At 54.8% G+C, this 41,905-nt stretch carries 42 protein-coding genes and 3 tRNA genes; 25 read left to right on the forward strand and 20 right to left on the reverse strand.

What is annotated here, in order from left to right; genetic code table 11:
• A partial coding sequence (locus IKP20_00780; protein MBR4503513.1) for a leucine-rich repeat protein occupies nucleotides 1-3,804 on the reverse strand: 3,804 nt, incomplete at its 3' end.
• A gap of 296 nt (nucleotides 3,805-4,100) precedes the next feature.
• Here IKP20_00780 and IKP20_00785 point away from each other — a divergent pair.
• Nucleotides 4,101-4,709: a tyrosine-type recombinase/integrase gene (locus IKP20_00785; GenBank protein MBR4503514.1), complete on the forward strand. Its 609-nt coding sequence runs from the start codon at nucleotides 4,101-4,103 to the stop codon at nucleotides 4,707-4,709.
• Nucleotides 4,710-4,726: 17 nt separating this feature from the next.
• Here IKP20_00785 and IKP20_00790 read toward each other — a convergent pair.
• Nucleotides 4,727-4,803: transfer RNA gene (locus tag IKP20_00790), tRNA-Thr, on the reverse strand.
• A 143-nt stretch (nucleotides 4,804-4,946) separates the two neighbouring features.
• Here IKP20_00790 and IKP20_00795 point away from each other — a divergent pair.
• Entirely contained in the window at nucleotides 4,947-5,648 is a 702-nt protein-coding gene (locus IKP20_00795; GenBank protein ID MBR4503515.1) for a peptidylprolyl isomerase, read from the forward strand.
• A 49-nt stretch (nucleotides 5,649-5,697) separates the two neighbouring features.
• Here IKP20_00795 and IKP20_00800 read toward each other — a convergent pair whose 3' ends face one another.
• The 3 genes from IKP20_00800 to IKP20_00810 all read right to left on the reverse strand — a co-directional run bounded on the left by IKP20_00800 (nucleotide 5,698) and on the right by IKP20_00810 (nucleotide 7,229).
• Complete coding sequence (locus IKP20_00800) at nucleotides 5,698-6,147, reverse strand: hypothetical protein (protein ID MBR4503516.1); 450 nt, start codon at nucleotides 6,145-6,147, stop codon at nucleotides 5,698-5,700.
• Nucleotides 6,148-6,165: 18 nt separating this feature from the next.
• Complete coding sequence (locus IKP20_00805) at nucleotides 6,166-6,309, reverse strand: hypothetical protein (GenBank protein ID MBR4503517.1); 144 nt, start codon at nucleotides 6,307-6,309, stop codon at nucleotides 6,166-6,168.
• A 101-nt stretch (nucleotides 6,310-6,410) separates the two neighbouring features.
• Nucleotides 6,411-7,229, reverse strand: coding sequence for a hypothetical protein (locus IKP20_00810; GenBank protein MBR4503518.1), 819 nt, complete (start codon nucleotides 7,227-7,229; stop codon nucleotides 6,411-6,413).
• 180 nt (nucleotides 7,230-7,409) lie between these two features.
• Here IKP20_00810 and IKP20_00815 point away from each other — a divergent pair.
• From IKP20_00815 to IKP20_00825, 3 genes are all read left to right on the forward strand, one after another.
• A tRNA-Arg gene (locus IKP20_00815) sits at nucleotides 7,410-7,487 on the forward strand.
• Nucleotides 7,488-7,520: 33 nt separating this feature from the next.
• Entirely contained in the window at nucleotides 7,521-8,567 is a 1,047-nt protein-coding gene (locus IKP20_00820) for an NAD(P)/FAD-dependent oxidoreductase (GenBank protein MBR4503519.1), read from the forward strand.
• Between the two features lie 559 nt (nucleotides 8,568-9,126).
• Entirely contained in the window at nucleotides 9,127-9,405 is a 279-nt protein-coding gene (locus tag IKP20_00825; protein MBR4503520.1) for a hypothetical protein, read from the forward strand.
• A gap of 84 nt (nucleotides 9,406-9,489) precedes the next feature.
• Here IKP20_00825 and IKP20_00830 read toward each other — a convergent pair whose 3' ends face one another.
• Nucleotides 9,490-10,026 (reverse strand): hypothetical protein, encoded by a 537-nt coding sequence (locus tag IKP20_00830; GenBank protein ID MBR4503521.1) that lies wholly within the window; start codon nucleotides 10,024-10,026, stop codon nucleotides 9,490-9,492.
• A gap of 164 nt (nucleotides 10,027-10,190) precedes the next feature.
• Here IKP20_00830 and IKP20_00835 point away from each other — a divergent pair, with 164 nt between their 5' ends.
• Nucleotides 10,191-10,427 (forward strand): hypothetical protein, encoded by a 237-nt coding sequence (locus IKP20_00835; GenBank protein ID MBR4503522.1) that lies wholly within the window; start codon nucleotides 10,191-10,193, stop codon nucleotides 10,425-10,427.
• Here IKP20_00835 and IKP20_00840 read toward each other — a convergent pair.
• Entirely contained in the window at nucleotides 10,413-11,324 is a 912-nt protein-coding gene (locus tag IKP20_00840; GenBank protein MBR4503523.1) for a hypothetical protein, read from the reverse strand. The two genes, IKP20_00835 and IKP20_00840, sit on opposite strands and share 15 nt — an antisense overlap.
• Nucleotides 11,325-11,518: 194 nt before the next feature.
• Between IKP20_00840 and IKP20_00845 the strand changes: the two genes are divergently transcribed.
• Nucleotides 11,519-11,824 carry a hypothetical protein gene (locus IKP20_00845; protein ID MBR4503524.1) on the forward strand — a complete coding sequence of 102 codons (306 nt, stop codon included), beginning with the start codon at nucleotides 11,519-11,521 and terminating at the stop codon, nucleotides 11,822-11,824.
• Between the two features lie 45 nt (nucleotides 11,825-11,869).
• On the forward strand, nucleotides 11,870-13,003 hold the full coding sequence (locus IKP20_00850) for a radical SAM protein (protein MBR4503525.1): 1,134 nt from the start codon (nucleotides 11,870-11,872) through the stop codon (nucleotides 13,001-13,003).
• Nucleotides 13,004-13,040: 37 nt separating this feature from the next.
• On the opposite strand, the gene IKP20_00855 is transcribed toward IKP20_00850, so the two are convergent.
• Complete coding sequence (locus IKP20_00855) at nucleotides 13,041-13,412, reverse strand: RidA family protein (protein ID MBR4503526.1); 372 nt, start codon at nucleotides 13,410-13,412, stop codon at nucleotides 13,041-13,043.
• Between the two features lie 4 nt (nucleotides 13,413-13,416).
• Complete coding sequence (gene cobO, locus IKP20_00860) at nucleotides 13,417-13,962, reverse strand: cob(I)yrinic acid a,c-diamide adenosyltransferase (GenBank protein MBR4503527.1); 546 nt, start codon at nucleotides 13,960-13,962, stop codon at nucleotides 13,417-13,419.
• Between the two features lie 86 nt (nucleotides 13,963-14,048).
• Here cobO and IKP20_00865 point away from each other — a divergent pair, with 86 nt between their 5' ends.
• The 9 genes from IKP20_00865 to IKP20_00905 all read left to right on the forward strand — a co-directional run bounded on the left by IKP20_00865 (nucleotide 14,049) and on the right by IKP20_00905 (nucleotide 21,801).
• Nucleotides 14,049-15,437: an MFS transporter gene (locus IKP20_00865; protein ID MBR4503528.1), complete on the forward strand. Its 1,389-nt coding sequence runs from the start codon at nucleotides 14,049-14,051 to the stop codon at nucleotides 15,435-15,437.
• A 49-nt stretch (nucleotides 15,438-15,486) separates the two neighbouring features.
• Complete coding sequence (locus tag IKP20_00870) at nucleotides 15,487-16,470, forward strand: lactate dehydrogenase (protein MBR4503529.1); 984 nt, start codon at nucleotides 15,487-15,489, stop codon at nucleotides 16,468-16,470.
• Nucleotides 16,471-16,542: 72 nt separating this feature from the next.
• Nucleotides 16,543-17,283, forward strand: a complete 741-nt coding sequence (gene gpmA / locus IKP20_00875) for a 2,3-diphosphoglycerate-dependent phosphoglycerate mutase (GenBank protein ID MBR4503530.1) — start codon at nucleotides 16,543-16,545, stop codon at nucleotides 17,281-17,283.
• A gap of 140 nt (nucleotides 17,284-17,423) precedes the next feature.
• The gene (gene aspS, locus IKP20_00880; GenBank protein MBR4503531.1) at nucleotides 17,424-18,728 is read left to right on the forward strand and encodes an aspartate--tRNA(Asn) ligase; all 1,305 of its coding nucleotides are present in this window, start codon (nucleotides 17,424-17,426) and stop codon (nucleotides 18,726-18,728) included.
• An 87-nt stretch (nucleotides 18,729-18,815) separates the two neighbouring features.
• Entirely contained in the window at nucleotides 18,816-19,352 is a 537-nt protein-coding gene (locus IKP20_00885) for a Holliday junction resolvase (GenBank protein ID MBR4503532.1), read from the forward strand.
• A 180-nt stretch (nucleotides 19,353-19,532) separates the two neighbouring features.
• The gene (locus IKP20_00890) at nucleotides 19,533-20,681 is read left to right on the forward strand and encodes a homocysteine biosynthesis protein (GenBank protein ID MBR4503533.1); all 1,149 of its coding nucleotides are present in this window, start codon (nucleotides 19,533-19,535) and stop codon (nucleotides 20,679-20,681) included.
• 5 nt (nucleotides 20,682-20,686) lie between these two features.
• Nucleotides 20,687-21,007: a 4Fe-4S binding protein gene (locus IKP20_00895; protein ID MBR4503534.1), complete on the forward strand. Its 321-nt coding sequence runs from the start codon at nucleotides 20,687-20,689 to the stop codon at nucleotides 21,005-21,007.
• A 6-nt stretch (nucleotides 21,008-21,013) separates the two neighbouring features.
• Entirely contained in the window at nucleotides 21,014-21,091 is a 78-nt protein-coding gene (locus IKP20_00900; GenBank protein ID MBR4503535.1) for a 4Fe-4S binding protein, read from the forward strand.
• Nucleotides 21,088-21,801, forward strand: coding sequence for a UPF0280 family protein (locus tag IKP20_00905; protein MBR4503536.1), 714 nt, complete (start codon nucleotides 21,088-21,090; stop codon nucleotides 21,799-21,801). Before IKP20_00900 ends, IKP20_00905 begins: the two co-directional genes overlap by 4 nt.
• 6 nt (nucleotides 21,802-21,807) lie before the next feature.
• On the opposite strand, the gene IKP20_00910 is transcribed toward IKP20_00905, so the two are convergent.
• On the reverse strand, nucleotides 21,808-22,599 hold the full coding sequence (locus IKP20_00910; protein MBR4503537.1) for a 2-amino-3,7-dideoxy-D-threo-hept-6-ulosonate synthase: 792 nt from the start codon (nucleotides 22,597-22,599) through the stop codon (nucleotides 21,808-21,810).
• A gap of 84 nt (nucleotides 22,600-22,683) precedes the next feature.
• Nucleotides 22,684-22,766, reverse strand: a tRNA-Ser gene (locus IKP20_00915).
• Nucleotides 22,767-22,852: 86 nt separating this feature from the next.
• On the opposite strand from IKP20_00915, the gene IKP20_00920 reads away from it, so the two are divergent.
• A complete protein-coding gene (locus IKP20_00920; GenBank protein ID MBR4503538.1) occupies nucleotides 22,853-23,509 on the forward strand; it encodes a hypothetical protein in 657 nt (218 codons plus the stop codon).
• Here IKP20_00920 and IKP20_00925 read toward each other — a convergent pair.
• Nucleotides 23,496-25,568 (reverse strand): ATP-dependent DNA helicase, encoded by a 2,073-nt coding sequence (locus IKP20_00925; protein ID MBR4503539.1) that lies wholly within the window; start codon nucleotides 25,566-25,568, stop codon nucleotides 23,496-23,498. The two genes, IKP20_00920 and IKP20_00925, sit on opposite strands and share 14 nt — an antisense overlap.
• A gap of 333 nt (nucleotides 25,569-25,901) precedes the next feature.
• Nucleotides 25,902-26,819 carry a hypothetical protein gene (locus tag IKP20_00930; GenBank protein MBR4503540.1) on the reverse strand — a complete coding sequence of 306 codons (918 nt, stop codon included), beginning with the start codon at nucleotides 26,817-26,819 and terminating at the stop codon, nucleotides 25,902-25,904.
• A 93-nt stretch (nucleotides 26,820-26,912) separates the two neighbouring features.
• On the opposite strand from IKP20_00930, the gene IKP20_00935 reads away from it, so the two are divergent.
• The 6 genes from IKP20_00935 to IKP20_00960 all read left to right on the forward strand — a co-directional run bounded on the left by IKP20_00935 (nucleotide 26,913) and on the right by IKP20_00960 (nucleotide 34,274).
• On the forward strand, nucleotides 26,913-28,247 hold the full coding sequence (locus IKP20_00935) for a pyridoxamine kinase (protein ID MBR4503541.1): 1,335 nt from the start codon (nucleotides 26,913-26,915) through the stop codon (nucleotides 28,245-28,247).
• A complete protein-coding gene (locus tag IKP20_00940; protein MBR4503542.1) occupies nucleotides 28,244-29,422 on the forward strand; it encodes a sel1 repeat family protein in 1,179 nt (392 codons plus the stop codon). The genes IKP20_00935 and IKP20_00940 overlap by 4 nt, the downstream gene beginning before the upstream one ends.
• Nucleotides 29,423-30,953: 1,531 nt before the next feature.
• Entirely contained in the window at nucleotides 30,954-31,589 is a 636-nt protein-coding gene (locus IKP20_00945) for a M48 family metallopeptidase (protein ID MBR4503543.1), read from the forward strand.
• A 24-nt stretch (nucleotides 31,590-31,613) separates the two neighbouring features.
• Nucleotides 31,614-32,522 carry a sel1 repeat family protein gene (locus IKP20_00950; GenBank protein ID MBR4503544.1) on the forward strand — a complete coding sequence of 303 codons (909 nt, stop codon included), beginning with the start codon at nucleotides 31,614-31,616 and terminating at the stop codon, nucleotides 32,520-32,522.
• A gap of 28 nt (nucleotides 32,523-32,550) precedes the next feature.
• On the forward strand, nucleotides 32,551-33,885 hold the full coding sequence (locus IKP20_00955; GenBank protein MBR4503545.1) for a sel1 repeat family protein: 1,335 nt from the start codon (nucleotides 32,551-32,553) through the stop codon (nucleotides 33,883-33,885).
• The gene (locus IKP20_00960; GenBank protein MBR4503546.1) at nucleotides 33,882-34,274 is read left to right on the forward strand and encodes a hypothetical protein; all 393 of its coding nucleotides are present in this window, start codon (nucleotides 33,882-33,884) and stop codon (nucleotides 34,272-34,274) included. The genes IKP20_00955 and IKP20_00960 overlap by 4 nt, the downstream gene beginning before the upstream one ends.
• Nucleotides 34,275-34,397: 123 nt before the next feature.
• Here the strand turns inward: IKP20_00960 and IKP20_00965 are convergent, their stop codons facing one another.
• The 4 genes from IKP20_00965 to IKP20_00980 all read right to left on the reverse strand — a co-directional run bounded on the left by IKP20_00965 (nucleotide 34,398) and on the right by IKP20_00980 (nucleotide 37,649).
• A complete protein-coding gene (locus tag IKP20_00965; GenBank protein MBR4503547.1) occupies nucleotides 34,398-35,039 on the reverse strand; it encodes a hypothetical protein in 642 nt (213 codons plus the stop codon).
• Nucleotides 35,040-35,069: 30 nt separating this feature from the next.
• Nucleotides 35,070-35,387 (reverse strand): ATP-binding domain-containing protein, encoded by a 318-nt coding sequence (locus IKP20_00970; GenBank protein MBR4503548.1) that lies wholly within the window; start codon nucleotides 35,385-35,387, stop codon nucleotides 35,070-35,072.
• Nucleotides 35,388-37,163: an AAA family ATPase gene (locus tag IKP20_00975; GenBank protein ID MBR4503549.1), complete on the reverse strand. Its 1,776-nt coding sequence runs from the start codon at nucleotides 37,161-37,163 to the stop codon at nucleotides 35,388-35,390.
• 183 nt (nucleotides 37,164-37,346) lie between these two features.
• A complete protein-coding gene (locus IKP20_00980) occupies nucleotides 37,347-37,649 on the reverse strand; it encodes a hypothetical protein (GenBank protein MBR4503550.1) in 303 nt (100 codons plus the stop codon).
• A 93-nt stretch (nucleotides 37,650-37,742) separates the two neighbouring features.
• Between IKP20_00980 and IKP20_00985 the strand changes: the two genes are divergently transcribed.
• Nucleotides 37,743-38,597: a trypsin-like peptidase domain-containing protein gene (locus tag IKP20_00985; protein MBR4503551.1), complete on the forward strand. Its 855-nt coding sequence runs from the start codon at nucleotides 37,743-37,745 to the stop codon at nucleotides 38,595-38,597.
• Between the two features lie 15 nt (nucleotides 38,598-38,612).
• Here the strand turns inward: IKP20_00985 and IKP20_00990 are convergent, their stop codons facing one another.
• The 3 genes from IKP20_00990 to IKP20_01000 all read right to left on the reverse strand — a co-directional run bounded on the left by IKP20_00990 (nucleotide 38,613) and on the right by IKP20_01000 (nucleotide 41,506).
• The gene (locus IKP20_00990; GenBank protein MBR4503552.1) at nucleotides 38,613-39,278 is read right to left on the reverse strand and encodes a trypsin-like peptidase domain-containing protein; all 666 of its coding nucleotides are present in this window, start codon (nucleotides 39,276-39,278) and stop codon (nucleotides 38,613-38,615) included.
• Between the two features lie 456 nt (nucleotides 39,279-39,734).
• Nucleotides 39,735-40,553, reverse strand: coding sequence for a hypothetical protein (locus IKP20_00995; protein MBR4503553.1), 819 nt, complete (start codon nucleotides 40,551-40,553; stop codon nucleotides 39,735-39,737).
• Nucleotides 40,554-40,606: 53 nt separating this feature from the next.
• The gene (locus IKP20_01000; GenBank protein ID MBR4503554.1) at nucleotides 40,607-41,506 is read right to left on the reverse strand and encodes an ROK family protein; all 900 of its coding nucleotides are present in this window, start codon (nucleotides 41,504-41,506) and stop codon (nucleotides 40,607-40,609) included.
• Nucleotides 41,507-41,905 lie beyond the last annotated feature (399 nt).

Genomic DNA, 41,905 nt, shown 5'->3' on the forward strand with positions numbered 1-41,905 from the left:
GGCGAAGTTCGCCGTCACCGTCATGTCGCCGGTCACGGTGCCCGAGGGTATGGTCCAGCCCTTGAAGCTGTAGGTGTACTTGCTGGTCGGTGATTTGGGCGATGCCGCGCACTGGTCCTTTCCGACGTTCAGAACGTTGCCGTCCGCCGATATCTCGGTACCGTAGGGGACGGTGAAGCTGGCCCTGCTTAACGAGCCGTAGTTGGCGTTCTTGGCTACGGTGACGGTGTAGGTGGCAGTCTTCCAATCGGCGTAGAACACCCTGTCGTCGTAGGTCATGGTGGACGGTATGTCTACAAAACGGTTGTTGTAGATCCACCCGTTGAAGACGTGCCCGGGCCACTCAGGGTTGTCCGGCTTCGGGACGGGGGCGCCGTAGTCGAGGACGATGTCCTCTATCTTGGTCGCCCCGGTGTTCTTGAAGCTGAACCTGTGCTGATCCACGCTCCATACCGCATACAGGATGACGATCTCGTTCTGGGCTTCAGCCAGGTCCATGACCGTTTGGCTGTCCTCGTAGACGACGCTGCCGCCCTTCTCGGTGGACCATCCGACGAACGAATAGCCGGTACGGAAATATTCGTGGGTAGCGAGCCCGCATCCCGTGCCGAAGTACGCGACCATGTCGGGCATGCTCCCCCCGACGCCGTCGGCGCCGGGATCGAACCTGATGTAGTACTGCCCCGTGGTCCACTGGGCGGTGAGCGTCACTTCCGCGTTCTGAGCGCAGGCTAGATTCTTCACGAACAGCGTATCCAGTCCGGCGCCGTACTTCTCGCCGGCCTCCATATCGCTGAACGGTCCGTACTCCGAATCGGACTGCTCCGCATACGACGTGATCTCGCCCTGGTCCCCGAGAATCCATCCTTCGAAGAACACGTTCTCTTTTTCCGGCGCGGAGACGGATATGACTGCTCCGTATAGCGCGTTGACGTGGGTGGTTCCGCCCCGGCCTCCGTTGAAATCGAAATGGACCGTGTACGATATGGGGGCCCACATCGACGTCATGGTGACGGTCCCGCCCAAGGCGGAGCAGAGGGACGAGACGAAGGTGTCGTCGCCCCCGGAGAACAGCTGGCCTTCGGATATGAGATTGTCCACCGAGTCGTCGGTGGAGCCGTACACGGCGGCGGAGTAGTCGGCATCGCCGCCGAGAAGCCATCCGCTGAACGTGTAGCCGGCATTTTCCGGTGTGAGGATCTCATAGACCTCCTTTTTGGATAGCTCGATGCTCTGCCCGCCGTCGATGATCAGCGTGTACTTGGGCGTCCAGAGGGCGTAAAGGTCGTAAGTCTCGATATCGCCCTTCCACGTGTATCCGTCAAAATAGGGATTGACCTCTTTGTAGATGTATACCGATTTCCCACCGTTATCGATTATCATGTTCCCGGCGGGCACGCCGTCCTTGCCGGGGGCGTCGTAATACCCGTCGAACCTGTAGTCGTCGCTCCCGATTCCCATCTGTTCCAGGTCGAGATCGGGGAAGAACTGATCGTAGGTGGCGGAAATCAACATATCCCCCACGACCCCCATGTTGTGCAGGGTGACCGTGGTGACGTGCGGATTCCACACGGCCTTGAGGGTGACGGCGGAGTTCTCGTTGATCCAATGTCCGAACTCGTCCGTGAACCCATCGACGGAGGCGACGAAACAAGGGCTGGCGGTAGAGCCGGTCTGGGCGATCAGCAGATCTCCCTGCGGGGTCACGTATCCGACGAAGTAGAATCCCGTCTTGTAGGGCTCGACATAGGACTTGGGAAGTTCCGAGCCTATGTTGACGCTCATGCTCCCGCATTCGCTCTGGCCCCCGTCCAGGTCGAAGGTGACGTTGGTGGAGCCCACCGCCTTGGCGGTCACGGAGTAGGTCTGCATCCCCGCTATGGGGGTGTACACGGATCCGGAGACGTCGAACCCGGCCGCGCAGTACAGGTCTCCGTCGTCGAAGGAGACGGTCATGGAGGAACCGAGGGGTACGGTGGCGTACCTGGTGTATACATTCCTGTCGACCGTGGCGGTGACTCCGGTCCCGAGGACCACGAAGGCGCCGTCCCATCCCGCGTTAAGGATCATGATGAAATTGTCCCCGAATACGTCCTCCACCTTGGCGTCAGGAGAGACGAACCTGCCGTCGTCGAACCATCCGGCGAAATTGCCGAGGGTGCTGCAAACGATGTCGGAGCACCCGATAGTGAAGCCATCGGAGACGACCTTCCTGAGCTGTATGCCGTAGTCCGGCCCGAAGTCGAACACGACGGTGCGGAGACCCGGAACCTGCACCCAGGTGCGCTTGCCGTCCATTGTTGCAGAGTGCCAGACCTTCCCGTCCACATCGGAGAAGAGCTGCCCGTCCGAGACTTCCGAAGCATCCAGGCCGGGAATGAGGGGTTTGTATGGGTCCCCGGCGAGGAATACCACGCCGTCGATGGTATCCCCGTTGAGGAAACAGGACATAGGCCCGTCGTCGGAGACGGACATTTCGACCTCTATCACTAGGGATTTGGCATCGCCGGGGCTGAACGACACCATGTTCTTGTCCGGGACGATCATTATCCCGGCTTCGCCGGTGACGAGGGTATTCGTCCCGGGGGAGGCCTTGACTATGCGGGCGGAGTTGATTCCGTCCCCGTACACGAGCTCGAGGTCGTCGGGGAGGATTATGGTGTCCTGCCAGTTGTGAGAGAACACGTCGTCGCCTATTCCGGCGATGGGATACTTCCCGCTGGGTATGTCGCTGACGAACTCGACGTCCCTGATCAGATCCCTGACGTTGTAATAGTTCTCGGAACCCGGGACTCCCTCGATGACGAAGAAGCAGTCGTCTCCCTCCAACATCATGCCTTCGGAGGTTCCCCATACCTTCAGATGGCCGTCTACCATGATCCATGCATAGCCGTTTCCATCCGAACCTTTATTTCCGCTGAGCACGTACCCGAATTCCAGATCCGGGCCGACCTTCTCTTCTTCGACGATGGCCCCATTGTCAAGCAGCGTGTCCTTGGAAATGGAGGTCTTTATTTTCACGAAGTTGATGGTGTCGTTCCATGGGGCAGGGGCGAGGCACATGTCGCCGAAATCCGTGTTCGAGTCGCAGCGGAGGTCTACGAACGTCAGGCTGTCCATGTCGCTCAGAGCGTAGTCCGCGATCTTCTTGACGTTCTCCGGTATGACGAGCTGGACGATGGCATCGCACCCGGAGAAACAGGAAGACCCGATGGTCGTCACGTTGCTGGGGATGACCACGGACTGGAGCGCAGTGCATTCACTGAACAGCCCTTCCTCCATAGTCATATATCCCGGGTTCTCTGGAAGCCTCACGGAGACCAGCCCCGAGCCGAAGAACGCATTACTGGCAATGCTGGACACGGAGTCCGGGATGTACAATGACTTGAGCGAATGACAGTATTCGAATGCGCCCCCGCTTATCCAACGTACCGATTCAGGGATGACCACGTCAGTCAGACGGCTGCAACTGCAGAAACCGCCCCAGTCATCAGAGGGGCCTATGCCCTCGATTCCCGGCGAGAGAACTACGCTCACGAGATTACTATAATTGTAGAAATTAACGTATTGGATGTCGTATTCATGGCCGTCCGGACTGGTGACACTGGCCGGAACCGTTATACTGAACACTCCCGCCTCTAGGCTGCATGCATATACAGTATCCGAATCGAGGATTCTGTATCCTATGTCGCCGACGGTGAAATCCCCGTCCAGAGCGTTCGATTCCTGGGCATCGACGGTAATAAGGGCCGCTGACGCGACAAGAACCGACAGGACGAGGAGCATGCGGACAAGAAAGCCCAAGTTGGCAAGACCCGCGGCGCACGACTAACCGATCAATTCGCTTTTCATTCGATCACCTATAGTGGCAAATTCCCCATCTCGTCTGATTTTGAAAGGAAAAAATCGCCATCTGAATATCATATGTGTGAGAACGTTTAAAAACGTAGACCAGCTACGAACAGAGTTCTAGCATAGGACTCGACCCATGTAGATGTGGGGCTGACCTCCCTGACCACATAGCCCCAGGCATATAGTCCCCCGGTGCGAAGTTTTCGGAAAGGAACTATGAAGAACACTATTTTGCCAACGGCCGCCGGATTAAGGTCGAGCAGGCCGTCCGGCTCCTGGTCGGGCGAAAGCTGATCATGAAGGAGCCGAAGTCTTTCGGGTCCGGGAGGACCATGGGGAAATCCGAGATGCGGGCCGAGCTGATTGACCAATGGAACGCAGAGTGCGGGCATCCCGAAAGGGGTTTCATCTTCTTTTCCACGACGCGCGCCGGCGCCCCGGTCCATCCGGATTCGATAACGACCCACACCCGCAGGCTGTCCCAGAAGCTGGGGTTCCACTTCTCCCTGCACACCCTGAGGCATACCTTCATATCCAAGGCTCTGACGATAATCAAGGCGGATCCCAAGACCGTGCAGAGCATCGCCGGGCACAGCGACTGCAGGGTAACCATGGACATTTACGCAAGATCTGAGACCGAGGCGAAGGCCGAAGTCCAGAGGTCCTACGAGGAATACTTCATAGGATGCGTCTCCAGACCTGCAACAAATCTCAATGATGCTGACGAGAATTTCAGCCTAGTATCTTACGCCGCATCGATTATTTCGACGCAAAATCAAATATCTTCTAGATCAAAACTAGATCAAAAAATAGCCGCGGTTTCCACTGGAACCGAAAAAACCGACGGTTCTTTATAAGCAACAAGTGGAAAAAATGGAGCCACTTGAGGAATTCGAATCCCCGACCTGCTGATTACAAGTCAGCCGCACTACCGGGCTATGCAAAAGTGGCAACATTTCGCCATATATCGATTCCGCATATATGCTTTTCTTATCGTCTGGATTATATTTTCTTTTAATTCGGGTTCCGATATATTTAAGAAAAGTGATGGCATCGCAGGCTCATCCAGTTCATTAGAATTAAGGTGTATATATATGGCAGACGAAGCAAAGAGGCTTATTCGTTTCAATTTCAGATCGTATATCGCAGATGAGGACAGGCTCTACGACACCAACATCGCCGAGGCCGCCAAAGAAGCGGGAATCTACAACGAGAAGTATCCCTATGAGCCCGTCGCTCATATCACCGGAACTGACAGGCTTTTCAAGGATCTCGAGGACGCTCTCGCCGCGGCCGAAGTCGGCAAAGAATACGAAGTCACCATCCCCTGCGAGAGGGCTGCCGGAGTAAGGAACCCCAAGAACGTGGAGTACTACCCCCTCAAGAACTTCCTCAAAGAGGACCAGTACCCCCAGCCTGGAATGACCGTCAACATCGGCAACAAGAAAGGAACGATCGCCTCCGTCGGAGCCGGCCGCGTCAAGGTCGACTTCAACAACCCGCTTGCCGGCCACGACCTCATGTACAAGTTCACGGTCACAGAGGAGATCACCGATCCCGTCGAGAAAGCGAAGGCAATCGTCGAGGCCGATTTCTCCATGGCCGATGGATTCGAGTTCGAAATCGCCGAAGACAAAGTCGTCGTCAAAGAGCCCGATCTCTGCAAATACGACAACAACTGGGCCATTGCCAAGTACAAAGTCGTCACTGACCTCAGGTCCGTCTTCGGCATCGACAGGATCGAGTTCCTGCAGGTTTGGGACATCCCCAAGAAAGCCGAAGAAAAGAAAGAGTGAGCTTCGAAGCCACGATCCATTGCCGGAGGGAACCTTTCCTCCGGCCTTTTCATCTATACTCGAAATAGACCTCTTCCACCGGGCCTATCCTAAGATTTTTCAGGGTTTCGAGCTCGAATTCCTCTCTGTTTCCGGGTATTCCTCTCATAATGACCCTGATGTTTCTGAGCTTCACGCTGTCTTTGCTGAGAGGTATGGCGCCTCCCATGTCCGTGAACGCCTGGAGCTCATTGCTCAGCCTCTCTATGGCCTTGGTCATCATCGGCGAGAATCCGTTTTCGTATGCCGCCGAATGGATCTCCAGAGTTTCGAATCCCATGATCCTTTCCGAGATCTCGGGGAAACCATCCTTTATGGCGCATTTCCCCGGCGTCTCGGTCAGGCAGCGGACACAGCCGACGCATCTGCGAAGCTTTCTCCCCGACAACGATGCGGCGGCGGGGCTTTCCGGTTCTGAGGCATCATCCGTAAGAACGAATGCATCTGTCTGCTGTCCCATGCTAAGTCAATGTATGCGTCACTTATAAAACACAAGTATCGAATTGATTTCGCTGTTCAGTTTGCTGCTGTTAGCCCTCCTTTTCTGGGATTCTTTGTACCACCCCTTGTCCGACAGGCGCTGCTTCGGCAGAGGCATGAGCACAGTTTGATATTGTACCATTCCAACCATCCTGCTCCTGAGAGCAAGATTACATCCTCTGCTGAATATAATAACTCTATTTTGTTATTATTGTTATTGATGTTATTATAGTTATTCTAGCATCAAACCGTGTAGAACGTGTCGATGACGGTCTTCCCGCGTTCGGTCAGAGAGTATTTTCCGTTCAGCGGATTCTTTTCTATCCACCCATATCTCAGCCATTTCGACACGAAATCCCTTTGGTAATAGACCGCCTCGGTCTGACGCTTGGTCGTTTTCATGTTCGCCGACTGTTTGACGTCCCTGTACCAGATCTTCTCATCCTTGAGGGCTTCAATCATGACGGGCGCGGAAACGGTTTTCTTCTCGCTTATGAGTCTGTCCATCGTGCGAAGCCCGCGGACAAGATGCTCCTCAGGCATGTCTATGCTGTAATTGGGCAGCGTCCTGGGTTCCCCGGCTTTCTTGGTCATACCTACAGGTTTCCCATCGGAGAAATACACCTCTTTCATCATCTCTCTGCTGACCGTGAATTCCTGGCTGTTCACGGTGAAAGGGACGGTGCCTTTGACCATCATCGATGCGATTGTCGATGCCGCAGTGTATTCAGAGGTTCCGGCCGAGACGTTGACGTAGATTTCGCATCCTTCTTCGTCGCGATTCTCCGTCTGAAGAATGTTCAGAACGGTCTTGAGCATCTCGCCGAAATTGTATACGGTTGCGTTGTGCTCTACGATTTCCACCTTGCGGGGGAGGTCTTCGATCAGCTCTACGACGCGGTTGTAGAACAGATTGTAAATGTTGTCCGAATCCAGCGGATCCTTCGAGAAATGTATGAGGTGGATCCTATTGGTTTCGTAGAATTCCAGGGGCGAGACGATTTTGTCGGTTTCGAAAGTCACGCACGCGACCATTATTCTTTTTCTGCGGCCGGTTCTCATGATAAAATGAGAGCATGCGATGACTTAATTCTATCTGTTAATAATGAAATTATTGTAATTATTATAATCGTGCCGGTAAACGCTCTTGTCCCAGATTCCAGATTTTGTAGCCAGAATGGGCGGCCATTTTTGTTCTTCAGAGAAAAATTTATTAATAGCGGCAACTTCACGTGATTCAGTGGACAGGTGGCCTAGTCTGGATATGGCAGCAGCCTCCTAAGCTGCAGGCCGGGGGTTCGAATCCCCTCCTGTTCGCCATTTTTTCGATAGATGACAAAGAGGAGCCTGGGCATGGATAAGATCGGTTGCAGGGTTCTTATCATAGGCTCGGGTCCAGCGGGAGCTTCTGCGGCATACCATCTTTCTCGGCTCGGTGAGAAAAACGTCCTGATGATCGAAAAATTCTCGGAGAAAGCCTATCGCAGATACCAATCGATATGCGGGGAGGCCGTCAGCGATAGGATGATGAAACGCGCAGGAATAGAGACGTCCCACATAATCCGCCGGGTGGAGGCCATAGAGATCGTCTCCAAGAACGCCAGTTCGACGCGCATCAAAGTCAGCGGGGCCATCGTAGATCGCGCAGGGATGTTGGAGGAGCTTATTTCCAGATCCGGCGTGAAACGCATCAGAGCTTCGCTGAGAACCGTATCCAGGCGTCCCGAAGGCGGTTTCGTGGCGCATACCAGCGAGGGGGACATCGAATGCGATGTTATCATAGGGGCGGACGGGGCGCATTCCACGGTGAGAAAATGCATATTCGGCACCCGCCCAGAGCAATTGGTGCCGGTGATAAATGCCGTAGTGCCCGGAAATTCCGACGGAACGCTGAGATTCCGCATGGAAGCCGGGGATGACGGGTTCTACAGCTGGGATTTCCCATCGGCAGAAGGGAAGAAATCGATCGGATTCAAGAAGGGCTTCGGCACGATCCCTATTGATTCAGAGCACGGCGCCCGCTGCATACCGATCGGCCGTCTGCCGCACGCAGCGCAGGATGGGTGCTTCTTGGCGGGAGACGCCGCCGGGCTCCCGAATCCTCTGAGTTATGGCGGAATAGGCGCCGCTTTGGTATCCGGGAGAAAGGCAGCAGAGGCGGCGGCCTCAGGCGATTGGCGCAGGTACGATTCATGGGTCGATCATGACAGGGCGTTCGACAGGCGCTTCATGGATGCCCATAGAAAAGTAAAATTATGGACCGAAGAAGATATAGAAGTAGCGATGCGTCCGCTGTCCGGAAACGCAACTATTCTTAAAGGTTTCTTTGCGATGCTTCGTCATCCGCGTTTTGCGCGCGTATATATGGCTTGTTGGCTGGGATTCCGCATTGGATGGTAAGAGTACTTTGCCGGAAACATGCGCATTTAATTTATTCTGCCTAAACGTAATACATTTGTGCGTAACTTAAAATAAAGGATTTGCGGGCGAGAGGCGCCGCGGATTCCGAGGTCAGACGCATCCGCTGGAAGCAAGGGCAGATCCGAAAAGAGATCGGAGATGCTCCCATCGCATCCCTTCGCGATGGCGCCGCCAGCCTGTCGGCGCTGCTTCCTGTGGGTAACGGGCTGCCAGCAACAAGAAGAAACGAACGCAGTTCCTTCGAAGGAGAACCGATTTAATGTGAAGAGAGGAAGAGAGATAGGATGTGGTATGGATGGCTGGACGCGCACATGGAACCCCCATGCATTGTTGCAGATGCAATTACGATTGGTTTCCCCGCGGGGACGAACTTCCGAAACGCTGCCCGGAATGTCGTTCGGTCAAATGGAACAGCCCAAGCTTGCCGATAGAGTGCCTTCGGTGCGGGCACAAATGGAATTCCCAGAGGGGAAATCCTTTGCGCTGCCCTTTTTGCGGTTCAAAATGCTGGAATGTGCCGCCGAAGAGGAATGTTTGCATGCAATGCGGTTATGAATGGACGTCATTCAATTCTAACCGCCCGGGGAAGTGTCCCGAATGCGGCAGCAAGAATTGGGATTCGGAGAGGCAGGAAATCGGGCATCAGATTTCCAAGCAGACTCCGAAGATCGATGGAAGCATAAGAAAAAGGATATACGAGCTGGATCGCGGAGGCGCTTCCTGCGTTCAGATAGCCATTGAGACAGGCGTTTCCTGCAGCGCCATAATGAGCATGCTGAAAAACCGGGATTCGATGGACCCGATCCAAAACAGATGATTTCGCCGCCCTAAATGATAAGATGTGCGGGCCCGTGCAAGGGTGCCTGCTTATGCGGAGCCCGCCCGAAACTTTGCCGATCGCTTACTCCGGGAGATTGTTTTTGAGTTCGTCTATCTTCTTCAGAACCTCGACGAATTTCTGGTGCTCCGAGTCGGCGGCCGCTTTGCAGTCCAAGAATTGCTCGTGGCACACCTGGGCCTGCTCGCGAAGCTTAGAGGCCTCGTCCATGAGCTGGCACATTTTCTCGTGGTTGGCCTGACCTTCCGCGGACATCTTGACCACGATCTGGTGGTTCTCCTGCGCTTTGGCCCTCGCATCTCCGGCATCGCCCAATCCTCCGCGGGCCTTGATCTCAGCAGCCATGTCATTGAATTCCTGGCGCTTCTGTTTGGCCTCTTTGGCCGCAAGATTGCATTCGTCCCTTTTCGAGCGGTAGACTGTGGCTTCGGAAGACAATTCTCTGGCTCTCTGCTGGAGCTTATTGCGTTTCTCGGCGAGCACGGAAGCCTGCTGGTGGTATCTGTCGCGGGATTCGCGGTATCTGTTCGCCTGCTTGCTGAGCTCAGCGGTCATCTCTTCCAGGCTGCGGAGGTCTTCCTCGATTATGTCCGATATCAACCGATCACTGCCGGATGCATGGCCAACTAAGAGATAAAGCGTGCGCCCCGGAAACCGTATGGCATCCATATGGAAGCGGAGGTTCCGGAACGGATCGAACCGCCGTCTTTCTATGAGCTTTGGATACCTCAAACGTAAATATGGAGCGGATATAACCGAGTCCGATGAGCGATGAGAGCTATCGCAAATGCATGACATGCAGGCTCTGCAGGCACCTGGGGGAAAAATGGGAATGCATCCCGGAAGGCAGAGCCACTGAGCCGACCTCGTCCTGCGGAAGATACCGTCCCGGATGCTGCGAAGCTTGCGCCTCATTCGTCGAGGGAAAATGCATGCTGACCGGAAGGGAGACATACGATCTGGACGTGTGCCAGTTCTACGACCCGTCAGGCCTTGTCTGACGTGCGATCCTTCCTGTTGGCCAGAACGTTCTTGATGCTGGCTTTAGCTTTGGCCTCGCCAGTTATGACTTTCTTGGCGGACTCGGGTATGCCATAATAGACGATATTGTCGCACAGCGATTGGTTGCCCTGAAGCGAAGGCCTGATCTTGGAATAATGCTGCTGAAGACTTCCCACGGTCTCGCTTACGACGGAGGTCAATTGGTAAAGGTTGGAATCTATGAACGATCTGGCGTTGATGAATCCGGTTTCAGGGAGGAATGGGCTGTATGTCCCGTCCATGAAATCGTCATTAAGATCGTCTATGGCATCCATGATGTAGACCGAGGCCGTGAGCTCCTCGAAAATCCTGTCCAGATCATCGCTGGAGAAGTCGCCGGCTATGTCTTTGAGCGCACCGGTCAGCCCTCTGCCGAAGGTGAGGCCCATCTTTCTGGCATCTTTGCAGCCGGCCAGCTCGAGGTCGCGGAGGGCGGAGAAACCTTCGCCTACCATCCTGTCGTATTCGGGGTATTGCTTTGTGGCTTTTTCTATCGCTCTCCCGAGCGCGACGGAAATCGTCTTGGTCTTGATGGACGGTTTATCGGTCTCGTCGTCGAAGAGCTCCCATTTGGTCAGTATGACGGTGTAAGCCGCCATCTTCCTCATGAGATCCGAATCCGCTTTGGGGGAGTCCAGGACGCATATGGTCTTGGTGGTGGGTCCGAAATCCAGGGAATCGCCCATCAGTCCGGAGAGAAGGATTGTGTTGAATGTCATGTCGAAATTCACGGTCGCGGTGCTTGTCAGCCCGAAGCCCGCTCTGAGTTGGTGGCACCCTTCGCAGTAGTATTTGCGGTATCTCTTAAGGTCAAACGGCTGGAGCCTTTGGTAAGAGGGGACCGTGTATCCGAACATCGGCTGACCATCGCGGGCAACGATATAATGGTTGCCGGTTGCGCACGGTTATAGGTGGCAATCTTCGGCGCCCGCATCCTTCCAGAACAGTCTGGCCAGAGGCAAATAGGACCTGAAAATGGCTTCAAATTCGCTAATACTTAAATATCGGAAAACAGTACAGCGTTCATTAACCGAATATAAGATTCGGACTGGTGAATGAAATGTCTAGCGATGCCGCTTCCGTAGACAAACTTGCAGCACTTTATGAGAGCCAATCCCCCTTGGCGTTCACTGCGCTCGCTTTGGAGGGCCTTCCTGAAAGCGATCACGCTGAGCGCTTCGACAAAGGGGAGCACGAGGGACTTTCCAAATGCGATTACAGCTGCTGCAACGACAAAGGTTGCTGCAATTCTGCCGGATGGTATGCCTGTCTCGCTGGCGGCATCATTTGCTGCTGCGCCTGCTGCTGCTACATAACGCACGGGTTCAACGGCGTCTGGACTTATTGGCCCTTCTGATCGGGGAAGCTCGCCCGCGGTATCGCAAGCGGCAGGGGCTTCAGCATGAAAGATTATCTTTCTGTGGTGATCAAGCCAACCCTTTTTTGCGATACCAGCTGCAGACACTGCTACCACACGCCCGAAGAGCGGGTAAAAGGCAGCATGTCCTTGGCAACCGTAGAGAGCATAATGAAGCGCGTCTCCGAGGAGTACGAGGCCGCGTGGTTCATATGGCATGGGGGAGAACCCCTGACATTGCCATTGTCCTTCTACAAGGAAGCAATAGCAATCGAGGAGAAGTGCTTCGGCAAAGGCTCCTTCCGCTGCGGGAATACGATACAGACCAACGGCCTGAATCTCAACAGGAGGCTGATGGCATACTGCAGGCAGAAGCAGATCAACATCGGCGTCTCGTATGAAGGCCCATACAACAGCGTCCTGAGAGAGGGCGACGTCTCCAAAGCCATCGCATCCCTTTCGGACAAGGACAACAAATATTCGGCCAGCGCGACCATCTCGGCGGAGACGGCATCCCATCAGAAAGACATCTACCGCTATTTCCGCGACAGGAAAACCGACGTGTCCCTTTCCCCAGTCATCCCGGCCGGGTGCGCCAAATGCGGCGGTCTGGTGCCGGACCCGGACGAATTCATAAAGGGAAGCATAGAGGCCTTCGACGACTGGCTGTTCGATGCCGGCTCTGAGATACCTCTGATCCCGCATTATCTGTATGTCCTGAATTATCTCGGCGAGCCGGTCGCCTCGGATTGCGCGCATACGTCCTGCCTTACGAAATGGATCTGCGTCAATCCGGATGGGTCCGTCTACCCCTGCGCCAAAGCCTGCCCTCCGGAATTCAGGATGGGGAACATCAACGAAGTCGCTTCCATCTCCGAGCTGTTCAGATCCGAGGGTTTCGTCAACATCCTCCGCGGTTCCATAGAGAGGCGCGAGAAATGCAGAGACTGCGAGATCTACCGCTATTGCGGCGGCGGATGCAGCATGGATTTCTATCACGAATGCGGGATCGAGAACAATACCGGAGACTCATGCAGGATTTACAAGGAAATCTTCTCGCATGTGGCTTCTGAAATCCAGAAGATACTGGACGAGAAGCCGGATATGTCCGGATACAACCGTTTCGTCCGGGATGCCATCATAGGCAAGCTGGTCAATCCCAAATCAGTAATACAATGAGAGCCGCCCGTCCGGACGGAATCGAGCGGCAAATAAATCAGCGGGCGGCGATCGCATCCACTTCAATTTTAGCGCCCTTAGGCAGCGAGGCGCATCCGACGCAGCTTCTGGCCGGATACGGTTCGGAAAAGAATCCGGCATAGATCCCGTTGACTTCGGGGAAAGCGGACATGTCCGTCAGATAAATGGTGACCTTCAGGACCTTGCCCATAGACGACCCGGAAGCTTCTATGACGTTCCTCAGATTCTCCAGAGCCTGTCTGGCTTGGTCGGCGATAGATTCCGGCATCTTCCCGGTGGCCGGGTGGACAGGTATCTGCCCCGACGCGTATACTATCCCATCGCTTTCTACGGCCTGCGAGTAGGGCCCCGCCGCCGCTGGCGCTTTGTCTGTGCTGATTTTTTCCATGGTATCAATACTCTATGCCTTTTCTGGCGCCTATGCCTTTGTCGAACGGATGCTTCACCAGCCTCATCTCGGTCACGAGATCGGCATAATCCACGATCTCCTGGGGGACGCCCCTTCCGCTGAGGACCACTTCTGTGTTCGGAGCGCGTCTTTCGAGCATGGCTATGACTTCCTGGGGGCCGATCAGACCGAATTTCATCGAATTGTTGATCTCATCCAGTATGACAAGGTCGTATCTGCCTGAGGTAAGGACTTCCTCGGCCTTCAAGATGCCTCTTTTGGTGAGCTCTATGTCCTCATCGCGGGTGATCTCCCTCCCAGCCATGTGGTCGGCTCCCATGGGGACGATCTCGAAATTCGGGATCAGCTCCGCAGCCATATGCTCCCCGTATCCTTTGGCGGGCTTGAGGAATTGGAGCATGATGACGTTCAGCCCTCTTCCGGCGGCCCGGAAGGCGAGCCCGAGGCAGGCGGTAGTTTTGCCTTTGCCGTTTCCGGTGTAAACCTGGACCAATCCCAGCTTCTTTTTGACTTCAGCTTCTGCTGCCATGGTACTGGATGATGGATGCACTTGCACGGTTTTAATGGTGGCGCAGACTGCGTAAGCGGTAAATATATCGGCATTATCATCGCACAGTGGACGGTTACACAAGCTCGGAGAGCAAACGCCTCATGATCGCATGCTGCGCGGCCGCATTCATCACGCCGCTGCTGAGCACCATGATGAACCTTTCCCTGGATGCCCTCGGTAAAGAGTTCGAAGTCGGGTCTCATGCGCTGGGTTATGTCAACACCGCATTCCTTCTTTCTTCCGTCATATTCCTGATACCGCTGGCCAAATTGGGGGACATAGTCGGGAAGCGCAAGATGTTCATCTTCGGGGTGCTTACAGTGGCTCTGGCTTGCATCGCCGCGCCGTTCAGCCCGAATTTTTGGATGGTCATCGTTTGCAGAGCTGTAATAGGCGTCGGAGCGGCCGCGCTGGCCTGCACCAGCGTATCGATGATAGCCGACGTGTTCGACAGCGGAAGGAGAGGATGGGCGCTGGGCATCAACACCACCTGCGTCTATCTGGGATTGGCTCTGGGCCCATTCATAGGCGGGATGCTAAACGACGCCCTCGGATGGCGCGCCTTATTCTATGTGATTCTGCCGTTCGCGGCGATAGCCATCGCGTTTGTGCTGTCGTTCAGGCATGAGATCGCGCCGGACAGAGGGGAGAAGCTCAGCGTCTCGGGCTCCGTCCTTTATGGCGTCTCGATACTGCTGGCCATGGGAGGCGTGATCAATCTTCCGGAGCTTTGGGCAGTCATTCTCCTCATCATAGGAGCAGCTCTCGGAGCCGTGTTCCTGCGCTCCCAGATCAGGTCCGAGAACCGTATTTTGGAGGTAGGCCTCTTCAGGAACCGCATGTTCTCTGGCTCGTGCGCCGCCGCTTTCCTGAACTATGCGTCCTCGTACTCCATATCGTTTTTCATGGCTCTCTATCTGCAGAGCGTCCAGGGATTGAGCGCCACAGAAGCCGGGACCATGATGCTGGTGCAGCCGGCGGTTCAGGCCTTGCTGTCATCGTATTTCGGCAGGAAATCCGATCTGATGGCTGACAAGCGCATCCTTCCCACCGCAGGAATGATTCTGATAGCTATCGGCGTAGCATCCATCATGTTCTACAGCATAGACACCCCGGCCTGGTGCATAATATCCATGATGGTGCTGGTCGGATTCGGTTTCGCCATGTTCTCGGCCCCGAACACGTCATTGATCATGTCTTCGGTTCCGCCGCAGGAGACCGGGGAAGCGTCCGCGATGGTATCCGTGATGAGGCAGACCGGCATGATGGTGAGCATGGGGATAGCCATGACTCTCATCTCAGTCATAATGGGGTCGGCCGACAACATCGTACCGGAGACTTACGGCGATTACATGGAAGTCATGAGGATCACTTTCGCCATATGCACAGTGATGTGCCTGGCCGGAGCCGCCGCGTCGATGCTGAGAGGAAAGGGAAACCAGGAGAGTTTCTGAGACGCCGTTTCGATAAAGGATTTCGCGTTCAAAAATCAGAGGTATGATGATGAAGGTCTTCGCTTACAGCTGCCGCAGATTCGACGAGCAGTATTATTTCGAGAGATATGCCAAGGAATTCGGCTTCGATCTGGGATTCACAGAAGAGCCTCCGACAGCATCGAATTGCGGTCTGGCCGCCGGGAGCGATTTCGTGTCCGTGCTCACGACACCGGTCACCGCGGATATGCTGGACAGATTCTCGGAGCTCGGGGTGAAGATGGTATGCACCCGTACGATAGGGTACAACCACATCGATCTGGAGCATGCGGAGAGCATCGGCATGGCGGTCTCGCACATCACATACAGCATCGACGGGGTGGCGGAATACACCGTGATGATGATTCTGGCTGCGATAAGGAATCTGAAGATGATACAGGCGAACAACGCCAGGAACGATTTCAGATTGGATGGCCTCATGGGAAGGCAGCTGAAGGATATGACCGTGGGCATAATCGGGGCGGGTTCCGCCGGAAAAGCGGTCCTCCGCGACCTTTCCGGCTTCGGATGCAGGCTGATCTACTTCAACCGCAGCCCTTCACCGGATGCCGACAGATATGCCGCCCGGGTCGGGATGGACGAGCTTCTGGCGGAGAGCGATGTGATCTCTCTGCATTTAGAGCACAACGGCGAGACCCACCACATAATCGGCGGGGAGGAGTTCTCCAAGATGAAGGAGGGAGCCTTCCTGGTCAACGCCGCCAGAGGGCCGCTCGTGGATTCCGGGGCGATGGTCTCAGCGCTGAGGTCCGGTCGTCTGGCAGGGGCCGCTTTGGACGTGATAGAGGGCGAATTCGGGCTCTATTACAACGATTGCAGGGATATGGATCTGGAAGGCCACATCATGAACGAGCTGCGCTCTTTCCCCAACGTTCTGGTCACCCACCACATGGCTTTCTATTACGACAAAGCCATATCGGATATGGTCCGCAACAGCTTTCTGGCCATGCTGGCGATGTCGAAAGGAGAGGAAGTTCCGTTCCGTTTGGCATGATCCATCCGATGGCAATTTATCCAAAATGATGATATGGATGTGAGGCAAACAATGAGGCAGCCCCAGGAATCGATGAAGTTGGTGCTTCTGCGCCATGGACAGAGCGAATGGAACAAGCTCAACCTGTTTACCGGATGGACCGACGTGGACCTGTCCGAACAGGGGCGCGAAGAAGCCAAGGACGCAGGGAAACTGATGAAGGGGGCCGGCCTGGATTTTGACGTATGCTACACTTCCTACCTCAAACGCGCCATACATACCTTGAATATCGCTCTCGAGCAGATGGACAGGGAATGGCTTCCTGTGATCAAGACTTGGAAGCTAAATGAGCGCCATTATGGGGCTCTTCAGGGCCTGAACAAATCCGAGACTGCCCAGAAATACGGCGAGGAGCAGGTTAAGCTCTGGAGGAGATCGTACGACGTGTGCCCTCCGGCTCTGGAAGAGAGCGATGAGAGGAACGCGGCGAATCAGGCCCAATACAGAAGGGTGGACAGATCCGATGTCCCGCTTACCGAGAGTCTGGAGATAACGGTCAGGCGCGTCAAGCCTTATTTCGAGAATGAGATAAAGCCGCGCATGCTCAAAGGCGACAGGGTTCTCATAGCGGCGCACGGGAATTCCCTCAGAGCCTTGGTCATGATGCTGGAGGGGCTTTCGCCCAAAGAGATCGTGGGCGTCAACATACCCACCGGGGTACCGCTGGTGTACGAGCTGTCGAGGGACATGGAAGTCATCGGCAAGGCTTACCTCGGGGACCAAGAAGCCGTGCTCTCAAAGATGGATGCCGTAAAGAACCAAGGCAGAAGGTGAGCCTGGGAGGCGGCCGCAGCCTCTATCCCCGGGCGCACCCGCGCCATCCCTTTTTCAGAGATGCACCGAAGCGGCAATCCTGCTGCGATTCTGATTCCGTCTCAACCGTAAAATACAGCATCCCCATTCGCTCCCACATTATGGCAGCCATAAAAGATTCCAACAGCATCGCAGTGGATGACGGCACAGCGACCGTCCGCGGATGGGTGCAGGACATCAGAAACATGGGCGGCATCTCATTTCTGACCTTGCGCGACAGGCATGGGACGATACAGATAACCATGCCCAAGAAGAAGATCGATCCGGAGCTTTTCGGGCTTCTCACCAAGCTCCCCAGAGAGACGGCGATAGCGGTAACCGGAGAGGTGAAAGCCAGCAATCAGACCGCTTTGGGGCTGGAAATAATCCCCACTTCGGCGGAAGTGTACAGCGAAGCCGGCGTGCCGCTTCCGATGGGGGTCATCGACAAGGTCAATGTGGAGATGGACACCCGCCTGAACAACAGGTTCATGGACCTCAGGAAGCCCGAGGTCAGAGCTATATTCGAGCTCAAATCCATGATGGTCGGGCTCATAGAAGAGGCTGTGAGAGAGAACGGGTTCGTCCAGGTCTACACCCCGAAGATCTCTGCCGCCGGAGCCGAGGGCGGGGCGGAGCTGTTCCAGGTCCAATATTTCGACAGGCCGGCGTATCTGGCCCAGTCCCCGCAGCTTTACAAGCAGATACTTATGAGCACCGGCCTCGACCGCATCTTCGAGATAGCCCCGGCCTTCCGCGCCGAGCGCTCGAATACGAACCGCCACGTCACAGAGTTCATTTCGTTCGACGGGGAGATGTCCTGGATTGAGAACGAGGAAGAGGTCATGTCCATGATCGAGAGCATAATCGACCATGTCCTGCGCGGCCTCAAAGAGAAGGGGAAGAAGCAGCTGGAGATCCTCGGAAAAGAGATATCCATCCCCCAGCGCCCGTATCCGATCCTCACCTATTCCGAGTGCCTGAAGATAGTCAACGACGGCGGCCTCAATCTGAAAGAGGGCGACGACCTGGGCACCGAAGGGGAGAAGATCGTCGGAGACGCCATGGCCGCCAAAGGCATCGACCTGTATTTCATCGCCGAGTATCCGGAGGAGGCCAAGCCATTCTACATCATGGAGAAAGATGGCACCCCGTATTCCTTCTCGTTCGACCTGGATTACCGCGGACAGGAGATCTCCTCGGGAGGCCAGAGGGAGCACAGATACGACAAACTCGTCGCCAGGATGGAGAAGAAAGGCCTCAACCCAGAGGATTTCTCGTTCTATCTCGACGCATTCAAATACGGAATGCCCCCGCACGGCGGATGGGGAATCGGAATCGAGAGGCTGCTGGTGAAGATGCTCGATCTGCCAAATATCAGAGAGGCAATCCTGTTCCCCAGAGACCCAAGCAGGCTTTCCCCCTGAGCATGAGGGCTTCGGCCCTCCCCAACCACTTTCGGCCACCCCCTCTAACTCTGTTATATATTGGCTGGGCATCTTGCAACCGATATAATGGCTGCGCCCGGCGACGTCTACGAAAGAGAGCTCAAATCGCTTCTTGTCGGCGATGAGAAGGCCATATCGAAGACGATCAAGACCTGCAGCGCCATGGAGAAAGCCGGCTACATTCTCATGCGGACCGAGCCGTTCCTCGTCATCAGGGCGGCAGGCTCTTTGGGCGTGGATCTGGTAGCCCTCAGATGGGATTTCTCGTTCCCGATAGAGGTCAAGAGCTCCGCGGATTCGACGCTGCATTTCAGCAGAAGCCAGCGGCTGACGGAGCAAGCCGATAGGATGCTTTCGGATTGCGAGAGCTCCCATCTGGTGCCGATCTACGCCTACAGGCTGAAAGGCATCCACGGCGATCCTTGGAGGGTCTTCACCATCCCTACTGACCACGAATTCAAAGGCCGCCATGCGATACTGTACCGCAGGATGCCGAAGATAGACGTTTCCGCCGAGGGAAACTACATCATGCGCTGGGACGAGGGCATGAAACTGTCCGATCTCATCCTTTATCTTGGCATGTCCGATTATTCATCGGAATGAGGGGCGGCCGTCAGAACTCATAGGGCTCATCACAGATCAGCCTCAGTCAATCATCATCCGTCGCCGTCCCGCCTCTGCTATCGCCGACGATTATTTAACCTGTCCTGGCCGGCATAGAAAGGGCTTAAATGCTTCCCTTTATACCTTATAGGCATCCACACCATCGCGGGGGCTCATCCAGTGTCAAAGACGTATGAGGGGATCAACGACAAGATCAAAGCCAAAAAAGCTACGGTATGCACCGCAGAGGAAGTCATCGATTTGGTCCGGGAGAAAGGCGCGGAGAAGGCCGCGGAGGAAGTAGACGTCATCACGACCGGAACCTTCGGAGCTATGTGTTCATCCGGGGCGTTCCTCAATTTCGGACATGCCACGCCCCCGATCAGGATGACCAACATCCTTCTGAACGACGTTCCGGCCTATGGCGGGCTCGCGGCGGTGGACACCTACATCGGCGCCGCCCAGATGACCGAGAATCCGGCCGGAGGCTATGGCGGAGGCCATGTGATCGAAGACCTCATCGCCAGGAAAAGGGTGCATCTCCGCGCATGGGGCCCAGGCACCGATTGCTACGTAAGGAAAAGCATCGAGGCCGACATCTCACTGGACGACATCAACGAAGCCTACCTGTTCAACCCTCGCAACTCCTATCAGAATTATGGCGTCGCCACCAATACGTCTTCCAGGACGATCTACACTTACATGGGAAAGCTGCTCCCGAGGATGAAGAACATCACCTACAGCTCTGCGGGACAGCTGTCCCCGCTTCTCAACGACCCGCATTGCGATGTCACCGGCATCGGGACTAAGATATTCCTGGCGGGCGGGGAAGGCTATGTCGCTTGGCAGGGCACCCAGTTCAACACCGCCAACGAAGAGGTCAACGGGGTTCCGGTCGGCGGAGCCCGTACGCTGGCCCTGATCGGCGACATGAAAGGGATGGATCCCAACTACGTCCGCGGCCTTGATATCACCGGGTACGGGACGTCCATCGCTTTGGGCATCGGGATTCCGCTTCCTGTGCTGAACGCCGACGTCATGAGGCGCGCCGCCATCTCGGACGAGGAGATATTCTCCGACATGGTAGATTACAGCCTGCCTACCGGCCGCAAACCCATAGCCAGATACAGCTACGCCCAGCTGAGATCCGGGAGGGTGGAATACGAGGGCAAATCCATAAGGACTTCGTCCATGTCTTCATATGCCGGCGCCAAGAAAGTCGCCGAAGAGCTCAAAGGATGGATCGAGAGCGGCGAATTCACGCTCACCAAGCCATCGATGCCGCTGCCCAGAACAGGCAGGCTCAAACATCTCGTAGCAAAGGAGTGAGGCCGATGGGAACGAAGATCAAGATAGAGTTCGACGAAATGAACGTCCAGGAGTCCGTCACATACATACTGTCGACGGAATACGGCCTCAAACCCAACGTCCTGAAGGCTGAGATCAAGGAAGACAGCAGCGGTATAATGATCCTCACGCTGGAGGGGGACCAGTCCAAGGTGGATGAGGCCATAGAGGGCCTCAAGAAGAAGGGATTCATAGTCAGCGGCCTGGAGAGGCACATCCTCCGCGACAAAGCCAGATGCTTCAGCTGCGGGGCATGCATATCGCTCTGCCCCACGAAATCGTTCGCGTTCGATCCGGAGACCTGGTAGGTTCATCTGGACATCGACACATGCATCGCCTGCGGGTCCTGCGTGACCGGATGCCCGGTGAAGGCGCTCAGGTTGAACATATGAGGGCCGAGTTTCGGTGCGAGGAGACCATCCTGACTTTGGTTTCGGACGAGAGGTCGATACGCATCGGCGAGCTGGCGGCGATGGAGGCCAGGGGATGGATCGAAGACAAGATCCGTTCCGACCCTTTCTTCGGCATAACATATGAGCCGTATCCGGAATCGGACGGCGACCCCGAGCTGATCCGCAGGATGTGCCGCGCTTCCTCTTTGGCGGGCGTGGGGCCGATGGCCGGCGTGGCGGGCGCGGTAGCCGAATATGCGGCCAGGAAGATGGCAGAATCCGGGGCCGAAGAGGCCATAGTGGAGAACGGCGGGGATATAGCGCTGTATTCCCCCGGAAAGAAGGTGCCAATAGGTATATACGCGGATGACAGCGTATTCAGGGACGTGGCGTATCTGGTGGATTCGGATCGCATGACTGGGATATGCTCCTCCTCCGCGACGATAGGGCCGTCGGTGTCGCTCGGATCCAGCGACCTTTGCACCGTGTTTTCGGATGACGTAATTCTGGCGGATTGCTGCGCCACAGCCCTCGGCAATCTGGTCGTAAGCTCCGAGACGGAATCTTTATCATCCGCCGCCGAGAGAATCGGCTCGATAGAAGGGGTCAGGGGCTGCGTCGCGGTCTGCGGGAAGAAGGTCGCATTTTACGGCGATATACCTGAGATGGTCCCCGCCCGGTTCGACGCCAAGCGGGGGCTCTGGCAGTAAGTTCGATCATCTGAGATGTTCTGCGGCCTCTTTGACGGTGGCGCCATGCAGCACCATATCCGAGATGGCAGACATCATGCCTCTGACGTCCCTGTGCTGGAATACGTTCCTCCCGATGGAGACGCCATGGCCGCCCGCTTCCAGAGAATCGTGGACCATGTTGAGGATGTCCATGTCCGAATCCATCTTGGGGCCGCCGGCGATGAGGACGGGCACCATCGAGCCTTCCACGACCCTGGAGAAAGAATCTATGTCTCCGGTGTAGCTGCATTTGATGACGTCGGCTCCCAGCTCCGCGGCAACCCTCACAGAGTGCGCTACAGCCTTGGGATCGTAGGAATTGGGGATGGAAGGCCCGCGAGGGTATACCATCGCAACGAGGGGCATGCCCCACTCCATGCATTCGCTGGATACCCTGCCGAAGTCCTCCAGCATCCTGGGTTCCGTCTCGGCACCGACGTTGACGTGTATGGAAACGGCATCCGCGCCGAGTTTGAGGCCGTCTTCCATGGTGGCGACCAGCACTTTGCTGTTCGAATTGACGCCTATGTCGGTAGAGGCGGACAGATGGAGAATAAGGCCCACATCGTTCCCGGATGTTCTGTGGCCCTGAGGGACCATCCCCTTATGCATAAGCACTGCGGTCGCTCCGCCCTCAGCGACATCGTTGACAGTCTTTCTCAGATCAATAATCCCGGGCACGGGTCCGATGCTGATCCCGTGGTCAAGTGGCACCACCACTGCGTTCCCGCTGTTCCTGTCGATTATACTCTCGATTCTGATTTTCTTTCCGAACATCTTGATTACCGTGATACGTGTTAACACGGCACACTATTTATTACTGTTGCAATCTTCGCCGGGATTGATAAGCATCGAAAAAGGCGCGGAGAGGGAGATTCGAACTCCCGAGGAATTCTCCACCGGTTTTCAAGACCGGCGCCGTGGGCCAGCTGGGCTACCTCCGCAGCGAACCGCTTTATGCCAAAATTATATAAGTTACTTTTCCAGCGGAACCATTCCCAAAATATACTTGGGAAGTCAATTATCGGTCGTGGGCGGAATATTCAGCAACATTGCGAACCGCACAGGTCCAGGTCTGGCTCTGCAGGAGCTGCTTTACGGTTACATCATGGCGATGCTTTTCATAACGGCCGCCAGATTCAACCTGCTGAAGATCACGGACGCGATGGATCTGGCCGTCCTGATGGTCGGAATGGATTTCACATGGGGCATGATCGATTGCATCCTATTCTACGCGATTGACGTGTCGGATCAGAAGCGCATGCTTAAAGACCTGACATCCGACGTATCTTTGGAGGAGAAAGCTGAAAGGATAGACGGGGATTTCGATTGCAGCCCTCTGGATCTGATCGAGGAAGAATCGAGGCGCAGAATCTGCAGAGAAGTGGCGGCTTCTCCGCTCGAGAATCATGAATCCATGAGGAAAGACCGCAGACGCATGCTGACCAGCGCGTTCTATTGTTTCATCGCGACCGTCACACCGCTTCTGCCCGCAGTATTGCCGCTGTTTCTGATTGATGATTTGGACTTTGCTATGCTGACATCATCGTTGGTATCCTCAGCGATGATATTCATTGTGGGATGGCGCTTCGGAAGCTACATCGGCATCAAAGGATGGCAATCTGCAGCGATAACTTCGGGCATTGCCTTTTCGATAACTCTGATAGCAACCTTCACCGGCGGATGAAGAATTTGGCGGCGTCCCCTGCCGGGTCGGCAGAGAGCGTAGCGTCCAGCTGTTTGGCGTAGCGGGATGTGCGGCTGTCAAGTATCACCGCCATGCCTCTGTCCGTCTCCGTCCTTATCAGACGCCCTATCGCCTGCTTCATCTTCCTCATAGCCGGGACTTCGCTGCAATAGAGCCACCCTTTGCCGTCGCCGTACCTTTGATCGTACATCGCCGACATCGCCTGCATCTCCGGGGATGGCGGCGGGAACGGTATCCCAACGATAACGGCGAAGCAAAGCTCGTCTCCGGGGAAATCTATCCCTTCAGCAACAGAACCTCCCATGACTGAGAAGAACACGCCGTCCCTTCCCGCGCGGAATTGGGCGAGATTATCCATGGTTTTTCTGAGGTTCTTGGATTCCTCCCAGTACAGTGCTTTGTCGATATGAGTCTCCAAATAGGGGCGCATCAGCCTCATGTTGTTGTATGAGGTGAAGAAAACGAGAGTGTTCTTGTCCACTGACGCGCATAGATTGACGATGTATCTTTCGATGCGGTTCTGCATCCCCGGATCCGCTTTCATATCGGCCTGTCTGGTGGTTACGTCGCCGACATAGATCACTTTCCTGTTTTCGGCCGGGAATGGCGACGGATAGGTGCGGCACCTTGTGGTCTCCGGAAGCCCCAGAACCCTGGCGTACTGGTTGAGAGGCTGAAGGGTCCCGGACATATGTATCGATCCTGGGACGCTCCTGAGGAACAGGGATATCTCCGTGGGATCGATGCAGGCCGCGCTGAGATATTCTCCGTTCTGATCGATCTTCATCGTCCTCACGAACCTTCTGGATGATGCGGAGCACCAATTCTGGAGGGCATGCCCGAGCATCTCCAATTCGGAGAGCCTGGTCTCGCCCTTTTCCATCAGATACTGGCTCCTTTCTTCGCCCACTTCCGCGATGATGTCGATGCACGTGATGAAATCCCCGCGTTCCATTCCGAACTTGGCCATCATCCTTTCCTCGATGAAATCGCCGTCAAAGACGTACTCTCTCTGTCCCAGGCCGATCTTCTCATTGGCCACCGCCCTCATGCTGTTCTTGAAATAGCCGATGAAATCCGCCATCCTGATGCCGGGGGCTACGTCGGCGCCTTTCATGGAATTGCATTCGTCGATCGCGGAATCGACCAATCTGGAATTGATCTCGAAGCTCTCTTCGCTGCGGGCGGAATCGATGAAGTTGTGCGCCTCATCGATGATCAGAACGACTCCGGTGGCATCACCTGCGGTATTGAGGTTCGCAAGGAGATTGTTCCTGATATCCCTTGAAAGGATGTGCACATAAGGGACAGCGATGACGTCCATTTTGCGCATCAGCGATTTTTTCGCTTCGTATGGGCAAGCCCCCAGCTTCTCGCAGTATCTGTCAAGAGTTTCGGAAGAAGGAAAATCCTTTTTGCAGAAGTCTTCGATGTTCTGGAGCTCCGTTTTGACCCTGTCGAAGTATCTGCAGCCTCCGGCTTGGCCTTTGGCGCTTTTCTGTTTCCTCTCATCGCACATCATCGAGAGGACGTTGGGAGTGATGGATTCGAAACCAGGTGAGCCGCGGTACAAAGGGCATGATTTGTTCCTGCCGGTAACTGCGATGCCGGAAACTTGCCTGATGGTTCCGATGGCCTTGAGCTCTCTCATGACCTGGTCGCTCTGGGATATCGTCCTTGTGAGGTAGACGATTTTCTTTCCGCGATCTTTGGAATGCTCAAGGGCTGCGGCAAGGGAGACTATAGTCTTTCCAGTTCCAGTACCAGATTCCATGACTATGTGGCGGCCTTCGTTCAAAGCATTGCGTATGTCCTCGATTATCGCCATCTGACAGCCGCGAGGCTCATATGGCATGTACGGGGCACCTTCGACTTCCATCGTTTTGGTTGGGTTATCGGGCCTTGACTTTCCCATCGCATCGAAAAGACATGTCTGACTCGACGTGGACGACGCATCTACGGGAGCGCCACAGCTGCGGCATTTAGCGCTTCCGGGGGGCAAAAGGCTTTTGCATCTTTTACAGAAAAGGCCCTGCATACAACTCCATCGGCTCACGGGTTATAATGTTTCGTTCGGTGTAACAATCAGGATATCTTATTAGTAGAACTATAGTCTATTCAATACGCGATTCGTTATCATAATGATAATTTGCCATGCGCTGTGCGACAATGTGATGGGATTAAATCTTGGGACGATTATTTGTGCAATTATACAAAGAAAGGATTGCAACATTCGAGTGCTGCTCACTTTAGACTCTCATCTGCGATATGATTATCCAGGAATCCTGATCTGTTACGATGTTTTAGCAATATAGGGGCATCACTATGATTAGTATCAGAATGTATGGCCATTTAGTAACTATAGTTCTACTCAATTATGGCCATTGGAATCTATTTGGTCGATAGCGCTCTTATCAATATAGTCCTGGGCGCCTTTCAAAGATAGTTTGACCGCTTTGATCAGGTATTTCTCGGCTTCGTCGACCTTCCCCTGCTTGATGAATTCGACTGCGACGTTATGGCAGATATCAGACGCCTCAGTCATATCGTCCAGAATCCCGTTCTCATGCATTTTTTCGATTATCAATACGGCTTTGTCGGAGTCTTCCACGAAGCGATCCATCATGCCGAGATCCAGATCGCATTCCGCTTTGGACAGGAAAGTCGCGGCCAGAATCTCCAAATCTTCCAATTTCTCCGATTTCATCAGATCCATGCCGACCTCTACCGCTTCCGCATAGCATTTTTCCGCCATCTCAGATTCTTCTTCCGCATCGTATGCCTCGCCCATGAGGTTGAGAGCTTCGACCCTCCTGTTCTTCATCCACGGATCCATTTTTGCCTGAGTCGTTTCCAGAGCTTTCTCGAGGAATGGGTGGCTGTCAGAGGGATGGCCGAATTCCAGTAGGATTTCGGCGGAGTCGAGGCACATAGAAACCACGCCCTTCAGATCGAAATGACGCGATGTTGCGCCTATCCATTGCAAGCGAGCCGCGACATCAGCGTACAAAACCTGCGGGTCGATGCCGAAATGGCTGTAAAGTTTGCCAAGCTCTGAGTTCATTTTCACGAACGTCCCGTCATCCGCGCCGATGCGGGACTCCATTTTGGATGCGGTCTCCAGATCTTCCAGAGCGGATGTGAAATGCTCCATCATGCTGAGGATGCAGCCGCGATTGACATACGCCTCCAGAAGCTCCTCAGAATCCCCCTCCGACTCCAATGCGTTGACTTTGTCATTGTATTCGGAAAGAGCCTCTTCTAGGTAGTCTTCTGGCGTGCCTGGCATGATTTACGCAACTGCATAGCCAGTATATATTTTGGGTTTTATGTTCTCGGCTAAACCAGCAGTATTATAATGATGTACAATCGATTGCGGCGCATGAAACAGGAAAGGGTCCTGGCGATCCATGACATCTCATGCGTTGGAAAGTGCTCTCTCACGGTGGCTCTGCCGATAATTTCGGCCGCAGGCGAGGAATGCTCCGTTCTCCCCACCGCAGTCCTATCCACACATACAGGAGGTTTCACAGGATTCACGTTCAGGGATCTTACCGAAGACATAAGTCCCATCGGGGCCCATTGGAAATCCCTCGGTCTGAGGATCGATGCGATTTACACTGGATTCCTAGGTTCTTTCGAGCAGATCGATCTGGTAAAAGGGCTCATAGACGATCTCTCCGATCAGAGACCTGCGGTATACGTCGACCCAGTCATGGCAGACAAAGGCAAGATGTACGCCATATTCGGGCCCGATTTCCCCGCGGGAATGAGAAGTCTGTGCGAAAAGGCCGATCTCATAATGCCCAATCTCACCGAATTGGCGTTCATGCTCGGTTTCGAGTACGAGGAGGGCCCATATTCCAGGGAATACATCGACGGCATATTCTCCAAGGCCGAGGTTCTTGGGGTATCCCGCATAGTCATAACAGGAGTGAGCTTCGAACCTGGGAAATTGGGAGCAGTCTGGAAAGATTATCGGACCGGAGAGACCGGAAGCTCGATGAGAAAAGAGGTGCCCGGATATTACCACGGGACTGGTGACATTTTCGGGTCAGCTCTCGTCGGCGCGTTGGAAGCCGGAGTCTCTCTCGGGGAATCCGTCGATATAGCGGTCGATTTCACAGTCGGGAGCATCATCAGAACATACTCATCCAATACCGACGTGAGATTCGGGGTCAATTTCGAATGCGGCCTGATAGATTATGCGCGTTCGATAAAGGAGAAAGCCCCGTATCGCGTCGCCATCAACTACGGGGATTTCGGATCGATAGAGAAGATGGCCAGCGCAGTATGGCATGAGGCATACGCCGGAATAGTCTCGGAGGATCAGATCGATTATATGCTGGCCAAATTCCAGTCCGCTGAGGCCATCAAGAACCAGATATCCGAAGGGCTGACATACGAGATCGCCCGCAGAGACGGGAAGGATGCAGGATATATAGGCTACAAGTTCGATGGTGACGAGCTTTTCGTATCCAAAATCTATGTCATGGAACCGCTCAGGAAGGAAGGCGTCGGGAAGGCCCTCCTTCTCAGGGCTTTCGAAGCGGGAAGATGCGGAGGAGCCAAACGCATGCGCCTGACGGTGAACAAAAACAATTCTAAGGCGATAGCGTTCTACGAAGCGATGGGACTTGAGAAGATGTCCGAATTGCGCACCGATATCGGGGAAGGCTTCGTGATGGACGATTTCGTGATGGGGCGCGGGATTTGAGCGCGGAAGAGCTTTTCGAAGAAGGATACAGGCTGTATCTGGATGCCAGCTCCCCCAGCGATCTCGAGAAAGCCCGCGGACTTCTGGGCATAGCGGCCATGGAAGGGCATGCCATGGCGCAGGACATCCTGGGCAACATGTACGAGGACGGGGACGGCGTGGACGAAGACATAGCCACCGCCGCGCATCTTTATTCACAATCGGCAGAGCAGGGATGCCCCAAAGGCACATTCGATCTCGGGATGCTGTATCTGGACGGGAAAGGCGTTCAGAAAGACGGGCCTCGCGCCTTCTTGCTGATCAAAGAAGCCGCGGAAAGCCGCGATCCAGACCATCTGTTCATGCTGTCGGTGCTTTATCTCAAAGGCATCGGCACCGACAAAAACGAAAAAGAAGCGCTCAGGCTTCTGAGGGAAGCGGCCGGTCTCGGGAGCGCCGAGGCCAAAGCTAACATGGGCGCGATGATGCTCTCCGGCAACGGCCTCCCTAAAGACGAACCGGGCGCATTCGGCCTCCTGAAGGAAGCCGCCGAAGATGGGGAATGCTCGGCGATGTGCAACCTCGGGATGATGTACGAGGGCGGCATCCACGTCGAAAAAGATCTGGAGGTCGCCTTGTCGTACTACAGGCAGGCCGCGGATTTGGGTTATTGCCCTGCATACTACCATATGGCCGTCCTTGCTGGCGAAGGTCTGATCGACATTTCGAAAGCGGATCCGTGCGGGATAATCGGCGAGGTCGCCGATGGCGGAAACCCAGAAGCGATCGCGGCGCTGGGCGAGGCATACTATCATGGCGATGGCGTCCCCTCCGATCTGGATATGGCCGCGCAGTATTTCCGCGCCGGGATCGATCTGGACGTGCCATCATGCATGTATAATCTAGGGGTGATGATCATCCGCGGGGAAGCCGATCCGGAATACGACGGAGAAGAATTCGATCTGATCCTGGCGGCTGCCGACGCGGGATACGGCCCGGCGAAAGAGCTGGCATCTCGCTCCGGAGAAGAGAGCCGATGTTCATTCCGGCGACCATCCAAGAGGCCCGCGCCAGAGGATGGGATTCGTTCGACATCATTCTCGTTTCCGGCGATACGTATACGGACAACTCCTACAACGGGACCGCCGTCATCGGCCACTGGCTCATCGATCACGGGTTCAAAGCCGGGATTATAGCCCAACCCAGATTGGATTCCTCCGAGGACATACTCCGTCTGGGCGTCCCGAATCTTTTTTGGTCGGTATCGGCGGGCTGCGTCGATTCGATGGTGGCGAATTACACCCCCACCAACAGGCGCAGGAAAGACGACGATTTCACTCCCGGAGGGATCAACGACCGCCGTCCGGACCGCGCCTGCATCGCATATTCCAACCTCATCAAGAGACATGCAAAAGGGAAGCCGATCATCCTGGGCGGGATAGAGGCCAGCCTCCGCCGCATCGCCCATTATGACATGTGGGACGATGTCGTCCGCCGCTCGGTCCTGCTGGATTCGAAGGCCGACGCCATCGTCTATGGCATGGGCGAGCTGTCCAACCTGGAGATAGCTCAGAGGATGCGCGACGGAAAGGATTGGAAGGATGTCAGAGGAATCTGCTACATGTCTTCCGAATTGCCTTTGCCATCTGTGGCTCTTCCATCCTACGAGGAATGCGCCTCGGATCCGATGGCCTTCGCCGAGATGTTCCGCATTTTCAGGGACAATTCCGATCCGGTATCCGGCAGACGCATGCACCAGGCGTATGGGAAGAGATATCTGATCCACAACCGCCCGCAGCGGTGCATGACGCGGCAGGAGCTGGATTCCTCATACGAATCGGATTACGAGAATGCCGTCCATCCTTTGTACGCTTCCCAAGGCAAGGTCAAGGCCATGGAAACCATCAGGAACTCGATAACCACGCATCGCGGCTGCTACGGGGATTGCTCGTTCTGCGCGATAGCCGTCCATCAGGGGCGCGCCGTGGTCTCGCGCTCGAAGGAATCAATACTCAGGGAAGCCAGAAAGATCGCTTCCGATCCTTCCTTCAACGGCATCATCCAGGATGTCGGAGGGCCCACCGCTAATATGTACGGGATCGATTGCCCGGTGAAATCAATGGCGGGATCGTGCAAAGACAGGGGATGCCTATTCCCAAAGCCGTGCCCGCGTCTGCCCATCGACCATTCGGCCCAGACAGAGCTTCTGAGGGAGATCTCGGCCATCCCCGGGGTGAGGAAGGCTTTCGTCAATTCCGGGATACGCTACGACATGATTGTCGCCGACAGGAGCGGAGGTGAGGAATACCTCGACGAGCTGATTATGCGCCACGTCTCGGGGCAGATGAAGATAGCGCCTGAGCATATCTCTCCCAAAGTCCTGCGTCTTATGGGCAAGCCGTCCAGAGAAGTCCTCGAGGATTTCAGGGAGATGTTCTCGGATTCCTGCGGAAGATGCGGGAAGAGGCAGTTTCTCACGTACTATTTCATAGCGGCCCATCCGGGCTGCACCGAGGACGACATGAGAGGCTTGGCCGACTATTGCCGCCGCGTTCTCAGGACAAATCCGGAGCAGGTCCAGATCTTCACGCCGACTCCGTCCACTGTTTCGACGATGATGTACCACTGCGGCAAGGATCTCAGCGGCAAAGACGTCAGGTCGGAGCATTCCATGCAGAAGAAACAAAAGCAAAAGGACATATTGGTCCCAAGGAATAGCAGGAAGCGATGGATATAGCCATCCCGATAGCTGGAAAGCAGACTTCCGTGAAGGTAGAATTCAAGGACATGGGCAACTACATCTGCCGCCACGGATTCAAAGGCGGGAAGCCGTTCGCTACCGTATCCGATTATCTGTCGGACGCACCCGCAGGCGTGGTGGAAGACCTTCTGACTTTCATGTTCAGCGGCAAGAAAGGCGCGCCCACGATTTTTGAGGATTACGTTTCGTCAGACGGATTCATACTCGCGAAGAGGCCTGTATTTCTCGGGCGCGGAAGTTTCACCTGCACTTCCGAGGGCAATTTCCGCAGCCTGTCAGAGTCTGTCCAGAGGCTCTATGACGCCGGGCTGGTTGAGGAAAGCGATATCAGCAATACGTATATCACATGGACGAAACGGAAGACCAAGAGAGTTCTGGGGAGATGCCATTGGATGTTCCGCGTCATATCGATATCGCCAATCCTGGATTCTGACGGCATATCCGAGGAGTGCCTGGATTTCGTGGTATACCATGAGTTCCTCCATATCAGGCAGGGATTGCTGACAGGAAAGCGCCATCATACCGCGGCGTTCCGCAGGGAAGAGAGGCAGTTCCCTGATTATGAAAGGATACAGAAAGAGCTCGCGAGGATTGGCAGTTAATATCTGCATCGCATACGCTTGGGCATGGAACAGGAAGGAAGCGGTTTCGTTTTCCATACGCCCCAAGGCGAGAGGGAGCTGACCATCCAGGAAGTTTCGGAGCTGGCCGCCAAAGACGATCCGGATGGGCTGTACGCTATGGCCATGGCCTATCTCTTCGGATGGGATACGGAGGAGGATTCCGAGAAAGGCTACTACTATCTGGAGAAGGCCGTGGCGGCCGGCCAGACCGATGCGATGGCGCTGATGGTCAAGCTGTTCATGCAGGGAGAGTATGACGGCATCGATTCCGAGAGGGCCGCGAAGCTGGCTATCAAGGCCGCCAAGGACGGCATACCGGACGCCCAGGCATTCGCCGGTCTTGCATATATGGACGGGATCTCGGTCGAACGCGATTACACGGAGGCAGCCAGATATTTCAGGTTGGCTTCCAACCAAGGTAATTCCGATGCCAAAACCAATCTGGCATATCTCTATCAGCATGGGCTAGGCGTCGACAAGGACGAGGCCAAAGCCTTCCTGCTCTACAGGGCGGCAGCCAAGGCCGACAATCTAAACGCAATGTTCCAGCTGGGTGTGTGCTACGAGTTCGGAATCGGAACCGCCCAGAATACCGAGAAAGCGGCGGAATGGTATAGGAAAGGCTCAGAAGGCGGCGACGCTTTCGCCATGGAAAGGCTCGGATATCTCTATTCCGTAGGATTCGGAAGCATCGGACCGAACGCCGAGATGGCTTTCGAATGGTTTCTTAAAGCCGCCATGGAGGGAGCGGTCTCTGCCATGTCCACGGTCGGACATTGCTATATCAATGGCGCCGGCATCGAAAAGTCAGACGAAGAAGCGGCCAAATGGCTCAAGATGGCGGCGGAGAACGGCGACTCCGAAGCGGAGAAAACGCTCCGCACATTAGGTGCCAGTGCGAAGGATGATTAATGATGCGGACGATTTGGAGCCGATTAACATGGTTTCCGAGAAAAATTCCGGAATGCCGGACAACGAAGAAGAGGCGGACAAGCTCTACAAATTGGGGCTTGACTATCTCTACGGGACCAACGTTCCCAAGGATTACGCCAAAGCTGCGGAATGCTTCCGCGAAGCCTGCCGCATGGGCAGCCTCCCAGCCCGCAGGGAGCTCGGCATCCTGTACGCGTCAGGCAAAGGCGTCCAGACGGACATGGAGAAAGCGGTCCGCTATCTCGGCGAAGCCGCGGATTCGCTGGATCCCAGCGCCCTGTATCATCTTGGGCTCATGTATGAAGTAGGAACAGGAGTACCGAAGGACATGCAGAAGGCCGTGAGGATGCTGGCCTATGCCGCCGAGATGGGATTCCCCGGCGCGGACATAGATGCCGAGCGCGTGGACGCCATCCTTACGGAGCAAAGGAACAAGAATCTCCGCGCCAGACCCCTTCTCAGACTGGAGATTTCGGATGTGGACGTGGAAGCGGCCTGCTGCAAGCCCATGTTGGACTCGCTTCTCGAGCAGAGCATCGTGTTCATCGATTCGTACAAAGGCCCTGCGCTTCTCGGCGAGGACAAAGACGGCATGGACGCGGTCCTAGACAGCTGCCCATTCTGCGGGGCTCCCGTCCGCATCGTCCCGCGCGACAAGAAATATCGAGCCGGATGGTTCGGACCTTCGCCGGGAACTCCCGGCAATCTATTAATCTCCGTCGCGCATCCTTTAATCATGGAAGACGGAGCTATTGGCGCGGAGGATTCCGCGAGGATTCTCAGGACCGTCATCGAGAACAAAATGAGGGACATATCCGATCTGGAGAAGGCCAAAGCCAGATACAGGAAGCCGGAGAAGATCGAGAAAACGGATGCCCTCATCAATTATCTGAGGGCGGATATGCTCTCATATCTGACGGTTCTGGCCGATATGACCGATGACGAAACCATTTTGGATGGTTTTGACGTCGATTCCCAGGGGGATGTCGAATGCCCGGACGATTATCAGGATTATCTGAAATCCCTCAGCGTAGAAGACGCCGAGCTGGAATCCAAAGCCGATGAGATCCGCACGGAATACTGCAACGAAATTCTGGACGAGAACTACCAGTCGATCGGGATCAGCGCTCTTCTGTCTCCGGAAATGATGGAGTACATCCTTCAGGACCCCTATATCCTGGGCGTCATCGGCGATGCCATATTCAACGACGACGACCTCTATGACAAATTCTGCGGGATATTGGAGACCAAGAAGAAGGGCAAGAAAAAAGGCAAGAAGGGCGGCAAAGGATCCAAGAAAGGCAAAGGCTCTTCGAAAAAAGGCTCCAAGAACAAGAAATGAGCGGGATCGGCGGTAAAGAGGTTGAGCTCGCGTCGCTCAGGGCAGAGTTCTTGGCTCTGATGTCTCAGATCGCGGATACCCCGGCGGAATCCAGAGCGAACGCGGAGCGGATGGAAGCCATCAGGGAGAGAATAATAGAGCTCTCTTCCGATGGCCCCGGCCGCCCTATGGCAGAGATGAAAAGCCCACATTCAGAAGGCTCTCTGCGTGATGAGATCGATTCCATATCCGGAGAGATAGCCGACATACGCGCCAGAATCAAAGAGGCCGAGGCTTCCTCTGATTTCGATTCCATTTCGAAGTTGGCGATGCAGGCGTCCGCTTTGGAAAGCCGCCGCAAGGCCCTTGCAGCAGAGCTGGAAAGCATGAATGACGGCGGCTCTGAATGATAATGCGCCGTTCCAAGCGATCACGGACAGATAATGATAAATAGGGTCGATGCGGATGATAAACCGAAAGTGGCGGGTTGAACGAAAACTGGTTTTGGAACGCAAACCGCTTAGCCCGTCACCTCACTTGCATCCTTTTATCGATGCGGCGTCGAACATCATCGAAACGAGCCTGAAAAGAATCGTCTCCCAGCTTTTGACCAAACCGTCGTCCGGCCTTTCGACCTCGATCTCCATGGCGCAGCGGTTCCTGTACATGAATAGGGCGGTAAGATCTTCCAGCTCGTCCTCGGCGATGATCCCTTCTTTGATCCCGAGAAGGATGCAGAGCGCATAGGATGAAGTGTCGATGGTCTCGGTTATGTCCAGCGCATAGAGCAGGGAGTCCAGGATAACGTTGCAAGCGTAGACCGAACCGCAGGCAGGATCGTTCTCGAACATGGCCTCGACGTTGCTGGGGTCTATGATGCTGAAACTCTCGTTGCATCTGGCCCTGTCAAGTATTTTGGCTATGCCCTCAGCCTCCGGGATGGAGGAGTTGGATTCCAGGAAAGCGGAGAGCTCTTTGATCCCGTCGCTGTCGAGCCTGTCCAAGGAGTAGGAGTTCCCGCATATCCCATATTTCGAAAGCATCATGTCCGGGTCGCAGAAGATCAGCTCCTTCGTGACAACCGCCGCCAATCTGAGGTTGGGGCCGCGATCGTCATCGTCGACTATCCTGTACTCATCGCTTCTGCCTTCGGCTCCGCCGTTATCTTCGTCCATGCTCAACCCCTTTCTTCCGAATCGCATCGATTATTTATCCATTTTTTCAGGTTCTTTCCAAGGCATCGCAGCGGCCGCTATCATGCCTATGAGCTCGTCGCTTCTGGGCGCCCAGAACCCCATGTCGCATACCAGGATAAGTTTCCTTTTCGCTCTGGATACCGCGGTGTTAATCACCTTCAATCCGATCTGGGAAGCTGAGCTGGTGAACCTCAGCTGGACGTCCCTGTCCACGGCGCCGTTGTCAGACACGCTCAGAACGACAGTATCCCATTCCCTGCCCTGCGAAGCGTGAACTGTCATGACCGAATCGCGGTATTTCCCGGCGCCGCGCTTCAGAAGCCTCACCTAATCGGCGTAAGGGGTAAGGATCGCTATGCTGCGGGGGTCCGGGGATTCCTTGGCCAGGTATTCGAAGATGGCCGTCTTCTCCGCTTCATTGCCCCTTTCTTTCCTTTCGGCGCCGATGGCATCGATGTAATACAGCTCCAGATCCCCTTTGCCCAATCCTGTCATCCCGTTGTGATATACAGCCCTGTCCAGGATGGAAGCCAGATTCTGCCCGAAACGATGCGATTCCGTGAGGTTGCAGCGCGCAGTCGCTCTGAACTCAGGCTCGGCGCCCGATGCATATGCCAGCGCCAGCGCATCCCTGGGCCAGAACAGCAGCTCCTCGCAATGGAGAGCGTTCATATCCCAAAGGAATGCGTTTTTCAATCTGCCGCCGTTGGAAGCGGAAGCTGCCAGCATATCCGAATCCATCTCGCAAACCGGAGGCAGCTGCATATGGTCCCCGAGAAACGCTATTGGAACTCCGTTTGACAGCAGGCAAGCGGCGTGCACGAGGTTGCAGTATCCCGCCTCATCCAGGAAGATGCGGTCCGCATCCATTTCCATCCGCCCATCGTCTTCTGAGTGCCTGGGCCTGAAGCGGGATATGAATTGGAGGGGCGTCCCAGAGATGATGGATACATCTTTCACGCGCCTGCTGGTACATCTGGAAAGAATCCTGTCCAATTCCTCCTCCATTGAACTGATCAGCTCGGCTATTTCGGAGTCGCTTATCCCGACGTATTCGTCGATGTCCAATGCGGGCCTGTCCCTGTCATACAGGGCGGATTTGGCTTCGGCCAGCACGCTTCTCATATCCTTCCCATCTAGGCTGCCGATATCCAGCATTTTGGAAGAGCACAGGCTGAGCACCGGTTTCATGTCATCCATAACGTTACCCTCGAGATTGTCGGTGCCTCCCATGGCTTCCAAACGCTCTCCGATGCGCTCTATATTCGGTCTCATGCGCTCGCAGGTGCGTTCGAAAAGAATCTCCTCCATGTTGGCTATGCTTTTTCTGAGCCTGTCAGCGCGCTTCTGAGCCTGCACATCCTCGCACATCTCAGGATGGTCCAGAAGGAATTCTTTGGTCGGAACTCCCAAGCGAAGGATCCCGTCGCCCAGCTCCTTTTTATCGAAAGCCCTCAGAATTCCTCTCAGAACCTGCTCCACCGAATTGTTGGTGGGAGCGAACACCGCCACTTTGAGGCCGTGGGCGATGCAGGTCCTGATGCATGTGGCCAGAACGAATTGGGTTTTCCCGGTGCCGGGAGCGCCCCACACATAGGAAAGCCCGTTGGACAGGATGCTTTCCACCGCCGATATCTGCTGTTCAGATGGAGATGAGCCATCGGGAAAGATGGGTTCCCATTCCGAAGGAGGACGTGGTGGGAACCCAATGGACCGCGAATGCTTCGACAAGAACTCCGATGCCGCCCTGATGAGGAATTTCATGTCCGAAACTACCATTAGGCTGGGATGACCGACCGATAAAAGAGTAAGAAGTTCAGGCCCCGGCCTTATGACTATTGTGCGCGACACATCGTCGTAACGGGTGAATCCAGCCTCATCCCCATGGTACAGATCGGAGCCTACCATGAGCATCAACGACTCTGTATCCTGCAGCGGGGAGAAAAGATGCAGAACGGCATAATCGCCCCGCACATCATAGGATGAGACCTCCGATACGCTCATGCCCATAGGCGGATCCGTGGCGAATTGCATGTCTTCGACGTACGAATAAAGCGATGACGCGGAATCCGGCAGCACTTTCGACAGCTCTTCGCGATCCATGGATGTGAACCGCAGGAAGCCCGATAAAAGGCGTTCCGGACGGTCTTAAGATTGTTATGGTCAAGCGTAGAAGCTTGAATAGGCTGAGGTGTCCTTCGGCGGGAAATCGGGCTTGCCAGACTCGAACTCGGCCCAATCCGTCGGCTCCCTGGAGATGGCGGTGACGGCCGTCTCCGTCCTGAACTAAATGCAATCCTTTTCGACGGTGTATTTGACCCCGTGGATTACCCCCACGCAGGCATCCAAGAAATCCCCGTCGGGATCTTCCGCGCTCCAGTCGAATTTCAGAGAGGTTAGTTTGGATGTCCTGACCCCGAAAAGCCCTCTGGTTTTTTTCACGGCTCTGTGGAGTACGCAGCCCCTTCCCAGATCGAGCGCCCAATAGCACGCGTTCGCATCGGTCTCGTCCTCGAGCCTTCTCCATCCGGTGAAATCGTCCATCTCAAGGCCGGCATATATCAGGTATTGGGTCTCTCCGGAAATCACGAAACCGCAATGCAGCATCGGATATTTTTGTTTAAGGATGCAGGATTGATTTTCGGAGTCCGATTTATATCATATCACTGCATTCTGGGCTTCATGTTCGCAGATGCATGCCGCATTGCGAAGGGATTCACGCGCCCCGTCGCCACGTCCCTCCGTTTCCAGGACGGAGCCATAAGCACAATCCTCAATTCGTTCATCTTAGTCAACGAAGATGGTTGGGCGATCACCGCAGGCCATACCTTCGATTCCCTGGTGAAGTTCGAAGGCGACCGCAAAAAGATCGCCGAAATCAATCAGATGAACTCGGGATCCTCGGAACCAGCCAAAATGGATCCCAAATTCATCCTGAACCATTCGTTTTGGTGGGGATGGGACGGGGTCATGATCAGAGAGGTCACCGTGGACAGGAAAATCGACATAGCGCTCGTGAAACTCGCCAATATCAGGCCGAATATGGTTCCGAACTATCCGGTCTTCGCCGATCCCAACGACGTTTCCATCGGGAGCAGCGTATGCAGGCTCGGACATCCTTTCGTGGATCCGCCGACCGAATTCGACGTGTCCCGCAGCGCCTTCAGAATTCCCAAGATAGATTCCGATATGAGCATATTCGCCAATGATGGCATAGTGTCCAAGATAGTGACCGTAAAGAAAGCCGGGAACAGCCCCTTCGATGCCATGTACATCGACATATCCACCCCCGGTTACAGAGGCCAAGCCGGAGGGCCGATCGTCAACGCCGAAGGCAAAGTGTGCGGGATGCAGATAAACACCATAGCGATGCCGTTCGGATTCCATTTCATGGATTCGGAGAAGAATCCCATCGAAGACCAGTTCTGCTGCATCGGGCGCGCCGTCCACGTGAAGACGATCAGGCAGTTCCTGGACTCCAAGAATATATCGTATAGAAGCGACGACTCGGGCGAGGAATACAGGATCATCGGCTGAGAGATCAGTCAGCACTCACTCGATGCGGTAAGAGATCCCGGCCGCATCGAGGAATCTTCTCATCGAGTCGATATGCAGAGCCATCCCTTCTATCGACATCAGAGGTTTCATCACGCCATCGTCGTTGGCTCCGCTGTAACCCAAAGGGACGCAGCGGGTCAAGGTCTGCATTCCGATGACGTATCCTTCGGAATCGAAAAGAGGGCCCCCGGACTGCCCCTTCATGCCTGCGCTGGATGTTATGATGCATCTCATGTCTGGACCGTCGCGTATCTGGGATATGATGCCGCTGTTGAACAGAGGCGCGGCCGAAGCGGAATCGTCGCCTTCTTCAATGGCATAGCCGAGCCTTCCGAATGATCCGCCTATGGAGATTCCGATGCCGTCAGATAGCAAAGGATATTCCGAGACCCACTCTGGGTCGAAAGGGTCCAGCCTTCCTGCGGCCATATCGGTAGCGTCGTCGAAGATCGCCTCGTCGATGCCGACGCCGTCCCATCCCCAGACGGAACTTGCACAATGGTCCTCCATCGCTTCGCTTATGTTATGTTTGGCGGTGACGATCCAACCGGACCTGTTGAGAACTATGAATGTTCCGCATCCGACCCAGGAACCTTTCAGGTCGGACAGCAATACGGGACGCGCGAATTCTTTGGCGGCTCCGTATGCTTCGACGAACATGCGCCCACATTTGTGCGGTTCTATTTAACGGTGCGATATAGGTGCTTATGACCATCGAATCAGTCCCGGCGATTCGGTCGGGATTGCAATCGCATCCTGGCTGCTTTTTCCCCATGGCAGCCAGGGTGCAGTTTTTCGGTTTGGATCCGCCGGTTCATTCGAACTCCGGTTTCATAAAAGGCTGTCCGCATGACGGACACATCGAAAACGGGCAGAGGGACGATATTTCGCATCCACAATACGCGCATCTCATGGACCGGTAAATCCCGACAGAGATTATAAGCCGTTCTGTCATACTTTTTAGGGATTGAATAACCCTAAAATGCGTTGGATTAGTGAAACTGAACCTTGAGAGGATGAAAGCTCCAATTATTTCGAATAATCGCAAGCTCTATCTCAATCCGAAGGCCGATCTGCGATGATTTTTATCCCCTTTCAAAGACGATGTGTGGCCCGTCAGTTTTCGCCCGGAATCTCTGTCAAATCCTTTGAAACGCGATTTCCTGAGGCCACATCGCCATATCTGTCGCTGAGCGGGCGCCGGACAATTGTCATCGGGATCCTCAGCCTTCTGGCGTTGGCTGTGACGATTATTTCGCCCGTAATCAGCGAAGTCTTGCGGCCGGAGAAAAATCCCAGGCGCTTCGCCGCGATAGAATGCTTGCCCTCGGGCAGATCGATGCATATGGGCGAATTCGGCGACACGTCGCATAACCGGATGCCGTCGACGAAATAGGAAACAGCTCTTTTGCCGTCCGCCCTGAGAACGATCCTGCGCATGGAAAGATTATCTGTGAAACGTTTGGGATAGAGCCTTCTGTCGGCGAAAACGAATGCTGAACGGTCTTCTGTCCTATGGGTCGCGCCGCCATCCGTGAGATTAAAGAGCCTATCCCTTCCGAATGCGTATATCAGCGCGCATTCCATGTCATTCAGAGACCCCGCAGAACATGGTATGGCCTGGATGACGGCTGCTTTTCCCGATCTGATGTGGTCATAGACCTTTCTGTTGCCGTATCCGGTCAGATGGTAATGCAATCTGGAAATGACGTCTGTCGATTGGCCGACATACCCGGCATGATATTTGGATAGATTCCTCGGTGCACGATTCCCGCTGTAGGTCAGTATGATGTAGCATCCCGGCATCTTTTTCTGGAAGGCGCCGGCGTCGTATGCCTGAAGAAAATCTTTCCAAGGGAAGAATTCGCCCTCGAAAACCCATTTCAATATCTGGTCTGTTGGCCCGTGAGAACTGACCGATCCGTTACGCCTCATCTAGTGCTCCCCTAGGGGTCCCATCCCCCAGGGTGCATTTTTTGAAGCGTTATTTATAAGGGGCAAGTGGGATGCCCGAAAGTGTCGGCCGCCATGGCCAAACATCCCATCAGAGCTTGGTTTCCGCCCAATTGAGATGGCACTATGTAGGAATCCATGTCTTGGCTTTCTCCCCAGATATAATGCCCATGGAGTTGGCTGGCAACATTCCTGCGGATCATCGGGAACAAAAATTCTCTGTCCATGACTCCGCCGCCCATGACTATGACGTTCGGGGATACAATCTGCATGCAATTTCTGACGAGCTGAGAGAGATAATGGGCTTCGATATCCCAGACGGGGTCGTCCTCAGAAAGCAGCTCACCTTTCCCGCCGATTCTTTTGCCGAGAGCAGTGCCGCTTGCCATGCCTTCAGCGCAATCGGGATGGAATCTGCAAGCGCTTTGCATGGAATCGCCAGGATATCTCCCGACTTTCGAATGGCCGCCCTCTGGATGAAGCATACCGTGGAGTGGCTTGCCGTCTATAACGATACCGATGCCGATTCCGGTGCCCACGGTGATGTAGAGCACATTCTGTTTTCCTTTGCCAGCACCGAATCTGCTCTCGCCTATGCATGCGGCATTGACATCGCTATCGACGGCGATGGGAACGTTAAGCCCGGCGTCCAGAGATTCTGCGAGACGGCAGTATGACCAAGCCTCTCTGGGACAAGCGAGGATGGTGCCATATTCAGGGATGCTTCCATGCAGATTGACAGGACCGACTGTACCGACGCCAACCGAACCGATATCAAAACCCCTTAGGAAATCGATCATCTGGGGTAAGTTCTCTTTCGGCGTGGAAGTCGGGAATCTGAATTTTTCAACGATCGAACCATCTTCATGACCGACTGCGCAAATGATTTTGGTCCCGCCAATCTCGATAGCGCCGAACAGCTGCTCGCAAACCATGGAAGAAGATTCACAAGCGCCGATATAACGTTGATAGGTAGAACATCCATCGGCATTTTTGAGTGTGGCTCGATTAGTCGGCTGACATTACGGCAACACGAATAAAATGAAAATGAGTGTTCTGGAGCAAAAAACCAACGATTCTGAGCAGTTTGGATAGAAAAACGAATGCTGAAAAGACATCAAATAAGGAACTAATGAAAAGTTTAATATATTACGAATATTATCATTCAGATTACCGCTGTTGAAAAGCAGCATTCAAATCATGCACCCGACCCAGAGGAACTCGGCCGGGGAAGAGGCACAGGGCTCCGCATTGGAGGATGAGGACGGATAAAGCCCGATGACTGCCGGAACATACGAAACCTGGACGTGTGCTAGATCATACGCCAGCGGCGA

It is taken from the genome of Candidatus Methanomethylophilaceae archaeon, assembly GCA_017524805.1.
In the GTDB taxonomy this organism is placed as follows: domain Archaea; phylum Thermoplasmatota; class Thermoplasmata; order Methanomassiliicoccales; family Methanomethylophilaceae; genus Methanoprimaticola.

Coding starts and splice junctions, on each gene's coding strand:
- IKP20_00930 (MBR4503540.1), bottom strand. CDS start 26,819: ATGCCAGGCACGCCAGAAGACTACCTAGAAGAGGCTCTTTCCGAATAC.
- IKP20_00855 (MBR4503526.1), bottom strand. CDS start 13,412: ATGGAAAAAATCAGCACAGACAAAGCGCCAGCGGCGGCGGGGCCCTAC.
- IKP20_01000 (MBR4503554.1), bottom strand. CDS start 41,506: ATGGTTTGCGAGCAGCTGTTCGGCGCTATCGAGATTGGCGGGACCAAA.
- IKP20_00990 (MBR4503552.1), bottom strand. CDS start 39,278: ATGTTCGTCGAAGCATACGGAGCCGCCAAAGAATTCGCGCGTCCCGTA.
- IKP20_00820 (MBR4503519.1), top strand. CDS start 7,521: ATGGATAAGATCGGTTGCAGGGTTCTTATCATAGGCTCGGGTCCAGCG.
- IKP20_00965 (MBR4503547.1), bottom strand. CDS start 35,039: ATGGACGAAGATAACGGCGGAGCCGAAGGCAGAAGCGATGAGTACAGG.
- gpmA (MBR4503530.1), top strand. CDS start 16,543: ATGAAGTTGGTGCTTCTGCGCCATGGACAGAGCGAATGGAACAAGCTC.
- IKP20_00950 (MBR4503544.1), top strand. CDS start 31,614: ATGGAACAGGAAGGAAGCGGTTTCGTTTTCCATACGCCCCAAGGCGAG.
- IKP20_00895 (MBR4503534.1), top strand. CDS start 20,687: ATGGGAACGAAGATCAAGATAGAGTTCGACGAAATGAACGTCCAGGAG.
- IKP20_00805 (MBR4503517.1), bottom strand. CDS start 6,309: ATGGTACAATATCAAACTGTGCTCATGCCTCTGCCGAAGCAGCGCCTG.
- IKP20_00975 (MBR4503549.1), bottom strand. CDS start 37,163: ATGGATCGCGAAGAGCTGTCGAAAGTGCTGCCGGATTCCGCGTCATCG.
- IKP20_00910 (MBR4503537.1), bottom strand. CDS start 22,599: ATGTTCGGAAAGAAAATCAGAATCGAGAGTATAATCGACAGGAACAGC.
- IKP20_00995 (MBR4503553.1), bottom strand. CDS start 40,553: ATGAGGCGTAACGGATCGGTCAGTTCTCACGGGCCAACAGACCAGATA.
- IKP20_00960 (MBR4503546.1), top strand. CDS start 33,882: ATGAGCGGGATCGGCGGTAAAGAGGTTGAGCTCGCGTCGCTCAGGGCA.
- IKP20_00850 (MBR4503525.1), top strand. CDS start 11,870: ATGAAAGATTATCTTTCTGTGGTGATCAAGCCAACCCTTTTTTGCGAT.
- IKP20_00925 (MBR4503539.1), bottom strand. CDS start 25,568: ATGCAGGGCCTTTTCTGTAAAAGATGCAAAAGCCTTTTGCCCCCCGGA.
- IKP20_00870 (MBR4503529.1), top strand. CDS start 15,487: ATGAAGGTCTTCGCTTACAGCTGCCGCAGATTCGACGAGCAGTATTAT.
- IKP20_00810 (MBR4503518.1), bottom strand. CDS start 7,229: ATGAGAACCGGCCGCAGAAAAAGAATAATGGTCGCGTGCGTGACTTTC.
- IKP20_00945 (MBR4503543.1), top strand. CDS start 30,954: ATGGATATAGCCATCCCGATAGCTGGAAAGCAGACTTCCGTGAAGGTA.
- aspS (MBR4503531.1), top strand. CDS start 17,424: ATGGCAGCCATAAAAGATTCCAACAGCATCGCAGTGGATGACGGCACA.
- IKP20_00985 (MBR4503551.1), top strand. CDS start 37,743: ATGTTCGCAGATGCATGCCGCATTGCGAAGGGATTCACGCGCCCCGTC.
- IKP20_00905 (MBR4503536.1), top strand. CDS start 21,088: ATGAGGGCCGAGTTTCGGTGCGAGGAGACCATCCTGACTTTGGTTTCG.
- IKP20_00800 (MBR4503516.1), bottom strand. CDS start 6,147: ATGGGACAGCAGACAGATGCATTCGTTCTTACGGATGATGCCTCAGAA.
- IKP20_00840 (MBR4503523.1), bottom strand. CDS start 11,324: ATGTTCGGATACACGGTCCCCTCTTACCAAAGGCTCCAGCCGTTTGAC.
- IKP20_00795 (MBR4503515.1), top strand. CDS start 4,947: ATGGCAGACGAAGCAAAGAGGCTTATTCGTTTCAATTTCAGATCGTAT.
- IKP20_00835 (MBR4503522.1), top strand. CDS start 10,191: ATGAGCGATGAGAGCTATCGCAAATGCATGACATGCAGGCTCTGCAGG.
- IKP20_00885 (MBR4503532.1), top strand. CDS start 18,816: ATGGCTGCGCCCGGCGACGTCTACGAAAGAGAGCTCAAATCGCTTCTT.
- IKP20_00825 (MBR4503520.1), top strand. CDS start 9,127: ATGCAATGCGGTTATGAATGGACGTCATTCAATTCTAACCGCCCGGGG.
- IKP20_00935 (MBR4503541.1), top strand. CDS start 26,913: ATGAAACAGGAAAGGGTCCTGGCGATCCATGACATCTCATGCGTTGGA.
- IKP20_00955 (MBR4503545.1), top strand. CDS start 32,551: ATGGTTTCCGAGAAAAATTCCGGAATGCCGGACAACGAAGAAGAGGCG.
- cobO (MBR4503527.1), bottom strand. CDS start 13,962: ATGGCAGCAGAAGCTGAAGTCAAAAAGAAGCTGGGATTGGTCCAGGTT.